The organism is Photobacterium sp. WH77, assembly GCF_022014395.1.
Classification (GTDB): domain Bacteria; phylum Pseudomonadota; class Gammaproteobacteria; order Enterobacterales; family Vibrionaceae; genus Photobacterium; species Photobacterium arenosum.
The window spans coordinates 1-57,671 of sequence record NZ_JAKLTE010000017.1; the positions used below are offsets into that span (position 1 = coordinate 1).

At 49.6% G+C, this 57,671-nt stretch carries 56 protein-coding genes and 1 pseudogene (1 of these 57 running past the window's edge); 31 read left to right on the forward strand and 26 right to left on the reverse strand.

Going from position 1 to position 57,671, the window contains the following annotated elements; translation table 11 throughout:
- Positions 1–370: 370 nt before the first annotated feature.
- The 4 genes from L6J37_RS15780 to qatD are packed head-to-tail and all read left to right on the forward strand — an operon-like array spanning position 371 to position 5,056.
- Positions 371–2,134, forward strand: coding sequence for a KAP family P-loop NTPase fold protein (locus tag L6J37_RS15780; RefSeq protein ID WP_237795813.1), 1,764 nt, complete (start codon positions 371–373; stop codon positions 2,132–2,134).
- A gap of 6 nt (positions 2,135–2,140) precedes the next feature.
- Positions 2,141–2,998 (forward strand): hypothetical protein, encoded by an 858-nt coding sequence (locus L6J37_RS15785; RefSeq protein ID WP_237795814.1) that lies wholly within the window; start codon positions 2,141–2,143, stop codon positions 2,996–2,998.
- Complete coding sequence (gene qatC, locus L6J37_RS15790) at positions 2,991–4,325, forward strand: Qat anti-phage system QueC-like protein QatC (RefSeq protein ID WP_237795815.1); 1,335 nt, start codon at positions 2,991–2,993, stop codon at positions 4,323–4,325. The genes L6J37_RS15785 and qatC overlap by 8 nt, the downstream gene beginning before the upstream one ends.
- On the forward strand, positions 4,322–5,056 hold the full coding sequence (qatD, locus tag L6J37_RS15795) for a Qat anti-phage system TatD family nuclease QatD (RefSeq protein ID WP_237795816.1): 735 nt from the start codon (positions 4,322–4,324) through the stop codon (positions 5,054–5,056). The genes qatC and qatD overlap by 4 nt, the downstream gene beginning before the upstream one ends.
- A gap of 627 nt (positions 5,057–5,683) precedes the next feature.
- Here qatD and L6J37_RS15800 read toward each other — a convergent pair.
- Both L6J37_RS15800 and L6J37_RS15805 read right to left on the reverse strand, forming a co-directional pair.
- Positions 5,684–6,133 carry a DUF3850 domain-containing protein gene (locus L6J37_RS15800; RefSeq protein WP_237795817.1) on the reverse strand — a complete coding sequence of 150 codons (450 nt, stop codon included), beginning with the start codon at positions 6,131–6,133 and terminating at the stop codon, positions 5,684–5,686.
- The gene (locus L6J37_RS15805; RefSeq protein ID WP_237795818.1) at positions 6,130–6,348 is read right to left on the reverse strand and encodes a hypothetical protein; all 219 of its coding nucleotides are present in this window, start codon (positions 6,346–6,348) and stop codon (positions 6,130–6,132) included. The genes L6J37_RS15800 and L6J37_RS15805 overlap by 4 nt, the downstream gene beginning before the upstream one ends.
- Positions 6,349–6,515: 167 nt before the next feature.
- On the opposite strand from L6J37_RS15805, the gene L6J37_RS15810 reads away from it, so the two are divergent.
- The 4 genes from L6J37_RS15810 to L6J37_RS15825 all read left to right on the forward strand — a co-directional run bounded on the left by L6J37_RS15810 (position 6,516) and on the right by L6J37_RS15825 (position 10,534).
- Complete coding sequence (locus tag L6J37_RS15810) at positions 6,516–7,193, forward strand: helix-turn-helix domain-containing protein (protein WP_237795820.1); 678 nt, start codon at positions 6,516–6,518, stop codon at positions 7,191–7,193.
- Positions 7,194–7,526: 333 nt separating this feature from the next.
- Positions 7,527–8,321: a nicotianamine synthase family protein gene (locus tag L6J37_RS15815; protein ID WP_237795821.1), complete on the forward strand. Its 795-nt coding sequence runs from the start codon at positions 7,527–7,529 to the stop codon at positions 8,319–8,321.
- Positions 8,311–9,645, forward strand: coding sequence for an opine metallophore biosynthesis dehydrogenase (locus L6J37_RS15820; protein ID WP_237795822.1), 1,335 nt, complete (start codon positions 8,311–8,313; stop codon positions 9,643–9,645). The genes L6J37_RS15815 and L6J37_RS15820 overlap by 11 nt, the downstream gene beginning before the upstream one ends.
- Positions 9,638–10,534 carry a DMT family transporter gene (locus tag L6J37_RS15825; RefSeq protein ID WP_192014378.1) on the forward strand — a complete coding sequence of 299 codons (897 nt, stop codon included), beginning with the start codon at positions 9,638–9,640 and terminating at the stop codon, positions 10,532–10,534. The genes L6J37_RS15820 and L6J37_RS15825 overlap by 8 nt, the downstream gene beginning before the upstream one ends.
- A 76-nt stretch (positions 10,535–10,610) precedes the next feature.
- Here the strand turns inward: L6J37_RS15825 and L6J37_RS15830 are convergent, their stop codons facing one another.
- Positions 10,611–11,054 (reverse strand): GFA family protein, encoded by a 444-nt coding sequence (locus L6J37_RS15830; RefSeq protein WP_192014380.1) that lies wholly within the window; start codon positions 11,052–11,054, stop codon positions 10,611–10,613.
- Between the two features lie 41 nt (positions 11,055–11,095).
- A complete protein-coding gene (locus L6J37_RS15835) occupies positions 11,096–12,673 on the reverse strand; it encodes an ATP-binding cassette domain-containing protein (protein ID WP_192014382.1) in 1,578 nt (525 codons plus the stop codon).
- Between the two features lie 196 nt (positions 12,674–12,869).
- Between L6J37_RS15835 and L6J37_RS15840 the strand changes: the two genes are divergently transcribed.
- Together L6J37_RS15840 and lhgO are read left to right on the forward strand one after the other, a co-directional pair.
- On the forward strand, positions 12,870–13,079 hold the full coding sequence (locus L6J37_RS15840) for a hypothetical protein (protein WP_237795823.1): 210 nt from the start codon (positions 12,870–12,872) through the stop codon (positions 13,077–13,079).
- The gene (gene lhgO, locus L6J37_RS15845; protein ID WP_237795824.1) at positions 13,072–14,313 is read left to right on the forward strand and encodes an L-2-hydroxyglutarate oxidase; all 1,242 of its coding nucleotides are present in this window, start codon (positions 13,072–13,074) and stop codon (positions 14,311–14,313) included. The genes L6J37_RS15840 and lhgO overlap by 8 nt, the downstream gene beginning before the upstream one ends.
- A gap of 985 nt (positions 14,314–15,298) precedes the next feature.
- On the opposite strand, the gene L6J37_RS15850 is transcribed toward lhgO, so the two are convergent.
- The 5 genes from L6J37_RS15850 to L6J37_RS15870 all read right to left on the reverse strand — a co-directional run bounded on the left by L6J37_RS15850 (position 15,299) and on the right by L6J37_RS15870 (position 21,414).
- The gene (locus tag L6J37_RS15850; protein WP_237795825.1) at positions 15,299–16,177 is read right to left on the reverse strand and encodes a 6-carboxytetrahydropterin synthase; all 879 of its coding nucleotides are present in this window, start codon (positions 16,175–16,177) and stop codon (positions 15,299–15,301) included.
- 123 nt (positions 16,178–16,300) lie between these two features.
- Positions 16,301–17,026: an outer membrane beta-barrel protein gene (locus L6J37_RS15855; protein WP_192014390.1), complete on the reverse strand. Its 726-nt coding sequence runs from the start codon at positions 17,024–17,026 to the stop codon at positions 16,301–16,303.
- 133 nt (positions 17,027–17,159) lie between these two features.
- On the reverse strand, positions 17,160–17,540 hold the full coding sequence (locus L6J37_RS15860; RefSeq protein ID WP_192014392.1) for an STAS/SEC14 domain-containing protein: 381 nt from the start codon (positions 17,538–17,540) through the stop codon (positions 17,160–17,162).
- A 154-nt stretch (positions 17,541–17,694) separates the two neighbouring features.
- Positions 17,695–19,248 carry a long-chain-fatty-acid--CoA ligase gene (locus L6J37_RS15865; RefSeq protein ID WP_237795826.1) on the reverse strand — a complete coding sequence of 518 codons (1,554 nt, stop codon included), beginning with the start codon at positions 19,246–19,248 and terminating at the stop codon, positions 17,695–17,697.
- 147 nt (positions 19,249–19,395) lie between these two features.
- Positions 19,396–21,414 carry an alkaline phosphatase D family protein gene (locus L6J37_RS15870; protein WP_237795827.1) on the reverse strand — a complete coding sequence of 673 codons (2,019 nt, stop codon included), beginning with the start codon at positions 21,412–21,414 and terminating at the stop codon, positions 19,396–19,398.
- A gap of 289 nt (positions 21,415–21,703) precedes the next feature.
- On the opposite strand from L6J37_RS15870, the gene L6J37_RS15875 reads away from it, so the two are divergent.
- Positions 21,704–22,621, forward strand: a complete 918-nt coding sequence (locus L6J37_RS15875; RefSeq protein WP_237795828.1) for an AraC family transcriptional regulator — start codon at positions 21,704–21,706, stop codon at positions 22,619–22,621.
- A 116-nt stretch (positions 22,622–22,737) separates the two neighbouring features.
- Complete coding sequence (locus tag L6J37_RS15880; protein WP_237795829.1) at positions 22,738–24,861, forward strand: TonB-dependent siderophore receptor; 2,124 nt, start codon at positions 22,738–22,740, stop codon at positions 24,859–24,861.
- Between the two features lie 124 nt (positions 24,862–24,985).
- Here the strand turns inward: L6J37_RS15880 and L6J37_RS15885 are convergent, their stop codons facing one another.
- From L6J37_RS15885 to L6J37_RS15895, 3 genes are all read right to left on the reverse strand, one after another.
- The gene (locus L6J37_RS15885; protein WP_192014403.1) at positions 24,986–26,515 is read right to left on the reverse strand and encodes a tripartite tricarboxylate transporter permease; all 1,530 of its coding nucleotides are present in this window, start codon (positions 26,513–26,515) and stop codon (positions 24,986–24,988) included.
- Positions 26,516–26,517: 2 nt separating this feature from the next.
- On the reverse strand, positions 26,518–26,991 hold the full coding sequence (locus L6J37_RS15890) for a tripartite tricarboxylate transporter TctB family protein (RefSeq protein WP_192014405.1): 474 nt from the start codon (positions 26,989–26,991) through the stop codon (positions 26,518–26,520).
- A 105-nt stretch (positions 26,992–27,096) separates the two neighbouring features.
- Entirely contained in the window at positions 27,097–28,077 is a 981-nt protein-coding gene (locus L6J37_RS15895; RefSeq protein WP_192014407.1) for a tripartite tricarboxylate transporter substrate binding protein, read from the reverse strand.
- Positions 28,078–28,345: 268 nt separating this feature from the next.
- On the opposite strand from L6J37_RS15895, the gene L6J37_RS15900 reads away from it, so the two are divergent.
- Positions 28,346–30,007 (forward strand): ATP-binding protein, encoded by a 1,662-nt coding sequence (locus L6J37_RS15900; RefSeq protein WP_225445006.1) that lies wholly within the window; start codon positions 28,346–28,348, stop codon positions 30,005–30,007.
- Positions 30,004–30,714, forward strand: a complete 711-nt coding sequence (locus tag L6J37_RS15905) for a response regulator (protein WP_218387155.1) — start codon at positions 30,004–30,006, stop codon at positions 30,712–30,714. Before L6J37_RS15900 ends, L6J37_RS15905 begins: the two co-directional genes overlap by 4 nt.
- A 55-nt stretch (positions 30,715–30,769) precedes the next feature.
- Here L6J37_RS15905 and L6J37_RS15910 read toward each other — a convergent pair whose 3' ends face one another.
- Positions 30,770–31,522 (reverse strand): SDR family oxidoreductase, encoded by a 753-nt coding sequence (locus tag L6J37_RS15910; protein WP_192014411.1) that lies wholly within the window; start codon positions 31,520–31,522, stop codon positions 30,770–30,772.
- A gap of 359 nt (positions 31,523–31,881) precedes the next feature.
- Between L6J37_RS15910 and L6J37_RS15915 the strand changes: the two genes are divergently transcribed.
- From L6J37_RS15915 to arsJ, 9 genes are all read left to right on the forward strand, one after another.
- A complete protein-coding gene (locus tag L6J37_RS15915) occupies positions 31,882–32,280 on the forward strand; it encodes a hypothetical protein (protein WP_218387153.1) in 399 nt (132 codons plus the stop codon).
- A 35-nt stretch (positions 32,281–32,315) separates the two neighbouring features.
- Entirely contained in the window at positions 32,316–32,807 is a 492-nt protein-coding gene (locus tag L6J37_RS15920) for a copper chaperone PCu(A)C (protein ID WP_218387151.1), read from the forward strand.
- A gap of 335 nt (positions 32,808–33,142) precedes the next feature.
- Complete coding sequence (locus tag L6J37_RS15925; protein ID WP_218387150.1) at positions 33,143–34,183, forward strand: OmpA family protein; 1,041 nt, start codon at positions 33,143–33,145, stop codon at positions 34,181–34,183.
- The gene (locus tag L6J37_RS15930) at positions 34,180–36,513 is read left to right on the forward strand and encodes an Ig-like domain-containing protein (protein WP_237795830.1); all 2,334 of its coding nucleotides are present in this window, start codon (positions 34,180–34,182) and stop codon (positions 36,511–36,513) included. The genes L6J37_RS15925 and L6J37_RS15930 overlap by 4 nt, the downstream gene beginning before the upstream one ends.
- 624 nt (positions 36,514–37,137) lie before the next feature.
- Complete coding sequence (locus L6J37_RS15935; RefSeq protein ID WP_237795831.1) at positions 37,138–39,477, forward strand: Ig-like domain-containing protein; 2,340 nt, start codon at positions 37,138–37,140, stop codon at positions 39,475–39,477.
- Positions 39,478–39,668: 191 nt separating this feature from the next.
- Positions 39,669–40,010, forward strand: a complete 342-nt coding sequence (locus tag L6J37_RS15940; protein ID WP_192014425.1) for an ArsR/SmtB family transcription factor — start codon at positions 39,669–39,671, stop codon at positions 40,008–40,010.
- A 17-nt stretch (positions 40,011–40,027) separates the two neighbouring features.
- Positions 40,028–41,029 (forward strand): ArsJ-associated glyceraldehyde-3-phosphate dehydrogenase, encoded by a 1,002-nt coding sequence (locus L6J37_RS15945; protein ID WP_237795832.1) that lies wholly within the window; start codon positions 40,028–40,030, stop codon positions 41,027–41,029.
- 13 nt (positions 41,030–41,042) lie between these two features.
- Positions 41,043–41,540 (forward strand): cyclin-dependent kinase inhibitor 3 family protein, encoded by a 498-nt coding sequence (locus tag L6J37_RS15950; protein ID WP_218387146.1) that lies wholly within the window; start codon positions 41,043–41,045, stop codon positions 41,538–41,540.
- Positions 41,541–41,621: 81 nt separating this feature from the next.
- Positions 41,622–42,857 carry an organoarsenical effux MFS transporter ArsJ gene (gene arsJ / locus L6J37_RS15955; protein WP_237795834.1) on the forward strand — a complete coding sequence of 412 codons (1,236 nt, stop codon included), beginning with the start codon at positions 41,622–41,624 and terminating at the stop codon, positions 42,855–42,857.
- Positions 42,858–42,886: 29 nt separating this feature from the next.
- On the opposite strand, the pseudogene L6J37_RS15960 reads toward arsJ, so the two are convergent.
- The 9 genes and pseudogenes from L6J37_RS15960 to L6J37_RS16000 all read right to left on the reverse strand — a co-directional run.
- Positions 42,887–42,982 (reverse strand): annotated as a pseudogene (locus tag L6J37_RS15960) (sulfurtransferase); the annotation flags it as partial.
- Between the two features lie 54 nt (positions 42,983–43,036).
- Positions 43,037–43,645 (reverse strand): hypothetical protein, encoded by a 609-nt coding sequence (locus tag L6J37_RS15965; protein ID WP_237795835.1) that lies wholly within the window; start codon positions 43,643–43,645, stop codon positions 43,037–43,039.
- A gap of 90 nt (positions 43,646–43,735) precedes the next feature.
- Entirely contained in the window at positions 43,736–44,359 is a 624-nt protein-coding gene (locus L6J37_RS15970) for a hypothetical protein (RefSeq protein ID WP_237795836.1), read from the reverse strand.
- A 90-nt stretch (positions 44,360–44,449) separates the two neighbouring features.
- Positions 44,450–45,109: a hypothetical protein gene (locus L6J37_RS15975; RefSeq protein ID WP_237795837.1), complete on the reverse strand. Its 660-nt coding sequence runs from the start codon at positions 45,107–45,109 to the stop codon at positions 44,450–44,452.
- 44 nt (positions 45,110–45,153) lie between these two features.
- Complete coding sequence (locus L6J37_RS15980; protein WP_237795838.1) at positions 45,154–45,777, reverse strand: hypothetical protein; 624 nt, start codon at positions 45,775–45,777, stop codon at positions 45,154–45,156.
- Positions 45,758–46,762 carry a phospholipase effector Tle1 domain-containing protein gene (locus L6J37_RS15985; RefSeq protein ID WP_330872804.1) on the reverse strand — a complete coding sequence of 335 codons (1,005 nt, stop codon included), beginning with the start codon at positions 46,760–46,762 and terminating at the stop codon, positions 45,758–45,760. The genes L6J37_RS15980 and L6J37_RS15985 overlap by 20 nt, the downstream gene beginning before the upstream one ends.
- A gap of 95 nt (positions 46,763–46,857) precedes the next feature.
- Positions 46,858–48,435, reverse strand: coding sequence for a LysM peptidoglycan-binding domain-containing protein (locus tag L6J37_RS15990; protein ID WP_237795839.1), 1,578 nt, complete (start codon positions 48,433–48,435; stop codon positions 46,858–46,860).
- A gap of 211 nt (positions 48,436–48,646) precedes the next feature.
- Positions 48,647–49,474: a sulfurtransferase gene (locus tag L6J37_RS15995; protein ID WP_237795840.1), complete on the reverse strand. Its 828-nt coding sequence runs from the start codon at positions 49,472–49,474 to the stop codon at positions 48,647–48,649.
- A 123-nt stretch (positions 49,475–49,597) separates the two neighbouring features.
- Entirely contained in the window at positions 49,598–50,473 is an 876-nt protein-coding gene (locus tag L6J37_RS16000) for a patatin-like phospholipase family protein (protein WP_237795842.1), read from the reverse strand.
- Positions 50,474–50,718: 245 nt separating this feature from the next.
- Between L6J37_RS16000 and L6J37_RS16005 the strand changes: the two genes are divergently transcribed.
- The 8 genes from L6J37_RS16005 (at position 50,719) to L6J37_RS16040 (ending at position 54,828) form a co-directional block, all read left to right on the forward strand.
- On the forward strand, positions 50,719–51,027 hold the full coding sequence (locus tag L6J37_RS16005; RefSeq protein ID WP_192014437.1) for a DUF1330 domain-containing protein: 309 nt from the start codon (positions 50,719–50,721) through the stop codon (positions 51,025–51,027).
- A gap of 103 nt (positions 51,028–51,130) precedes the next feature.
- A complete protein-coding gene (locus tag L6J37_RS16010) occupies positions 51,131–51,472 on the forward strand; it encodes a Fis family transcriptional regulator (protein WP_192014439.1) in 342 nt (113 codons plus the stop codon).
- A gap of 206 nt (positions 51,473–51,678) precedes the next feature.
- The gene (locus L6J37_RS16015) at positions 51,679–52,014 is read left to right on the forward strand and encodes a hypothetical protein (protein WP_237795844.1); all 336 of its coding nucleotides are present in this window, start codon (positions 51,679–51,681) and stop codon (positions 52,012–52,014) included.
- 47 nt (positions 52,015–52,061) lie between these two features.
- Positions 52,062–52,469: a GFA family protein gene (locus tag L6J37_RS16020; protein ID WP_237795846.1), complete on the forward strand. Its 408-nt coding sequence runs from the start codon at positions 52,062–52,064 to the stop codon at positions 52,467–52,469.
- 56 nt (positions 52,470–52,525) lie between these two features.
- Entirely contained in the window at positions 52,526–52,912 is a 387-nt protein-coding gene (locus tag L6J37_RS16025; RefSeq protein ID WP_237795848.1) for a hypothetical protein, read from the forward strand.
- A 162-nt stretch (positions 52,913–53,074) separates the two neighbouring features.
- On the forward strand, positions 53,075–53,659 hold the full coding sequence (locus L6J37_RS16030; protein WP_237795850.1) for a nucleoside deaminase: 585 nt from the start codon (positions 53,075–53,077) through the stop codon (positions 53,657–53,659).
- Positions 53,660–53,706: 47 nt separating this feature from the next.
- The gene (locus tag L6J37_RS16035; RefSeq protein ID WP_237795852.1) at positions 53,707–54,168 is read left to right on the forward strand and encodes a GNAT family N-acetyltransferase; all 462 of its coding nucleotides are present in this window, start codon (positions 53,707–53,709) and stop codon (positions 54,166–54,168) included.
- 135 nt (positions 54,169–54,303) lie between these two features.
- Entirely contained in the window at positions 54,304–54,828 is a 525-nt protein-coding gene (locus L6J37_RS16040; RefSeq protein ID WP_237795854.1) for a DUF2937 family protein, read from the forward strand.
- A gap of 125 nt (positions 54,829–54,953) precedes the next feature.
- Here L6J37_RS16040 and icmH read toward each other — a convergent pair whose 3' ends face one another.
- The 4 genes in view from icmH to L6J37_RS16060 are tightly spaced (at most 9 nt apart) and all read right to left on the reverse strand, a layout consistent with a single transcriptional unit that may run on beyond the window.
- Positions 54,954–55,736, reverse strand: a complete 783-nt coding sequence (gene icmH, locus L6J37_RS16045; protein ID WP_192014453.1) for a type IVB secretion system protein IcmH/DotU — start codon at positions 55,734–55,736, stop codon at positions 54,954–54,956.
- On the reverse strand, positions 55,733–57,058 hold the full coding sequence (gene tssK / locus L6J37_RS16050; protein WP_192014458.1) for a type VI secretion system baseplate subunit TssK: 1,326 nt from the start codon (positions 57,056–57,058) through the stop codon (positions 55,733–55,735). Before tssK ends, icmH begins: the two co-directional genes overlap by 4 nt.
- Positions 57,059–57,067: 9 nt before the next feature.
- Positions 57,068–57,571, reverse strand: a complete 504-nt coding sequence (tssJ, locus tag L6J37_RS16055) for a type VI secretion system lipoprotein TssJ (RefSeq protein ID WP_237795856.1) — start codon at positions 57,569–57,571, stop codon at positions 57,068–57,070.
- Positions 57,564–57,671, reverse strand: partial view of a type VI secretion system-associated FHA domain protein gene (locus L6J37_RS16060; RefSeq protein ID WP_237795858.1) — the 3' portion only. The gene runs 1,242 nt beyond the window's last position; the window shows 108 of its 1,350 coding nt (coding positions 1,243–1,350); its start codon lies beyond the right edge, outside the window; its stop codon occupies positions 57,564–57,566. The genes tssJ and L6J37_RS16060 overlap by 8 nt, the downstream gene beginning before the upstream one ends.

The window sequence follows — 57,671 nt, forward strand, 5'->3', positions numbered from 1 at the left end:
AAGAGTACCCAGAAATGCCTTTGGGTTCTTTGGTGTAGTCCGGGCCGGTTGTAGGCGCTCCCAGCGCCGACAACCTAAAAATTCGTCCTGAATTTTTCCCTGATTTGGGGCTAGGGTTGGGTTTGCAGAACGTTATTGCCCCAAAGTCATTTAGAATCTTTGACCTGCCCATATTTTCGCCTGCACTTTTTCCTTACTTTTGCTAATGAGATCACCTCTTTATGCTAAAGCTACATTTACAGAACAATATGCACAAATGGTAATATTCTCAAAGAATGATATAAAAGCGGCGTTGTGAGAGAACAGTGCTGAGCGCCACAAAAGTACTTAAGTCTCTGAGTAAACAAATTTATGTAAAAGTGGAGTTTAAATGTGGTCTGATAAAGAGTCCTCACTAGACTTTTTAAATTTTAGTGAGACAGCCGAATCGATTAAGGATCTAATCACCGAAAAGGAGCTGATGCCTATATCTGTTGGCGTTTTCGGTGACTGGGGCGCAGGAAAATCAACAATCTTAGAGCTGACCAAAAAGTCAATATCTGAAGAGGAGCAAGACTACATTCAAGTCCATTTCGATGCTTGGATGTATCAAGGCTATGACGATGCTAAAGCTGCGCTATTAGAGACAATTGCATCGACCTTGTTAAAGCAAGCGAAAGGCAACGCCAGCTTGAGCAAAAAGGCTAAAGAATTTGCAGGACGTGTTGACGTCATTAGATCTTTAGGACTGTTGATGGATGGTGGTGCCGCTTTAGTTGGCGTCCCGACCATGGGCGGTTTTCAGAAGTTGATGGGATTATTTAGTGGGGGTGAGGATGGCGAACTAGATTTTGGTGATGCCAAGGATGCTGTAGATGGCGCGAAGCAGATAGCTAAAGATAGCAAAGGAATTCTAAAGTCTAAAAAGGCCTTATCACCCCCCAAAGAAATTAAAGAGTTCCGCAAAGCCTACTCAGACTTGCTGAGTGAGTTTGATAAACCACTCATAGTTTATGTCGATAACTTGGATCGTTGCTCGCCATTTAATGCCATTTCGACGCTGGAAGCAATACGGCTATTTTTGTTTTTACCAAATACAGCATTCGTGATTGCGGCAGACGAAGATATGATCCGCTTAGCTGTGCCGGAATATCACAAGGGAGCTTCACAGCGCCATCAAACCGACTACTTGGATAAATTAATTCAAATCCCTGTACACGTTCCAAGACCTGGTAATCTAGAAATCAGAGCTTACCTGATGATGTTGACAGCTCAAGATCATGGCATTACGAGTGACCAGCTTGAGGGGCTTAGGGAAAGCCTAGAGCAGTCTCTTCAGCTATCTTGGAAGCAGCCACCCATATCAGTTGATGAGCTATTGGACGTTGACAAAGTTCAAGATGTTCAGAGTAAGGACGAACTCAGAAGTAAGTTCATTGTGGCCGAACAACTTGCTCCATTGCTCGCAGAGTCCTCCAATATAAATGGGAACCCTCGAATTGTTAAACGCCTCTTAAATCAGGTGAAAATGAGAAGAAAAACGGCGCTCCGTCGTGGTATGCAGCTGGATGAGAAAACCATTACCAAATTGGTGATATTTGAGCGTTGCTTAGGTACTCAAGCAACAAACAAACTGTATGAGTTGATTGATGCAGAGAGTGGTTCCCCAAAGATTCTGGCTCAATTGGAAGATCCAAAAATTGAATTCGATGATATGGATTTGCCAGAAGAGTGGAAGCTAGACTTAGCCTTTCTTGACAAGTGGTCGAAGCTACCACCGATGTTTGCAAATATGAACCTGACCCCAGCGGCATACTTAAGTAGAGAGAGTATCCCCATGGGCCTAGTGAATGCAGTCATGTCCGGCGCTGCTCAAAAGCTTGTGAAGGATTTAATGAAACAAACCGAAAGACTAAGCCATACAAACCAAAATGCAATAGCAGCGACTCCAAGAGAAGACTATTTAGCTGTGATGGATGGACTAATTGAAAACTTCAGGACTGTGAGTGATTGGTCAAAAGCTCCCTCTGGCATATATGGCGCAAGATTACTAGCAGTTGAAGAGCCTAAATGTAAAAAGGCGCTATTAACTTACGTGAAGGGGCTGCCAAAACAAAGGTGGTTGAATGTAATTATCAAGGAATTAGAAAAGTAGGTATAGATGGGTACTTCAGCATCATCAACTGGCCCTAATAATCAGAGCCCACTCATTCCGTCATGGGCTGAACAAAGCCCGCCTGTAACAATTGAGCCAGCTCAAGGTACTGGTGGCACGGACGGGGAAAATCAAGGTGACAAGGAAACCGACAATGAAAAAGTTCAGCAGGAAATCGGCAAACCATCAGGTACTGCCAATCCTGCAAACCGTTTTGCAGGAGCTAGAAGAGAATTCGGGAATTATGCCAAGGCCGGGGGTTCAAGCTCTGATCTAAGGAGAGCACTAAAGAGTTATTCTAAAAAAGGCTCTGGTGGTGGAAAAACCACAAGCCGAAGATTGGCTAGTGGGATAACAGCTGGTACTGGTTTACTTGGAGTAATGCGTGGAGACACTGTTACAGTCAACAACCAAAGCCTTTCCTTAAGTGACTTGAAAGGCCTATCCACTGACCAAGCTATTGATAGAATTGCTTCACATTTAGCTCCTGATAATGCTGACTCAGACTCTGTGAGAATTGCCTTAGATTACGCGCTGGAAGAGGCCCTACCAGATACCGAAGATTTCGATCCAAATAGTTTTACTGAAGAAGTGATCCAACAAGCCATCGGCTGCTATTTAACTGACTTGATTTTCCAAGATGTGGTTGAAGGCATGGGCAGGGCTTGGTTCCACGTAGAGCCTGCTAGCAAGCACCATAGTATGGAAGTTGAGCTAAGGGAGCTTATCAAGGTAATAGCTCAGGAGCAGCTAGACAAGGTCACTAATGGCAACCCTAGCAATATCACCAGAAATAACATTACCAAGATTCAAGCTGATGCCATCGCAATGACAGTTGAAGAATGGGAGAGTTTCGATGACTGAATTTTACTTCAATGATAATCCAACCCAACTACCTGAATATTCAGAGTCATGCCACCCAGTACAACTCTTCCACACTCACGAATATGATGAAAAAAAACACAGCTTAGCTTCAAGAGGGCTACTGCAAACAGTAAGAGACTTGGGAGTTGCTGTTGACCCTAGGGCAATCGATTTGATCACAATTGCTTCCGCTGTTACCGCAGCAGATACTTTTGAGTTAAGAGAGAAGGCGGAGAATGCTTGGTCAAGGCAAATGCACCTTCACATTCCAGTAAGTGATCCGAGTCTGTGGGATGTAGAAAGTGCTGAGTTGAGCTCCATTTTGAACTTTCTTACTGGCGATCAATGGATGTTCACTTTTGAACAGACATCAATGGAAATGCCTAAACCTAAGAAAAGTAAGCAGGCTAAATCTAAGGCCAAAACTCTTCTAGGAAAAAATGCTGTATGTCTATTTTCTGGCGGTCTTGATAGCGCCGTGGGTGCTATTGATCTTCTTAATGGAAAATCAGACTATAAACCTCTCCTAGTAAGTCACGCCTATCGCGGAGATGGTGCAAAACAGGAAGAAATTAAGACTTTGTTGTCTTCTCCATTTGCTGAGCTCTCCTATTCAATTTCTCCTCACATCATTAAAACTGATGAAGGCAGAACAGACATAAGTATGCGAGGGAGAAGCTTTAACTTCTTGGCGATGGCCGTATTGGGCATTTCCGTACTTAGAAGTGCAAACTGTGATGCCAGTATTAAAACCATTATCGTTCCTGAGAATGGCTATATCTCAATCAATCCACCACTAACTAGAAGGCGAATAGGAAGTCACAGTACGAGAACTACACACCCCAACTTCTTGCAGAGGTTGGAAGAATTGCTGACACGCATAGGTTTTGACGTCAAATTTGTAAACCCTTATCAGTTTAAAACAAAAGGAGAGATGTTGGCTGAATGCGTTGACCAAAACGCTATTAAAAAAGCCGTACCGCTAAGCGTTTCATGCAGCCACTGGCACAGAGAACACAAACAATGTGGGCACTGCGTACCTTGTCTAATTAGAAGAGCATCTGTTCATCATGCTGGCTTTGATGATGATGCTCCATATAAAACAAAGCGACTGATAACGCTAGTTAAAGAAAAGGATACAAGAGACGACCTGCAAGCTGTTCAAACCGCCATTATCCGGTTGAAGCAAACCAATAATTACAAATCTTGGTTACGGAAATCTGGTCCCATCCCACTAGATAAGTCTGTACGTGATGCTTTGGAGTCAATGATTAAGCGTGGTTTGATGGAAGTGGAAGTGTTTATAAAGGCAAACAAGACATCATGATGGATATGCATTGCCACGTTGACCTATACCCCCAACATCAGAAGGTATTGGATGACATTGAGCGCTCAAACTATTACGTATTATCTGTAACAACAGTGCCTTCCGCCTTCGAAGGCACTGTTAATCTTACAAAAGGACTTAAGCACTGCAAAACTGCTTTGGGATTGCACCCTCAACTAGCTCATTTGAGGAAAAATGAACTACCAGTTTTCGATCGACTTATAGAGAAAACTAAATATATAGGTGAGATCGGACTAGATGGCTCAAAAGGCTGGAGAGAGCATTTTGATGACCAATTAATGGTTTTTAATCACATTTTGAAAAAGTGTGAGTCGTTCGATGATAAAGTTCTGACAATTCATAGTCTAAACGCGGTTGATGAAACTCTACTTTGTCTGAAAGAGCATCCTAATGCTGGTACGCCGATACTTCACTGGTTCTTGGGAACAAAAAAACAGTTGTTAGAAGCGGTTGAGCTAGGTTGCTATTTCTCTGTAGGACCAGCCATGCTGGCCTCAGCGCGAGGAAAACGAATTGTGTCTTGGATACCAAGGCAAAAAATGCTGTTGGAGACTGACGGACCGTTTGCGAAAGTCTTAGGGAAAGTCTTGTTCCCCTCAGATGTTGATAGAGTAATTCAGCATCTTTCTGATGAATGGAGTATATCGTGTTCAGATGTAGTTGGACAACTTACTAAAAATTTACGTCAATTGGTTGCTACTAGTGAATGACTGTAACTTTTCATCAGTTTTTAGGTTATCTACATAATTTGACAAAACTGAGGTTATTCGATTTTCCAAAGATTCGTAACGCGCTTCTGTCCAAAAACGAGTTCACAGCCCATGAGACCCGCTCCCCCAGGGAAAAATTCAGGACGCATTTTTAGGTTGTTGGCGCCGGGAGCGCCTACAACCGGCCCGGACCACACCAAAGAACAAAAAAGGGGCTTTCTGGGTACTCTTTGCACCAACAAAGAGTACCTGGCGCGCGAACTCAGATGCCAAGTGAACCACCAGACTCAAGCGCGACATACTTTCAGATTCAGACAGAACAACGAACAACCGCACTCGCTGAATAGATTACCGCCTGCGCGGTAATGACAGGCCGGTTGGATTTTCTTAGCTAAAGTGATCGACAAACCCCAGGGAAAAATTCAGGACGAATTTTTAGGTTGTCGGCGCCGGGAGCGCCTACAACCGCTCCGGCCAACGCCAAAGAACAAAAAGGGGCTTTCTGGGTACTCTTTGCACCAACAAAGAGTACCTGGCGCGCGAGCTCAGATGCCAAATGAACCCCCAGACTCAAGCGCGACATACTTTCAGATTCTGACCCTGTCGCACCTCATCCCCCAAAGAGAATCACGACTCCACCGGAAACTTCTTCAAAAAATGATTCGCCTCATCAACCCAGCAGCGGCCTGCCTGCACAGTGCGTTTCGCCTGGTTGTCTGTGCTGCCTGCTTTCTTGATGAGCTGGTAGGCCGCTTCTGTGTAATCGCAGTGCTCTTTTAAGCGATCACGCAGATAGCCAATCAGGCGAATACCCAGCAAAGGGGTGGTGTTTGCCAGCGATAATACACACCAGCCATCTTCAAGGCCGACCGTGTTGCCGTGCTCGACATGGGTAATGAGTGAGTTCATTTCCTGTCCTGTGTCCTCGCCGTTTTCGTCGAGTTCGCGCAGAATGAGCACATCGCCTACGGTATATCGCCGATGATTGAGGCACACCTGATGCGTTTTGCGTCCGGCCAGTATGTCGGTGAAATCAGCAGACTGAATGCTCAGTTCATGGAGAGTAATATTGCTCACGCCTGCCCCTCCATCTTGTTGCGGGCTGCATTGACAGGATATTGCCATTTTCGCGTTACCTGAGTTGTCAGGCTCTGATGAGGGTGCTTGTGCTCGCAAGAAGGCATACTTTGGCCTTGCGGCACAAGCAGAGTACGGAAATGAAGGTCGGTCAGACGCCGAATCTCCACTTTTGCGATGCAGGGTACATCTAACGCTATTTGATTCCTTGCCATGAGTGGTATCCTTACGCGTTGGTTTTGCGCACTTTTTGCCAATTTTGCGCTGATTTGTTGAATACGCACAGTGTTGATCCTCATTCGAATGCAGTCAATAACTTCTGTCATTTTAAGTTAACTTTTGACGATCATTTTCGAGTTTGATCACACTGACTGGACAGTACATGAGTAAAAAAATCCTTATTTTTGACTATCTGAAAACTTCGAATTTGAGAGACTTAACCCATTGTGCTTCCTTTGGTGAGATGGCCACACTATTTGATGTGCCAAAAACCACCTTCAGTACCTGGAATACGCATAATCGTACCTCTCACGAGCTGGTTGTCCGCACGCATTTGCGTACCGGCATCCCTGTTCATCAGTTAATTCTGCCGTCTGATTATCCGCTGGAAACGCTGCATCACTCATTGACGGACAGCAAACACGCCAGCCATAGCGTTATTGCGGAAACGTCAAATGAGTACAGGACAGAACGACAAACGACTAGGATTGCCACGGCATCGGACGCTATCGTCACTTTGTCCAGCTACAGCCTGAGCAATGGAAAGTTACTCAGCACGGGCACACTGCCCTACGCTAAGCGCATTTTTCAATCCTGGAACCTCAATGCCGCCTCCACCATTGAAGTGGAAACCCATGAAGGACGGTTCCTCGTTGATAAAAGCCAGAATGATGCCGTAAGCGGTGATTACCTGATTGACATGGACGGCCGCCTGTCGATTAACCCTATCCAGCGGTTACCGAACAAGCTGGCGGTGACGTTTGGTCTCACCCGTCTTGAAGTAGACGACAATGAGATCAAGGTGATCGGCCGCGTGGCTGTGAGTTTGAAAAAGCAGTGAACGCAAAACACACTGCCAGCATTCTGTGTCGCAACCTTCGGCCGACACAGAATGTTTGTTACCCAGTCAAACCTCCATCAACCCTTTGCCTGACTTTGAGTGAGGCTGATGAAGTAAGATAAGACGCGTTAAAAGATAAGACCCCACAGCCACACGCTCGGCAATCATAAGTGCTACCTGCTTACTGACACCATTCTCTGATCGCATAGCCGATCTTTGCCTGCAAAATCACTTGAAATATGCCTCTTACTGGATTAGCGTAAGTCGCAATTGTTATGTTATAACAATAATTTTAGCACCGAGCGCAACCCTGTCACCAACACGGACGAGAGAATGACAACACTCAATGAAAAGTATGCACTGCTTTCATCTCTGATTGCCTGCGAAGCACAATTATCGGCCCTGACGGAGTACAGCCTGGAAAGCTGCGACTGTTACACACTGGTTCAGGAAAAACTGGACGGTGTGTGTGATCTCATCACTCACACTGACAATCAGCGAATATGGCAACATTTTGCGCACTGCCCTGAGGTGGATCGTCAGATCAAGAAAATCCGCGAAACATCGATCAAATCTTTGTGTGCTCTGGAAAAGCATCAGTCCAGATGTGCCGTCGATCACCCGTACCAGTTTACCCATTATTTGAATGCGCTGAATGACAGTGCCCGAAAAGAAACCCAATCGGTCAATATCCACCGCGACAGCAGAGTGCTCTTTATCGGTTCCGGCGCGTTTCCGTTGTCGGCGATTACCATTGCTACGCTGACAGATGCCACGGTGAAAGGCATTGATATCGACAAAGATGCTGTCGCTCAGTCGCGACGGCTGAATACCGCGCATTTGCGTATTTCTTTCGAAAGTACGGATCTCATTACCTGCTTAGAGCTGTTTCGCCCAACACACATAGTGATTGCCTCGCTGGTCGAGCATAAATGGGAGGTGTTGTCGGTGCTGCGTCCCTATCTCACCGCAACGCAGCAAGTGTTGGTTCGATACGGTAACGGGCTGAAATCGGCATTTAACTACCCGTTCAATCCCGACATCTCGTTAGGCTGGCGTGCTCAGCCTGTGGACTGCGGCTCTATGCTGTACGACGTCATGCTGATGGAAAAAAACAATGCAATCTGAAACTGAAAACGTCCTGCTGTTCGGCAGTGGTCCGGCTGCCATGCAACTTGCTGTATTACTCAAGCAAATGCCAAGCCTTTATCTGGGTATCGCTAACCGGCCGTCTGACAACTGGCAGCGCTGGCGAGAAAGCTACATCCGGCATGGCTGTATTCTGAGCAAAGCCGCCAAACCCTCGTTATCTGCACTGTCAGGTTATGTCCAGATTAACCGCAGTTACTCTTGCCCTGATGACATTGAGCCAGTCTGGCAGACTTTGGTACTGGCGGTTCCCTCTGATGCCTATCTCAGTGTGCTGCGTTCATTGCCTGAAAAGGTGCTGATAACACTCAGGCGTGTCATTTTGTTGTCCCCATCTTTGGGATCCCAGCAAATCATCCGGCATTGGAGTGAGTCACAAGGTTTGTCACTCGATATTGTTGGTTTTTCTACTTATTTTGCCGCGACCAAATGCCAGACAGACCAAAACGGGGGCAGGATCCCGACGCATGTCATCACTAAAGCCACAAAGAAAAAGGTGTATCTGTCATCCAGCCAGAGTAACCCTCCTACTCAGAGCGCCTGGCATCGCCGCATTGAAACCATGCTTGCCAGCATAGGTGTTGACTATGCCTGGTTAAACGACAGTATCAGTACCGAAGCCCGGAACATTACTTCTTATGTACACCCTGCACTGTTTATCAATGACTTTTCTCTGGAGACGATCACTCATCCGCCAGCTATCCCCGTTTACCTGTACAAACTGTTTCCGGAAGGGCCAATTACTGGTGCAGTGATTCGGCGGCTGGTCGACTTATGGCAGGATATTTCTGTGATTGTCAGCGCGCTTGGTGGCGAAAGTATCAATCTGTTGCAGTTTCTCAATGACGATAACTACCCGGTCAGAGAGGAAAGTATCCCCAGAGAAAAAATCGACCAGTTTACTGATCTCAGTACAATAGAGCAGGAATACCTGATGTACATCCGCTACACCGCCATTCTGATCGATCCCTTCTCCACACCTGATGAAACCGGCCGCTATTTCGATTTTTCCGAGGTGCCGTTTCCTCGTGCACGTGTTGAATCCGGTCAGTGGTTTCTGCCGCGTATCCCCGCTGAAGATATTCGCCTGCTGTACCGCCTGAGAGAAATCGCCCGGCTGATTCATGTTGAGGCCCCAACCGTCAGCGAGCTGATTAATCACTTCGAAACATGGCTGAAAAACAAGCCATACATTGCTATTGAACCCGCAGCCTTAACCCGAGAAGCCCGACAAGATCTGGCCTATCTGTTATGGCACAACCCTGAGACAAACTCTGCAAAGGAACCTGAATGCTATGAATAATGGCGTATTGTTAACCATTGGCTCTGCGTTCATTTTCAGCATTATGAACGCACTGGTGAAAGCCGCCAGCGACACTATCCCGACTGCTGAAATTGTGTTTTTCCGCAGTATTATCGGCACTGTACTGATACTGCTGCTGATGAAACACAGCCGCATCAGATTCTCCTCTAAAGGTATACCGCTACTGGTATTGCGCGGTGTTTTCGGGGCGCTGTATCTGCTGGCTTTTGTGTATACGCTGGCCAATATTCCGATGGCGGACGCTGTTATTCTGGCGTATCTGTCACCTTTCTTTGTGATTGTCTTTTCGCGACTGATACTGAAAGACAAGCTTCCGCCCCGCTCAGCCTTATTGTTACTTGCTGTTTTAACAGGCGCAGGGCTGATCATTAATCCGCTGGACTATGAATCTTATAATCTTTTTGCACTCGCCGGTGTGGCCAGTGCTGCCTTCGCTGCAGGCGCTTCAATTACCATCAAACAATTAAGCCAGCGCCACCATACTTACGAGATCGTTTTTTACTTCCTGTTCGTTGCCACGCTCATTTCAGCCATTCTCATGGCCGATAACTTTGTGATGCCTCAGGGTATTGCCTGGCTGTATTTAATTGCGATCGGAGTTGTGTCTCTGCTTGGTCAGATTTTCCTGACCCAAGCCTTTAGCCACGAGAATGCAGCAGTGGTTGCCGTTACCCGGTATATCGGCATTGTCTTTAACATTCTCTGGGGCCTGATGTTCTGGCAGGAAATTCCGGACAGTCTGACCATTGCCGGAGGCGTGATTATCGTGATCGCTTCTATTTTGCTCAGCAATCGCAAGCCAGTGACGGAAAAAGCGGATATTGATGAAGTTAAGGGATCGCAACAAGAAAAAGCCACCGTCAGATAAGCCGGTGCGCACAACGAACCTCTTTGGTGGGTGATATCATCCCGAGCCGGTATAACCGGCCCGGGATGGTTGTCGCTTAAGGGGCGTATTTGGCGAAGACTTCTTCTTCGGTCAGATTTTCGGTGTTATTGCTGAAGGCATAGTAAGCCGGTTTTTTGTCGATGAAGATTTGTTGATCCATCTCCAGCTGACTTTCCTGATCAAGCAAACCTGCCGGTACCATGTACTGTCCTGTTGGCTTGAGGAAATAAAACAAATGGCTGCCACAGTGTTTACAGAACCCTCTTTCCCCCCAGTCAGAGGAAGAAAAACGACTGATGTTTTCTTCACCGGTGAAACTCACTTCAGTGCCAGCAGCTACCGATAAATACGGCCCGCCGCTCCACTTTCTGCACATGCCGCAGTGACACGCCTCTGCATGCAAAGAGCCGCTGGTTGATTTCAGCCCGACTTTGCCGCACAAACAATGGCCGCTCAGGCTATGCGGCGATGAGGTTGGCGACGATGGCGTTTGTGACATAATGTTCTCCTTATCCATAAGCCTCAGATAGCATAGCCGAATTATCTGGAAAGATCCCAGTGCTGACTCACACCACACGCATCAACAAAGTCCTGATCATGGCTGACCAGAATGAAGCTGCCCTTATGCTCACTCAGTGCCTGCGCCATCATGGATTTTCCGTCTAAATCAAGATGATTGTCCGGCTCATCCAGCAGCAATACCCCTTCCTGTTGCTGATGACTCACCACCAGCATCGCCAGCCGCATTCGTTCACCGCCGCTCAGGGTCGACATTTGCTGCCCGGCTCTTTCACGGCGAAAACCCATGCACGCTGCCAGAGTACGTAACTCAGCAGCAGTATAGGCAGAGCACAGACGTGTCAGGTTATCAATCAGGCTGGCCTGCAAATCAAATAAAGAGAAATGCTGTTCGAGATAACAAAGCGGCCCGTGCCTGTGAATCTCACCCGACTTGACTGGCATATCGCCCAGCAGCGTTTTCAGCAAAGTCGACTTACCTGTGCCATTACTGCCGCGCAGGTGAATTTTATCGCCATACCAGACGGTTCGGCTGATTGCAGGCAACTGTCCCCGGTGCAGGCCCAATTCAGTGATCGTCAGTAAACGCGCACTTCGCTTGTTCGCACTGTTGGTACTGAAGCTCAGCGGCTTGGCGGTATCCACTTTCTCCTGCAGCAACTTCAACTGTTGCCGCGCATGTTCAAGTTGCTGATGTTGCTGATGCTTTCTGGATGATGCCGCGCTTTCTGCGGCATTTTTCTGATAATCGAGCAGCAAGGTGGACTGACTGCCAGTGTGCCTGTCCCGCTTACCGGCCGCGGCTCGGCGCTGCGCTTTTTCTTCACTACGCTGATGCTGACGATTGATAGCGCTGATTTGCTGTTTTGCTTTCGACAGTCGTGTTGCCAGTAACTGGGATTCATGATGTTTCTGTTGCCGGTATTGCACAAAATCTGTGCCATAACAGGCTAACCCTGTGTGGCTGAGTTCAACAATGCGATCCGCGTTTTTCAACAAGGATTGATCATGGCTGATCAGCAATATGCCGCCCTGAAAACAGGTAATTTGCTGTGACAGCCATTCTCTTCCATGCCGATCCAAATGGTTTGATGGCTCATCAAGAATGAGCAGTTCAGCATCACTGCGAAAACAGAGCCACAATCGCAACCTCGTCAGCTCACCGCCGCTCAGGCTGGTGCAAGATTGCCCGGGATCGGACGGTAATCCCAGCTCAGCCAGCTGGCGGGACAGGGCAGCAGGCAAATCCCATTGGTCGCCTACCGCCTCGAAATCGGCCGTATCGCAACTGCCAGCGGCTATACGTTGCAACGCTTGCAGACAGCCGTCCACACCCAGTGCTTGTGCGACAGAGCTCAGCGCCGACAAGTCGCTCTGCACGGTCAGCTGAGGTAAGTATGCGATGTTTGAGTGCCTGATCACCCGGCCTTCATCTGGCTGACGAGCTCCGCTTAACAGTGCGGCCAGCACAGATTTGCCACTGCCGTTACGGCCTACCAGTGCCGTGGTTTCACGGTCTAAAGTGAGTGATACATCAGAAAACAGCGGCTCCCCGTGGGGAAGAAAAACAGTCAGAGACTGAGCTTGCAATAATGTCATAAAGACCTCCGGCGCAAGCGCAGGGAGAGACATTACCGTCAGAAGACATTGCTTTTTTGCAGACAGATCTGAGTAGCACAGCCGATCACAATACGGTGATTCACAGTCAGTGACTGCTCAGACAAAGACGGTTAACGCCCACTAACCCTGCGGATCCAAAAGAAAAAGTTCAAAGGATGTCAGGGGTTAGTAATCCATGCAGGCGTTAACTCCAAATGAGGTGATGGCGGCTATTAAACCACCAGAGCGGGCGTACCGCAAGCTGAGAGACCAAGAAAACTGGCCTTATAAAGGCAATTTATCCTTTTGCTACTCTGCCTGCTTGATGTTTAAATATCTTATAAATCAGGATGATGTCGGCCTGATCTGGCCTAAGTTAGATTTGCAAAGGATCCGCGATGAATAAGAATTACGATTATCTGGTGATTGGCGGGGGCATAGTGGGCGTTGCCACGGCCAATGCTTTATTACGCCGGCATCCTGCCAGCAAGATTCTGCTGATTGAAAAAGAAAGCACGCTCGCGTGTCATCAGACCGGCCACAACAGCGGTGTGATCCATGCCGGTGTGTATTATGCGCCCGGCAGCCTGAAAGCACGGTTTTGCAAAGAAGGCGTGCAACGTACTGTGGATTTTTGCCGCCAGCATGCTATTCCGGTCGACAACTGCGGCAAATTGCTGGTTGCCACCAATGAAACGGAAGTGTGCCGGATGCAGGATCTGCTGGCACGTTGCCGTGAAAACGGTATTGAAGTCGAAGCGCTGGATCAGGCGCAACTGCAGGCAAGAGAGCCGAACATTTGCGGTCTGGGAGCGCTGTTTGTCCCGTCGACCAGCATAGTGGATTACCGTCTGGTTACTGAACACATGGCCAGTGATTTTACTGCCTCAGGCGGCGAAACGGCCCTTGATACCCAAGTGACGGACATTACAGAGCACAGCGATCACATCGAACTGACCTGCCGCCACAGCCACGCAGCGAGTGCCGGTTCTTTTGCTGTCAGAGGCCGTTTTCTGGTGTGCTGCGGCGGACTAATGGCCGACCGCCTGACCAGAATGATGGGGCTGGAGACAGATTTTCAGATCATCCCCTACCGCGGAGAATATTACCGCCTGGCAGCCAGACATCATCAGATCGTCCGTCATCTTATCTATCCGATCCCAGACCCTTCACTGCCCTTTTTAGGTGTTCACCTGACACGCATGATAGATGGCTCGGTGACGGTTGGCCCAAATGCGGTACAGGGATTTAAACGCGAGGGTTACGGGCGATTTAATTTCAGCCTGCGTGACAGTCTGGACATGCTGGCTTTCCCCGGTTTCTGGCATGTTACCGGTAAGCACCTGAAAACCGGATTGCGGGAATTCAAAGATGCCTGGTGGAAAGCCGGATATCTTGAGCGGGTACGTAAATACTGTCCGGCCCTGGCGCTGAGCGATCTGGAACCCTACCCGGCAGGTATTCGTGCTCAGGCCGTACTGAAAGACGGCACGTTAGTTCATGACTTTCTGTTTGCAGACAGCCCGCGCAGCCTGCACATTTGTAACGCGCCGTCACCGGCAGCAACCTCCGCGATGCCGATTGCCGACTACATTTGCGATAAAGTAACTGAAATTCAACGAAAAAGTGAAGCGGGCTGAGAATGTAATGAGTGCCACAAGCCCAGGGGAAAATTCAGGACGAATTTTCAGGTTGTCGGCGCCGGGAGCGCCTACAACCGCCCCGGACCACACCAAAGAACAAAAAGGGGTTTTCTGGGTACTCTTTGCCCCCCACAAAGAGTACCTGACGCGCATTAGACGATGCCAAATGAACCTCTAAACTCAAGCGCGACATACAAGCTAAACTTCAAATATTGCGCTCGCCACATGGATTCCCGCCTGCGCGGGAATGACGGTAATATATTGAATCATAAATAATTTAACTGGGTTTCTGGCTGTACTTTTAAAACAGAAATGAGAAGTTTGATGCTTGCCTCTCCCCCAGGGAAAAATTCAGGACGAATTTTTAGGTTGTCGGCGCCGGGAGCGCCTACAACCGCCCCGGACCACACCAAAGAACAAAAAGGGCTTTTCTGGGTACGCTCTGCCCCCACAAAGAGTACCTGGCGCGCATTAGACGATGCCAAATGAACCTCTAAACTCAAGCGCGACATACAAGCTAAACTTCAAAAATTGCGCTCGCCACATGGATTCCCGCCTGCGCGGGAATGACGGTAATATATTGAATCATAAATAATTTAACTGGGTTTCTGGCTGTACTTTTAAAGCAGAAATGAGAAGTTTGATGCTTGCCTCTCCCCCAGGGAAAAATTCAGGACGAATTTTCAGGTTGTCGGCGCCGGGAGCGCCTACAACCGCCCCGGACCACACCAAAGAACAAAAAGGGGCTTTCTGGGTACTCTTTGCACCAACAAAGAGTACCTGGCGCGCATTAGACGATGCCAAATGAACCACCAGACTCAAGCGCGACATACAAGCTAAACTTCAAATATTGCGCTCGCCACATGGATTCCCGCCTGCGCGGGAATGACAGTATGATTCTGATTTAAAGGATTTCCCAGCAGCGCGGGCGCACTGCTGTTTAAGGCATGCTTTGAGGAAAATAACCGGTTTTCCGGTACGATTACAGGCTCGCCATCGCACCTTTGCCAACGCCTTCATAAGCGACGACGTCCAGCGTCTGATGCGCACCAATGGCAGGTTTCACGGCAGCAGCGATATAGTGTGCCAGCAGCTCTATGGTGGTATCTGTGCCAATCATTTCCGTCTCACTTTTGGCGATCGCAAGCTCAAACAGCCCCTGCGGCGCGGTATAACGGAAAGCGTAATGGGTGTCATCACCAGCACCAGCGGCGTGCTCACTCAGATTCAGCTCAGAAATGCTCACCTGATCTTCTTCTGTGCCCAGATAGATATCCGTCCAGCGCTTTGCCCAGTCGGCTTCCAGCTTAGGATCACGCTGGCCATCGACATACAGCTCAATCGGTGAACGATGGCCATGTGCTATGCGCTGACAGTTGCCGTCATGCTTTTTCAGGCCGTGGCTGTAATGATAAAACGCGCCATCAATCTTCTCTGGGCGTAATACCAGCTCAAGACCCTGGACATTGTCCGGCAGCTTACCAGACAGCACCTGATGCAGATGCCGGGTGACTGTCTCTATGGTGATGACGTCAGCATCCACCAGGCAATAAGCCTCTTCCGGACAATGCAAATGGATACTTTTATCGCCACGAAGCAAATCCAGGGTCGCATAGCCCGGCTGAGTCGCGGCCATCCTGACTGAAGCATGTGCTGTCGGCACCAGCAGGCGGTGATCGACATACTGATCCACCAGCTGTTTAATCTGCTTTTTAACGCGGCTGAAATCCAGCACCATGCTCATTTCATTCAGCTCGCCAGACATCACCACATCCAGAATCCAGCTTTCTCCCACCATACCTCTGGCCGGGCACAGATAAGAGGCATCAATAACGGTGAGATCTCTGACAAATAGCTTCACGCTGACGTCCTTACAGAAATGATTGTCGTTTTCGGAGCTGGGCATTATACGCGCACAGCCAAAGGTGTAAACCCAAAGCCGCCGGCATCATCATGCAGATGGCCAGCTGTGTACAAACAACTTTCAGTAGCGGTAGTTCGCCGCCAGAAACAACGAGCTGACACCGCTCTGCTGAGATTCAAAGTTCACTGTATTGCCCTGATCGTCCTGCCCTTGCCAGTTTTTCAGCTTGCTTGGCAGCACTGTGTGTCTGAAACCGGCTTCGACTGTCATGTCAGTTGAGACGCGCCATGCCAGGCCGGTTTGCATACCAATCACAAAACCACTGGTTTTATAGTCGCCATGATAACTGGAATCGGAGCTGACACTGGCATAACCGAAGTGCAGGCCGACATACGGTGAAAAGTCTTTGTTATACAAGAAAAAATAATCTGTGCCGAGCAAGTTCAGATTGGCAATGTTGTCATATTTCAGCCCTGATGACGGAAACTGACTTTCCGCTACATGTCGTTCAAAACTGTAGTAAAGCCGGCTGCGACCTTCGGGTGTGTAGTAGCCAATATCCACGCCCCAGAAGCCATTGGCATCAGCGTCATCAGAGGATGACGACACGCCGGCTATCGTTGCTGTATCTGTTAACCCCATCAGGCTGACACCGCCTCGTAAGCCGAAGAAATAACGGCTGGCTTCTTTGTCTGCTTCCTGGTCGGCCTCTTGGCCCGATGGCAGATCCGCTACGGCCTTGGCGGCAGTCGGTTGCGGAGTTGCCGCTATGGAGCCGGCACTGGTAAGACACCCAAATAACAAAACAGAAGAAAAAGGTAAAAAGGAAAAGGTTCGAAACTGCAAAGCTGCCTCCCTGTTTAAACAGCCATAATGGGGACTTCCCCCGAGCATGAATACTGCTGCATCATAGCAACTCCCTGCTTTGCAGACGAGCGAAATCCCAGCAAAAACAGCAACAAACACTAAGCGTTTATTTTCACTCTTCCCTTAACCAGGCTAATGCGTCAAACGGTGTATCGAAACATTTCACTTCACCCGAGATAAACCAAGTGCCAATTTTGGCCACTATGTCCATCCAGCGCTGGTTGCCATAAATGGCGATCCGGTGAAACTTTTTACCGTGTTTCAGGCCAAGTTTGAGATCATCCCATGCCGCCTGCAATTCCCAGCCTTCAAACTCTGAACCATCAAAATAGACATTAACCTTAGGATTCGCGACACCTTCAAGGGCATCGTCGATCAGTGGGGTGATCCTTTCATAATCCTGATGAGTGAGCTTACCGACAGCTTTCAGTTCCATAAAAAAGTTATCGCCATCTCTGTCCACCTCAAACAATAATCCGTGAGTCGTATTCATAGGGCCTCCGTTTGTCGTTAATGAATAAACAACTGGCTTAGGGTTAAGGATATTCTGGATAAGTGTAGCTGTAACAAGGGAAAACAGGAGATTATGACCAACAGTGAAAATGCAAACACCGGGCTGATTACCCGGTGCTTGATATTGATGAGGATTAAGCAGTTTTTGCGGCCTGCCGCACTTCGGCCCTCAGATCTTTCTTGAGGATTTTCCCGGTCGCATTCATTGGCAGTGCCTGACGAACCTCGACCATGCGCGGGTATTTATAAGCGGCAAGCTGTTCTTTACCCCAGGCTTTCAACGCTTCTTCGGTGACCTGCGCGCCTTCTTTCAGTACCACAAAGGCTTTCACTTCTTCGCCATACTGATCACAGGGCACACCGACGACGGCTACCATAGCCACGTCAGAGTGCGTCATGAACACTTCTTCAATTTCACGCGGATACACGTTAAAGCCACCCCGGATAATCAGATCCTTGACCCGGTCGACAATGAACAAATTGCCCTTTTCATCAAAACGCCCGACATCGCCCGTGTAGAACCAGCCATTGCGCAGGGCTTTCTCATTCTCTTCCGCCCGGTTGAGATAGCCTTTCATGATGTTATGACCACGTATGATGATTTCGCCCGGTTCACCCTGCGGCAGTGGCTGGCCATTGTCATCAACCACACGCACCTCAACGCCCTGAATCGGTTGTCCGACTGAACCCGGAATCCGGGGCATGTCCAGATGGTTGAAACTGGCGATAGGGCTGGTTTCCGACAGACCGTAACCTTCAAGAATCGGGACGTTGAATTTCTCTTCAAAGTTACGCAGCACTTCTACCGGCAACGACGCACCGCCACTAACACCGATACGCAGCGAAGACACATCGTTGTCTGCTTTGCACAGGTTCATTCCGATATACATAGTCGGTACGCCGGCAAATAGGGTGACTTTGTGTTTTTCAATCAGCCCTTTCACCAGCGCTGGGTCAAAACGGGGCACCATCACCATGGTACAACCCAGGCTGACGGGGGCATTCATATTGACTGTCTGGCCGAAAGTATGGAATAGCGGCAGAGTCAGCAAGTGTACGTCGTCGCCGCGCATTTCCATCAGATTCTGCGCCACCAGAGCGTTAGTGTACTGATTGCTGTGCGTCAGCTCCGCCCCTTTGGGTTTACCCGTGGTACCTGAGGTATAAAGAATCACCGCCGTATCATCCGCTTCACGGGGCGTATAATCACACACAGGTGACTGATCTTTCATGAAGGATGTCAGAGTCGGCAGCCCCTGGTAATCCATCGCAGACTGATCGGCCGTCATCACTACCATGTGCTCGCAGCTATCGACCTGATTAAAGGCTGCCACACCGGCCTGCGCCATTGGCAGTCCTTCCACGCCTTCAAAACAGAAGTAGAACTTCGCCGCTGAATCTTCCAGATGGAATGTAATTTCGCGCTCACGTAACAGTACGTTGAGCGGCACAGTGACTGCGCCTGCTTTTTGAATGCCGTAATACACCAGCGGGAAGAACGGCAGATTGGGACAGCTCAGTGCAACCCGATCACCAGGCTGTATGCCCTTGGCCTTCAAGCCATTGGCGATCTGGCTGGCAATGGCATTGAACTGAGCATAAGTGATCTGAGTGTCACCAAAAATAATAGCGACTTTGTCAGGCTTGGACACAGCATTACGCTGTAAGGCAGCGGCAAGGTTCAACATGGTGTTTTCCTTGTGTTGAGTTCTACACAACGTTTTATAAAGACAAGCTCCCTGCCTGTCTTCTCATTTGAACCATAGAATTAAACGTACGTTTGACCTGAGTCAACAACGCGGCGTCTCTGTGTTAAAAATATGTGAAGCACCCGACTATGACTCATTATTGCCAGGTCTTGCTGTTGCTTTTTCACCCGCGCCTGAATGCCGTTTCTGTTCCTGCCGGGTCGGAGGAAACCCGATGGACTGCCCTTCAGCGGTCAGAATCGCAATGCGCTCAGGCTGGCCGTCATCCTTCAGCCACAACTCGCCAATACAGCTGCTGTTGACTAAGCGACCGTGTCCCGGGGTGTCCGGATCCCGCTTGTAAATCTTCATGCGTTTACGTTTGGTAAACCAGTTGAGCGGGGAATGCGGACTGTACAACAGCCTGTCCATTCGCTCACAAACCCGTAACAACTTTTCCGGGAAGGTATTTTTAATCCCGCTGGCGGTGATCTGATAAATGTTCGGACTGTTGCGGCGAAAACGCAGCTGAACATCGTAGGCAAACGAGTAATGTACATCGCCGGAAATGATCACGAAATGGGTCGGTGTTTTGGTATGGGTAAATATGCTCAGCAAAGTATTGGCGGCCCCTGGATGGGCCATCCAGTTCTCTGCATCCACCACCAGAGGTTTACCGAGTAATGTCATGATGCGCTGCAAGGTTTCTATGAACTTCACGCCGAAGATGGGCGCGGGTGACACTATGATCACCGCTGGTTCATGAATCAGCGCCTGTTGCATCTCTGTCAGGGCTTCCCAGTCCATCAGACCGGACGGTTTATTCATTTTCGATTCTGAATGCCAGCGCCGAGTTCGGGTATCCAGCACCAGCATCTTGGGTTTTGTCTCTACCTGATAGTGCCAGTGCTCGAAATCATACAGGTGATCTATCATGGCATCATGAGAGGCAGTATCCGGCGCTGAGAAATAGGTGCGGGCCATCGCCATAAAAGTGTCGTCAAACTGTTCAGGATCATTGCCCCAGCCCTGGCAGAGCCAGTATCCGAACAGGCTGTTGCCGATAATGCGCTTTGAAAAGGCATGCTGGTATGCCGCCTGTTCCCAGCCGACAGTCAGGTTCCAGTCGTCAGTAACATCGTGATCGTCAAAAATCATATAAGTGGGAATATGTGCGACCAGGCGCTGCACCTTAACCAGCCCGCTGATGAATTCCTCAATTTCCGTTTTTTCCTGTTGCCACAACTGCTGCCATTTGTCCGCCAGCACTTGTTCACCACACTGAAACCCCTGTTTCTCAAGGCGGTCAGTCTCCACCAGCTGCCAGACATTCGGCGACCAGACCAGCAGGTACATCGCCAGAAATTCACTCAGGCCAATCAGGTGGTTTTCACACTCATTGGCCGTGAAAACCGGGCGTTGTTTGGCCGGCAGCCAGCGCAGCATACGGGTGTCTGACAGCCAGTTGCCAGTCGGCTCGTACACAGGCAGAACCTGATCCCGGCCATAGAGCTGGTGATGACTGGCGCGTAACGCCGATAACGAAGCATAAGGGGCATCGGTGAAGGTTTCATCGGGTAATCCGAGCAGGTCGATCACCTGACTGATCGCATCTAACGTCGGCCCGGCAACATGATCGGCATAGATCTGATCGCCACTCATCATCAGTAATGCCGGACGTTCACCCAGCGGCAGTGTTGCCACTTTCTCATCTGCCGCTACCAGGCTGTCTTTACCGGGAAAATGCGGATTACGACAAGAGCCATGCTGAATATAGTCAGCACGGGATTTAATAGTCAGCGTCAGCCGCTCCTCGCCCGGATAAAGCAGCTCAGGCAACAGAGCAGTCAACGCTCCCTTTTGGGTGTCTATGTCGTAGGCCAGCTCGGTATCCAGCGGAAAATCGCCCGAGAATTGTGCCATTACCACCCAGGCCGACTGCCCTATCCGGATCTGCTGTTCGCGGGTAAAGTCTGCCTGAAAGAAAGGCGATGCTTCTTTGCCCTGAAAAAGCTGAAACTGGCCTTCAAGCGGGGCGGATGTCACCATCCACAGCGTAATGACCCTGGCATTACAGCGGCGCAAAACCGGCCCTGTCAGAAATAAAGGCAGCTCATGTGAGCGAGTAGCGTTGTGCGTGTTATTGTCGGGGCTGTTAGCTGTCATTTATCCGTGTCACCTGTTACCTGCAATGTCACTCTGTCTATCCGAAATCACCTGATACAGCTCAGGCGGAACGGATATATTGATGAATTCATTCTACTTCGTACACCTTCGGCTGTTGCCAATAGAATGTCAAAGGTCAATTCTCATCCGGCACTATACCCTGACGGTCAGCACTGTGACGCTGCGCCCTATTTGGGCAGTAAAGACGATCTGCTCAACTACCGGGCAAAGTGCTTCAGTGTTACTATCTGTGACCATTATGGAATGACAAAGACACTGAACCGTCGTAATGAACTCACCAGCCAGCCCAAGTCATACACCCAAGCCGCATCATTTCACGCGTATTCAACGGGTACTGGATTACATCCACACCCATTTGGATCAGCCGTTGAGTGTGGTGGAACTGGCGGAGCAAAGTTGCTGGTCGCGCTGGCAGCTTCAGCGGGTGTTTAACAGCGAAACCGGGCTGACACTGGCGCAGTATGTGCGCGAGCTGAAACTCAGCCGGGCTGCGGAACAACTGTTATCGGGCAATGACAGAATTCTCGACATCGCGCTCTCCTGTGGCTTTAACTCCGAAATCAGTTTTATCCGCGCTTTCCGGCAAATGTTCGGCTGCGCGCCCGGCAGCTATAAAAAACGCGGGCTGCTGACAGGCCTCAGAACCCCTTTGCAATCGACCAGGCCGGTAACTTTAGCCCCTGAGATCTCACAGCGTCTGTTACAAATCCGTCTTGAGCGCCGCCCAGCCTTTCAGCTCTTCGGCGTGAGCGGCAAAATTCATGGCCTGTTCGCCGATAACCCCGATTACCCGAAGACAGTGCCCACCATCTGGCACCAGTTTCATCAGCAAGTTACCGGGACAGGCACCATCAGCCAGATAGGTGTGATTGATACCCAGAGCCAGTCGGGTGACGCATTGATTTACTGGGCTGGCATACTATCGGAACAGGCGTCTGATGCGGGGCTACATACCGCGGCTGAGACTCAATGCCTGAATGTCCCCGAGCAGCTTTACGCCGTGATTCCCTACTCCGGGCCTATCCATCAGCTGGATAAAGTGCTCCATTGGTTCATCGCCGCCTGGTTGCCTGAGTCCAGTTTCAAAGGCATAGATGGCTATGAGCTGGAGATTTATCCGCCGCAATTTGATGTCGCCAACCCAGCTCACCGCATGGAGTACTGGATGCCGGTTGAGCCTGCCTGAAAAATCACGACCACAAATCTCAAGATGCACCAAATTGTTAATTTTCCTGCCGCAAGTTCTTTAGAATGCAATTGATAACAATTAGCATTCACATATTGCAGCAGAGGTTTATTTTGATGTATCGCACTTTCGCTCCTTCCTGGCTGGCTATTTCCATTGCCTCATCCTTCAGCGTATCAGCTGTCGCCCAGACAGACACCCAGACAACCCGCGTTGATGACACCATCACGGTGTTAGGTGAGACCTATCGCAACACCGCCACCAAAACCGCACTGACCGCCGAAGAAACCCCGCAGGCTATCTCGGTTATCGACCGCGAGACGCTCGATCTGCGCGGTGCCAGCTCGGTGAGCGAAGCCTTACGCTATGTGTCTGGGGTCAATACCGAACTGCGCGGCGGGGCGGTCACCCGACTGGATCTGTTCAATATCCGGGGCTTCATCAACTATCAGAATTTCTACGACGGTCTGCAGTTGCCCTACCTCAGTGGCTGGAACCTGCAAGGCCAGGTGGATGCCTTTGCCGTGGAGCAAGTGGAAGTATTTAAAGGCCCGACCTCTGTGCTGTACGGCAATATCCCGCCGGGTGGCATGGTTAACCTGATCGCAAAAACACCACAGAAAACCCGGCAAACGGATATCGAAATCAACACAGGTACCAACAATCTGATGCAAGCCAATATTGATACCACGGGCCAGTTGGAGAACAGCGATGTCAGCTATCGCCTCATCGCTCTGGCGCGGCAAAGGGACAGTCAGGCAAATACTGCCGAAGATGAGCGCTATATGATAGCCCCTTCCATTGACTGGCAGGCTTCTGATGACACCCTGATCAACCTCAACCTGTATTATCAGAACGACCCGAGCGCAGGCATTTACACCACAGTGCCGGCAAAGGGTTCTGTGCTGCCTAACCCGGAAGGCAAGTTATCTCCTGACACTTTCACGGGCGATAAAAACTGGAATGATTTCGAACGTGAAGTACTGATGCTCGGCTACAAAGTGCTGCATGATTTTAATGACGACTGGACGTTACTGCATAACCTGAGATACAGCGACGCCAGCCTGCATCAGACAAACACCTACAATGGTGCCTTAGCCGCAGATAACCGGACACTCAGCCGTAATGCCTATCAGACCGATGAGGAGTTAGGATTCCTGACCATGGACAACCAGCTCACAGGTAAACTCCATTGGGGGGCTGCCGAGCATAATGTCCTGATGGGCCTGGACTACCAGTACATGGACTCTTCTGTGGTGTATCAGGACACCCTGGATTTCAGCGTACCGAGCATTGATATGTTCAACCCGGACAACGATCAGATTGACCCCAACAATCCTGGCTTTAACTACAGAGCCAAGCACAATATCAATACCTCTCAGCTGGGTGTGTATCTGCAGGATCAGATCCGCTGGAATAAGCTTATTTTACTGGCAGGCGGGCGGTATGATCATTACGAACTTGACCAGAAAACCGACGGTGTAATATCCGGCGATATTGAGCAAGACAGCTTCTCCGGCCGAATCGGCGCGCTCTATAATCTGGCCTACGGTTTTGCCCCCTATATCAGCTATTCGGAAAGCTTTGAGCCAGTAGCCGGACAGGACAGATTCGGCAAAGTGTTCGACCCATCTGAAGGCCAGCAATGGGAAGCCGGGGTAAAATACCAGTCTGCCGATAGAACCCAGTCCGCCAGTCTGGCGGCCTACCAGCTGACCAAACAAAATGTAGTGACCCGAGACCCCAATGGCAGTGCCTATGACAAGATCCAAACGGGCGAAGTCCGCACCCGTGGGCTGGAGTTTGAAAGCTTCTGGCTGCTGACTGACAATCTGGATATTACGCTGAACTACACCTATACCGATGCGGAAGTAACACAGGACAATACCGGCATCGAAGGAAAAACCCCGGTGTGGATCCCCGAGCAAATGGCATCACTGTGGGCTAACTATTACATCTACAACGGCCTGTTAAGCGGTACTGTACTGGGTGCTGGTGTGCGTTATGTCGGCGAGTCTGAAATCGATGCGCAAAACACCGCCAAAGTCCCTGACTACACCTTGTTTGATCTGTCTGCCCGCTATGATTTTGGCGAGTTAAGCGCCAGCCTGAACAACGTGAGCGCCACCGTCAGTGCCTCAAACCTGTTCGACAAGGAATACTACACCTGTTTCGATCAGAACAACTGCTGGTTGGGCACCGAGCGCTCGGTTGAAGCCAAAGTCGCATTCAGTTTCTGATAGTCACTCTTTGCTGCTGGCCTGAATTCTGACTCCAGAGACCAGAAAAAGCAAAGCCGCACGGTTCCAAGAACGTGCGGCTTTTTCTTCACTCTATTTATCCGGTCATCTGTCCGGCTTCAGCTTACACCTGCTGCGTCTGCCCTTTTGCAACGGCTTTGCGCTTATCACGCCAGGTGCTGAACAGTGGCATCAACAACGCCAGCACTGCCAGCACCATAATGGTTAATGTCATTGGACGTTCTACCAGGAAAGCGAAAGAACCATCAGACAGCGTCAGCGAGCGGCTGAGGTTTTTCTCCAGTATGTCGCCCAGGATGAAGCCCAGCAGCATAGGTGCCATGGGGAAGTTGAGCAATTTCAGGAAGGTCGCAATCACTGTGATCAATACCATCATCTGGATATCAAAGGCATTGAAGCTCACCAGATATACCCCTGTGATGGAGAAGAACAGAATCAACGGAATCAGGATCGGACGCGGGATCACCAGCAGCCTGGAGATGTACGGGATCAGCGGCAGGTTCAGAATCAGCAGCACCAGGTTACCGAAGTACATTGAGATGATCACCGACCAGAAGACATCCGGATTATCAATGAACAGGCGCGGACCTGGCTGAATACCATACGCAATCAGTGCACCCAGCATAATAGCGGTTGTGCCCGAACCGGGAATACCCAGTGTCAGCAAAGGGACGAAAGAACCGGTAGATGCTGCGTTGTTCGCAGATTCAGGCGCAGCCAGGCCCCGTAACGCGCCTTTGCCGAATTTTTCTTTCTCTTCTTTCGGCGCCAGGTTACGCTCCATGCCGTAGCTCAGGAAAGAGGCAATGGTGGCCCCGGCGCCTGGCAATACACCAACCAGGAAACCAAAGACGGAAGAACGCGCTACCGTTGGTGCCACATGCTTCACTTCTTCCTTGCTGAGTTTCATGCTGCCCAGATTGTTCATGTCCATCTGCGCATCTTCATGCCGGTGCTCACCCCGCAGAACCGTCATCACCACTTCGGTCAGCGCGAAAGTCGCCATAGCCAGCAGCAGGAAGCTGATACCGTCAATCAAATCGACATTATCGAAGGTAAATCGCGGCACGCCTGTCATGACATCGTTGCCGACGGTCGAGATCATCAGGCCGAAGACTGTCATCATCAGGGCTTTGAGCACCTGGCCTTTGCCGGAGAAAGCGGCCACCGCTGTCAGACCCAGAATCATCAGCGCAAAATAGTCGCTGGACTGGAAACTCAGTGAGACTTTGGCCAGAGCAGGCGCTGCAAAGAGCAAAATGATGGCACCAATTGTTCCGCCAGTGAAAGAGGAATACGCGGCCAATGCCAGGGCTTTACCCGCCTGATTTTTCTGCGCCAGCGGGAAACCGTCAAAGGCTGTAACCACTGTACTTGAACAGCCCGGCGCATTAATCAGTATTGATGAGGTTGAACCACCAAAGACAGCACCGTAGTACACACCGGCCATCAGGATAATGCCTGAAGAAGGATCAAGACCATAAGTAATAGGGATCATCAGTGCGATGGCAGAAATCGGGCCAAGACCCGGTAACATACCAATGAATGTCCCGGCAAAGCAGCCAACCACCACCATCATCAGATTGAAGGGCATAATTGCCGTCGACAATCCAGTCATCATTCCATCGAACATAATTAACCCCCGAGAATACTCGTTATCAGTCGGCCAGGGGCCAGATAGATGTCAAGCAACTGCGTCAGCAAGAACCAGAAGCACACGGCAAATGGCACAGACGCCACCAGCAGAACCTTAGGACGACGCTCACCCAGCAACCAGTAGCCTCCCATCAGAAAGATCACTGTCGACAACATGAAACCAATCCATTCAAGGGAAGCGGCAAAAATCAGCATCAGCAACAGCAGTTTGGTGATCAGAACAAAATCCAGTCCCCGTAAATCCAGTTTGTCATCCTGACTGCGGCTAGCCGTTACCAGTTGGCATAACGCCAGCACAATGCCAAGCCCTGCCAGAGTCAGTGGCAAAGATTTCGCATTGAAAGGCTGATATTCATCGCCGGGGAACATCTCAATTCCGCTGCCGTAGTAACCGTAAACGATGGAAAAGCACAGAAACACCAGTCCACCGATATGATCTTTCGTTATAGTCATGGTCATCCTCACCACTATCGGTTTGACCCGGCCCCAAACTCAGGCCGGTTTGTTACTACGCGCACCACCCAGTCAGGCGGTGCGCAACATGTCATGCAGACAGGATTACTTCAGGAAGCCCAGTTCACGCATCAGATCGCCGATTTCTTTTTCCTGCTGTGACAGGAAGGCAACGAACTCTTTACGAGGCTTGTAGATTTCAGTCCAGCCGTAACGGTCACGCACGGTTTTCCACTGCTCTGTGTTGTACATCTCGCCCAGTACCTCAGCAAACTCATCCGCTTTTTCATCGCTGAGACCCGGTGCGGCAAAGAATCCACGCCAGTTCACGAAGGTTGCGTTATAGCCAAGCTCCTGCAGAGTCGGTACTTCCGGCGCTGAAGGAGAACGTTGATCACCTGTCATCGCCAGGATGCGGATTTCACCGGCATCTGCCAGCGTCAGGGCTTCACTCAGGCCCGTTGAAAGCAGTGTGGTTTCGCCAGACAGCAAACCGGCCATGGCTTTACCACCAGCATCATACGCGAGGTACTTCAGACGGCGCGGCTCACCACCACCGGCTTTGAACGCCAGTGCGGCAACGAGGTGATCCATGCTGCCGCGTGCAGAGCCGCCCGCCACTGTGATACTGCTGGGATCTTTTTTGTAATCGTTCACTATGTCAGTGAAGCTGGTGTATTTAGATTTAGCCGGCACCACAAATGCAGCGTAGTCACCCACAGTGGCGGCTACCGGGGTCAGATCACGGAATGACTGAGGGAAAACTTTAGACAGTGAGCGAATCACAATAGGGGTAGAGTTAACCATCAGAGTGTCTGTGGATTGCTCGGCGGTTTTAATCAGGTACGCAATGGCTTTACCGCCGCCGCCACCAGACATGTTCTCGTAAGAAATGGTGTCAACCAGATCAGATTTTTTCAATACTTCACCGGTACCGCGTGCTGTGCTGTCCCAACCGCCACCAGCACCGCCAGGTACCAGAAAGTGAATGGAATCAACTTTAGCCTGAGCACTGACACTCAATGCAGAAGCCATGATTGCAGCAAGTACGGAGACACGTTTGCGGGTAATTAACTGAGTAAGCATACCTTTTCCTCGTTATTAGATTGGGGTCCATCGCCCGACCTGATTTACCGCTATGGCTCAAACTTATTGTCTGCCTGCGGCTTCAGGTTCTGTTATTGCTTAACTACTAAGTCAAGGTATGCCACGTTCAGAAACATGAAAAGATTGTAAAAATAATGTGAATATCGGGCGTAAAATACATTAAGTTCATATTGTTCACAGCATTTCGGTGCCACTGACGGTACACTGTTTCACAGATGTTACAAAGGTAGACGGAACACCTTCTCACATGACTAAGTTGTTGTCTTTGCGTCATTTTCGACTCAAAACCCGGATGGTCTTAATCCTGGGTTTTATCGCGATCCTGCAAGCGGGAGCGCTCGGCCACTTTACCATTCGCTATCTCGACAGTGTGTTACATGAACAAATTGGCCAGCAAGCGATACGGGTAGCGAAAACCATTGCAGCCTCACCCGATGTGATTCGCGCCGTATCAGACAGAGACACCGCATTTTTGCAGCCACTGAGCCTGAAAATGGCCCAGGCCGCCCAGGCAAGATTTGTTGTTATTGGCGACAGCCAGGGCATTCGGCTTGCCCACCTCAACCCGCAGCGTATCGGCAAATCTATGTCGGATGACGACAGTGACGATAACAGCCAGGCGCTGATTAACGGCCAGGCGTATGTCGCACTGGATCAAGGCAGTATCGGCTGGTCAATGCGTGGCAAAGCCCCTATTTTCAGCACAGATGGTGCTCAGATCATCGGCATAGTTTCAGTTGGCTATTTGCTGACCGAAGTCGATGCCATTGTCAGCCGTCATCAGCTTTCCATGATTGTTGCCAGTACGCTGGCCTTTCTGTTCAGCGTGATCATGGCACTCTGGTTTGCCAATCATTTCCGCAAAGCCATTTTTGATTTGGAGCCTGAGCAGATTGGCCGGCTGTTTCATGAACGCAATGCCACGCTGGAAACCGTGCGTGAAGGCATAGTGGCCATTAATCAGCACGGTATCATCACCACCTTTAACCATGCCGCCATCAAAACATTGCAATTGCCGGCTGACGAAAAATACATTGGCCGTCATATTCATGATGTGTTACCCGACAACGGAATGCTGGATGTACTGGAAAGCGGCGAGCACCATTTTGACCAGGAAATCTGGCTGCATGACCGCAACCTGATCGCCAACCGTTTTCCCATGGTGCAGGACGGTGAAGTCACAGGGGTGGTATCCAGCTTCCGGCTGAAAAATGAAGTCGATCTGGTCAGCCGTAAACTGACCCGTATTCAGCAATATGCCGATAGCCTGCGCAGCCAGTCCCATGAGTACAATAATAAGCTGCACACCATAGCCGGTCTGATTCAGATTGGTGCGGTTGAACAGGCGCTGAAGGTAATCGGGCAGGAAACATCCAGTCATCAGAGTTTTATTCAGACCATAATGAAAGCAACCTCAGACAGCATTCTGGCCGGGTGCCTGCTCGGTAAATACAACAGGGCCAGAGAACTGAACCTGGAACTGGCCATTGACGACGACAGCCAGATGTCGGACATACCGGCCTCTCTGCCCCGCGAGCAATTAGTCAGCATACTGGGTAACTTAATAGACAATGCGCTGGAAGCAACGCTCAGGCACCATGGCTCGGGCGGTATGGTACTGCTCAGCATGAGTGACTTAGGTAAAGAGCTGATTTTCGAGGTCAATGATCAGGGGCCTGGCATTGCCGAAGGGGAACAAGATAAAATTTTTACCCGTGGTTACACCACCAAGGACGTTGAAGGACACGGCATCGGACTGCATTTAGTCAAACAACTGACAGAACATCTCGGCGGCATCATTACCGTCGAACCCGCTGAACCTTCCGGCAGTCGTTTTACTGTGTACATTCCCAAATCACTGCGTCGTTCAGACAATGCAACAAAACATGGACAAGAGGAACAACAATGACAGCACCCATTACTGTCGTCATTGCAGAAGATGATCCGCAAAATGCGGAAATACAGCGCCGGTTCGTCGAAAAAACACCGGGCTTTCAGGTTGTAGGCATAGCCCATGGCCTGGATGAAGCCAGGGATTTGATTGACGTGTTCCAGCCTCAGTTACTGTTATTGGATAATCAGTTCCCGACCGGAACCGGGCTGGAACTGCTCAGGGAACTGCGTGCTGAAAGCTGCCATACCGACGTGATTCTGGTGACGGCGGCCACTGAAGTCGATACCCTGCGCACCGCGATGCGCAGCGGGATATTTGATTACATTTTAAAACCTGTGGTGTTTGAAAGACTGCAGTCGGCGTTATTCAATTTCAGCGCTCACCTGGACAAGTTGTCTGACATGCACTCGCTGGTGCAAAGCGATGTCGATGGTTTGCTGCAGCCCACCTCTGCCACTGATCAGCCCGCGCCGCAAACGCCGCCAGCCACGGCCTCACGGTTGCCGAAAGGTATTGATGGCCTGACGCTGGATAAAATCCGCAGCGTATTCACCGATCCGAACATTAATCTCAACGCCGAGCAGGTGGGTCAGGAAATTGGGGCCAGCAGAACCACTGCCCGTCGATACCTTGAGTATCTGGTCAGTACCGATGAGCTGAGTGCCGAAGTCTCTTACGGCAGCGTCGGCCGGCCGGAGCGAAAGTACCGCAGTCAGGCATAGCTGCTGGCTGCGGCCAGCCCTGCCGATGACGGATATAAGCCGATCTTGACTGTGTTTAACGGCCACCCGCCAGATCGATAAAAGATCCGGTCGAATAAGACGCCTGATCCGACAATAACCAGCAGATCGCTTCTGATACTTCTTCGGCAGTGCCGCCGCGCTGCATAGGTATCGCTGATTTCAGCCGTTCAATCCGATTCGGTTCACCACCTGAGGCGTGCATGTCGGTATAAATGAAGCCGGGACGAACGCCGTTGACACGAATGCCTTCACTGGCCACTTCCAGTGACAGGCCGCGGGTCATGGTATCCATCGCCCCTTTCGAGGCTGCATAATCGACATATTCAAAGGGCGCGCCGGTGCGGGAAGCCGCCGAAGAGACATTGACAATCGAGCCGCCCTGGCCGCCTTGCGAATAAGCCATGCGCCGGATCGCTTCCCGGCAGCATAAAAAGCAACTGGTGACATTGGTGTGCATCACGGCATTGATTCGCTCTGCTGTCATGTGTAACACCGGCATCTGTTGCATCAAAATACCGGCGTTATTCACCAGTCCGGTTATCGGCCCCAGTTCATTATCCAGTGTGGCAAACAGCCGCAGCACCTCCTGTTCCTGAGACACATCCGCCTGTATAGCAATGGCGTTCACGCCATATTTACGCGCCCGATGCACAATCTGCTCTGCCGCTTCGTGCTCAGAACGATAATTCACGCAGACACTCACTCCCTGAGAGGCCAGCTGAATCGCTGTAGCCGCGCCAATTCCCCGGCTGGATCCGGTAATCAATACTACCCGCTCTTTTGGCATCTCCGATTCCTTTTCATTCCATAGTTATTGATGAGGTTCAGTGCTCAAGACCGCGGCATTCGCAAGACCGGCGGGGAGGACAACATCCTGATAATCGTCCAGAATAGCAACCTTCATTCCTTTGCCTCCGGTGGGTAAGTGCCGATATTCAAGCACTCTTCTCATGAAAAAACAACCTGATACTCAAGACGCTGGTGGCCGGATGAACACACAGAAAACCTGTGTTCAGTCTGATTTTTTCAAGCACTTACCGGTAATCTGTTACCGAATGTTATTCTCATCTGCTATGATTTCAGCTTCTCAGAATCAGACAAAACACCATGACCACAACTTTTACTTCAACCCGCAATCGCGCTGGAATGATAACTATCGTTCTGGCGTCATTGCTATGGCTGAATGTGTTGTCGGCTGTCGTGGTGATCAATCCGGCTTTTCACCAGGGTACTCCGAGCGGCTTGACCGGGGATAAAATCCTGATCTGTACAGTGCATGGCCTGCAATGGGTATCAGTCGCCGATCTGGTTAATCAGCATGACGGGTCGTCGCATGCACAATGGCAAAATCACTGCCCGCTGCTCACGCCATTACAGCCCATCCATTACGACACCAGTCATATTCAACCGCTTATTCTGGCATTCGTTGCGATTTTTTCCGGCCTGCGCCGTATGTTCTGGCTCAGTGCTAACAACAAACTGTATGAACTGTTTGGGCCAAAACACTCTCCTCCACCGATAAGCACATCATCACATCCCGTTTAACATTTTTGATTGCTTAATACCCATTGGAGAACACAATGAAACCATTACACGCTTTGCTGCTGGCCGCTTCCGTCTTCACCTCCGGCCTGGCAACGGCCCACGAATTTGAGTCTGGCGAGCTGCACATTGATCATCCCTGGTCTAAAGAAGTCCCGCCTATGTCTTCGGTTGCCGCCGCTTTTTTCTCAATTGATAACCACGGTGATCAGGCGGATGTCCTGTTGCGGGCGGAATCGCCCATTGCTGATAAAGTCGAACTTCATGAACATGCGCACGAAAACGGCATGATGAAGATGCGCAAAGTAGACGACATTCAGATCCCTGCCCATGACACTCAAATGCTAAAGCCCGGTGGCTACCACATTATGATGTTTAACCTGACATCAGTACCTAAGCTGGGGGATAGTTTCCCGCTGACACTTTATTTTCAGAACGCCGGTAAAGTGGAAGTGAAAGTGAAGGTAGAAAAAGCCGACTACATGATGAACACCGGACAAAACATGGATCACGGCAACATGGACCACTAAAGTTTGAACCACGACAGCATGCATTGATCTGTCATCAAACAACAAGACCGTCTACACCTCGCTGGTTTATCTGGCGGGGTGTTTTTGTTTCTGCGCCCGGACACGTTTCGGCACACACGCATAAATCATTCCAGAAGCCCGATTTGTCTCCTCTCCCAGCCAAAGTGAACAACTAAGACTAAAAAACCATCTCATCAAATAGAGTTAACTGTGCAACTTATTTCGCAAACCTGTGATCTTTGTACTAATTTGACTTTAAGCATACCTGGATGACAAGAAGTTCCTAAGCTGGGTAGCTCTTTATAGCGTTTTCAAGGATTGAGGATGGATCGGTAATGAATCAAAGCACAACGTTTTCCCTTTCATGTCTTGTACTAAGCACTTTATGTATCTCTCTCGCCAATGCCTCTGAGCACCGCGTCGGACTCCGCGCCAATTACACTTTTGCTGATGATGCCTGCGAAAGCCATAACATCAGCTGTGATGACGACGCGCCAGGCGCGGGAATTTTCTATAACTACGCCTGGACTCCACGCTGGGAGCTGGAAGTTGCCTACGACTATTACGGCCAGTTTGATGCCACTTATCCGGCTCTGGATGACCCTTCCGTTGGCGCCGATTATGAAGGTGATGTGTTAGGGCTGTCAGCCTCTCTGGGCTATCGTTATCCGGTATCGGATGTGGTGTCTGTGGTGGGTAAAGCCGGCGTGATGGCCTGGCATGTTTCCAGCGATGGTAAAGAAATTGCCGGTACTGTATCTAACGACGAAGATGGATTCTCCCCCATTGTCGGTGTCGGCGTTGACTGGGACTTTACACCGCGCTGGCGAACCGGACTCAGCTATCAGTTTGCCAATAATGTCGGCGACGATGGTACGGCTGGTGCCGATCTCCATACCCTGATGCTGGGTATCAGCTACCGGTTTTCAGGTAATGACCCGCAACCTGTCGCAGTTGTTGAACCTGAGCCAGAACCCGCTCCGCCGCCTGCCACTCAGGAAGCCTTTACACTCCAGGTGGATGGTGCTCAGTCCAATGCGATCTTCGAATTCAATTCTGCCAAGCTTCGTCCTGATATGACTTCCGCGTTCCAACCGATGCTGAATCACCTGAATCAGTATCCGGAAGCCATGTTGCGCGTTGAAACCCATACCGACGATGTTGGCTCGGAAGACTACAACATGAAGTTGTCTGAACGCAGGGCGCAAAGTGTTGTGCAGTATTTTGAACAACAGGGTATTACCCCTGACCGTATCAGCTACGAAGCGTTTGGCGAAACCAAGCCGCTGGTCAGTAATGACACCCCGGCTAACCGTGCTATGAACCGACGCGTAGTGCTGACTTCTCCTCAGTTTACAAGGAAGGCAACCCAATGAAGAACAACATTAGCCGGTACTTAACACTATGGCTGGGTATTTTTCTCATGACGCTGACTCTGGCAGGTTGCGGCGGAGAAAGTAGCGGTCTGCCCAGCCAGAAAGACAACGACGGCAGCGCCGTAGATAAGGGCGGTAAAACCGTTCGTAATCTCGAAATCATCCCCAGCGCGAACACAGCAGAAGCTGGCAGCTCCCTTAGCTTTACCGTGAATGCCATTTACGCGAACAAAGATAAAAAAGATGTCACTCAGGACGCGCAATGTACCAGCAGTGATGAATCAGTTGCCACCGTCAGTGACAAAGGCGTGATCCAGGCCATTGCGGCAGGCGAAGCCACCATTTCCTGCAGCTATGCCGGTGTGAGTGGCGGCGGAGTTGTGATTACGGTAACAGGCGGCCATACGGTCAGCCAGTTGCAAATCACTCCCGGACAGGTGTCAGCAGCCGCAGGAACACAGGTGCAGTTTACCGCGCTGGCATACTATCACGATGGCAGCCGTGAAGATGTCACCAGCCAGACAATCTGGAATACGACAGATGCCAGTACCGTTGAGCTAAGCACCGACGGTATAGCCTCCGCCAAGGCATCAGGAACCGCCACTGTTACCGGGCAATTTGAAGGCGTCAGCAGTAATCAGGCGACGATGACGGTAACAGCAGCGACACTGAGTTCCGTGCATCTCTCACCCGCCACGGCGTCTTTGGTCACTGGCACACAACAGCAGTTTACTGCCACTGGCCTGTTCTCCGATGGTTCGACACAAGACTTAACCCCTCAGGTCACCTGGGACAGCGACAATACCGCGGCGGCGACCATCTCAGCATCAGGGCTGGCGGAAGCCATTGCTGCAGGAACGGCCAACATTACCGCCAGTTTCAATGGCACAACCAGCGCTCCTGTAAATCTCACCGTTACGGATACGACAGTTAATTCAGTGCAAGTCACACCTGCTAACCTGAGTCTGGCCAAGGGCACCAGCCATGCCTATGCGGCCATAGCGCATTTTAATAACGGCACCTCGCAGGATGTCAGTGCGCAAGCGACATGGAACAGTACCGATACCGCTGTGGCGACCGTTTCCACTACGGGTGTGGTCAGTGCTCTCGCGACGGGGTCTGCCGCTATCTCTGCCAACTTTGGCGGAACAGGCAGCAATAACGCGAGTCTGGAAGTGACGGCAGCAACCGTGTCGTCTATCTCAGTTGAACCAGAGACGGCCAGTATTGCTAACGGCACCACCCAGCAATTTACCGCCACCGCCAAGTTCTCCGACGGCAGCACCCTGGATGTGACCGATCAGGTGAACTGGAAAAGCGGCGATACCAGTGTTGCGACCCTGTCTGCAACGGGTTTAGCCCACGGTCTGGGTGAAGGCAATACAGTCGTTACCGCCCATTATCAGGGGGTCAACAGTGCCGACATTCCACTCTCAGTCACGCCAGCAAGTGTCAGCGCCATTGCTGTGACTCCTAACGCTCCAAGCATAGCCAATGGTACAACGCAGCAGTTCACTGCCACGGCAACCTTTTCCGATACCAGCACGCAGGATGTCACCCATCTGGTCAGTTGGGTCAGCTCGGACACGGGTGTCGCCAGCATCAATACCTCAGGTCTGGCGCAATCGCTGGCAATGGGGACGACAGAGATTACTGCCAGATATCAGGAGCAAACCAGTCCGGGCGTGACCCTGAATGTCACCGCAGCAACGGTAACTTCACTCGCAATCACCCCGCTCAATGCGACTATCGCCAACGGCCTGACCGAGCAGTTCGAAGCCACAGCCACCTTTACGGATACGTCCACTCAGGTTGTCACTGATCTGGTGAGCTGGCAAAGTAGTGATACCAGTGTCGCGACTATCACAACAGGCGGTCTGGCACAGGGCGTATCCGTTGGGTCGGCAACCATTACTGCAAATTATGGGGGCAGTTCAGCGGACACAACCCTGACGATTGGTCCTGCTGTACTGTCGCGGGTTCGGATAGAGTCGGATCACTCAGGCAGTCTGGCCGTTGAGTTGCTTGGTTCAGACATTTTCACTGTCTCAACCCACGCCTACTATTCTGACGGCTCCAAGGTACTGGTTGATAATAGCAGCGTGACCTATCACGTCTCCGCAGCGTCATTGCTGGCGGTCAGCACAGAGGGTGCCGTCAGATTACTGGCAGGCGTATTGTCTGATGTACTGATTACTTCCACCGCCGATATATCAGGCACCGATGTTGATAGTGAAAATGCCATCAATATCAGTTGCCTGGCAACCATACCCGGAGTGCTGTCTGTTTGCACCATCAACTCTGTCGAGAAAAGCGATTTAGAAATGTAACACCACTGCAACCATTAGCCCGCTGGCCACAGCGGGCTTTTTCTTCAACTGCACCTTCTCATCTGAATCATCAAGAGCAGCAACGGCTGCCCCACTTTTGACACTCAGGGTTTCCTGCTACTTCGTCACTTCCCGCGAAAAGCAGCCAGACCAGTGTAAATTACCACCGATAGAATTCCCCATGAGAATACATGCCCCCCTAAAGAAGCAAAAAATATATGCAACTAATTTAGCAAGATTACCATCCTTGTACTAATTTGGCTTTAAACAGCTTTGAATAAAAAAATCACCCATAAAAGTAATTATCTCAAGGATTGATGAAGTTGATTGTTCACTGATTGTCGTGAGCAGCCAGGCAAAAACAATGCTGCCAGAATCCGGAATTCTTGCTCTGCGGTGACAGTTGTATCGCGATGTCGGAGCGGATACATGCAACAGACAGCTCTCATGACATAGAGCCAAAAGTGTTGTGCAGTACATTGAAAGCACAGGGAAACCCCCTGAAAAAGTCAGCTACAAAGCGATTGGGGAAGCGATGTCTCTGGCCGGAAATCGTCCAGGGCACGTGCTATGAACCCTCGTGTAGTAACTGACACTACCCACAATTACAAGGAAGGCAATCTAATGCGAAACGACATTTGCCAATACGTCAAAAAATGGCTGGGATATTTACTCATGGCACTGGTACTCGCCTTAGCCGGCTGTGGCGGTGATGAAAGCGGTACATCCGGTCAGGAAAGCAGAACGGCCAAACACAGTGTTGAAAACGGAAAAAATGATTTCAGCACATTAGCTATTATCCCCAGCGCTGATTCAGTAGAAGTAGGCCACTCACTGAGTTTTATGGTCAAAGCGACTAACAGCTCTGGTGTGGCACACGATGTCACGACTCAGGCAACCTGCGTCAGTAGCCAAACTGCAGTAGCGACAATTAGCACCAGCGGTGTTATCCAGGCAGTTGCAACGGGAGAAACATCGATATCCTGTGATGTCGGCGAGTTAAGTGCAGGAGGCATCGTAATTCGTGTGTCCGGTAAACACTCTGTCAGCCAGCTCCAAATTACACCAGGGGTGACATCGGTAGCGAAAGGGACTCACGTTCAATACACCGCATTAGCTTTCTATCATGACGGGACCCGAAAGGATGTCACTGATCAGGTCGTCTGGAGCAGCAGTGCATCAGGTACCGCCAGTGTTGACAGCAACGGACTGGTTATCGCGCAAGCTGCAGGGAATACGGTAATTACCGGTGTATTTGATGGTATCACCAGCAACAGCGCTGATCTGACAGTCACCGATGCATCTTTGGTCTCCCTCGACATCACAACTTCTGGCCTTTCTCTGGCAATCGGTACAGAGCAGCAACTGACCGTTATTGGTCACTACACGGACGGAACAACGCAAAACCTGACGGCTCAGGTGGCTTGGAATAGTGATGACCTGCTTCTGGCGACAGTCTCAGATACCGGTCTGCTCATTACCTTGTTAAACGGTGCAGTGACGATTTCAGCGAGCCTGGGTGACGTAACCAGTGACGGCATACTGGTTACCATTAAACCTGCAGTTATGAACGGTTTGCAAATCACCCCGGGAAACATCAACCTGCCGGAAGGCACATCACATCCTCTGACTGCCATTGCTTCTTTCTCTGATGGTACAACACAGAATGTGACGAATCTGGTGAACTGGGCCAGCAGTGATACCGCCGTCGCCAGTGTTATGCTTACTGGCTCAGTCCATGCTTTGGCAGAAGGTACTGCCGTTATTTCTGCCAACCTGCAAGGTATAGAGAGTAACCACGCCAGCGTTACTGTTTCTGCGGCAAGCGTATTATCGATCTCGGTTGATCCGCTGCTGACCACGATTGCAAACGGCACCACTCAACAGTTAAAAGCCACGGCGTTATTCTCAGATGGCAGTCTGGTCGACATCACCGCGCAGGCCAACTGGCTCAGTGGTGACACGAGCATAGCAACTGTTTCTACCGACGGTCTTGTTCAGGGGATCGCTGAAGGAAGTACTGTGATTTCAGCACACCTGCAAGGTACAGTAAGCAACGAGCACTCATTAACTGTCACTTCAGCACTCCTTACTGAGCTGAGCATTACACCAGTGACAACGAGCATTGCCAAAGGTACAGCTCAGTTATTCAATGCCATTGCGACCTTCTCTGACGGTACAACACAAGATGTCACGAACCTGGTCAGCTGGGCCAGTAGCAATACTCAGGTCGCTATCATTGATGCCAAAGGCCGTGCTCAAGCACTGTCTCAAGGGGCAACCAACATAGTGGCTCAATACCTGGCAACCCAAAGCCTCTCGGTTACTCTGACAGTAACAGCGGAAACCATGACTTCCCTGAACATCACGCCTGCGATACTCAATCTGGCAAACGGTTTGGATCAACAGTTACAAGCTGTCGCTACCTTTACTGATGGATCCACCCAGGATGTGACTGATTTGGTCAGTTGGCTCAGTAGCAACACTGCTGTTGCAACTGTCAATTCAGGCATGGTGCAAGGTATTTCTGAAGGTGCTGCGACAGTTTCAGGACGATATGAAGGCTTCGAAGGCACCGCAGATCTCAATGTAACCGCGGCTGCACTGGATCGCGTTCGGGTGGAATCTGATCACATGGGTGAGCTGGCCATTCAATTACTCGGTTCGAGTATCTTTAATGTGACTACCAACGCTTACTATACCGACGGTACCCGTATAGTTATTGATAACAGCCTGGTGACTTATCACTCAACTGAAACATCATTGCTTACGGTTAACACTGAAGGTCTAGTGACATTGAAAGCTGGTGTGCTTACCAATGAGCGCATTTCCTCAGTGGTGAATTTCTCCGGTACAATGGTCAACAGTGAAAATACTATCAATGTGAACTGTCTGGCAGCATTGCCACCTCTGGCATCGATTTGTACGATTGGCTCAATCGAGCAGCCTGCTTCAGGTCACTAAGCCTGCATGCGGCCCATTGATACTGGGCCGCATTCTTTCCCTTCATCTCCTGCCTTCAGGGCATTGTAAACTCAATTCAGAACGGCAACTGCGTTTTTCCGATATGAAAATTTTATGACAATGACGTCACAGGGATTGACCAAACACTTCAGCAGACTAATATATACGGAAATTCGAATATGGTTATAAGCATGCTACCACATCAATTTTTTAAACTGCTGGCAGATGAAACCCGTGTGCGTTGCTTACGGTTAATCGTGAAAGAGCAATGTCTGTGTGTGGCCGAGCTGACCGAAGCACTGCAGGTCAGCCAGCCGAAAATGTCTCGCCATCTGGCTGTGATGCGCGCCAGCGGGCTATTGGTTGATGTCCGGCAGGGGCAATGGGTGTTCTACCGGTTAACCGAAGAACTGCCCGGCTGGATGCGTAAGCAAATTTACGGACTGGTGGATTCGAACTGCTTAGAGCAGGAATACCAACAGGACAGTGAACGACTCATGGTAATGAAACAACGACCCGTTTGTTGCCAATAATGTAGGAAGAGTTAACTATGACAATCAAAGTAGGTATCAATGGTTTTGGCCGCATTGGCCGTCTGGCACTGCGCGCAGCGTTTGACTGGCCAGAACTGGAGTTTGTGCAGATTAACGATGTTGCCGGTGATGCCGCAACGCTGGCTCACCTGCTGGAATTCGATTCCGTGCAGGGACGCTGGCACCATGAAGTGAAAGCGGAAGGCAGCCACATTGTCATCAATGGCAAAGCCATTCTTACCACACAAGAAAAAGACATTAATGCCGTTGACTGGTCAGGTTGTGACGTGGTGATTGAAGCCACAGGCAAACATCGCAAAACCGAGTTCCTGAATCAATATCTGGCGCAGGGTGTGCAGCGTGTTGTCGTGTCAGCACCGGTGAAAGAAGAAGGCATCGCCAATATCGTGGTGGGCGTTAACGATTATATCTTTAATCCTGAGCAGCACCGTATTGTCACGGCAGCGTCCTGCACCACCAACTGTATTGCGCCTGTGGTCAAAGTGATCCATGAAAAACTGGGTATTGAGCAGTCTTCATTTACCACCATTCATGATTTAACCAATACGCAAACCATTCTGGATGCACCGCATAAAGATCTTCGCCGCGCCCGTGCCTGCGGTATGAGCCTTATCCCTACCACCACAGGTTCAGCCTCGGCTATCGTGGAGATCTTCCCGGAACTGAAAGGCAAAATTAACGGCCATGCTGTGCGTGTCCCGCTGGCAAACGCGTCTTTAACTGACATCATTTTCGACGTCAAACGTGACACCACAGCCGAAGAAGTCAACCAACTGCTGAAAGAGGCTTCACAGGGTGAACTGCAAGGCATTTTGGGTTACGAAGATCGCCCGCTGGTTTCTATCGACTATAAAGGCGATCAGCGCTCAACCATAGTGGATGCTTTATCAACCATGGTAGTGGGTAAGCGCATGGTGAAAATCTATGCCTGGTATGACAACGAAATGGGTTATGCCACCCGCACTGCGGAACTGGTGCGTAAAGTGGGACAGGCTTAAGGGAGTAATGACAATGACACATCCAACCTGGACTTTACCCGTAACCGATACCAGCGCACTGGTACTGACTCCCTGCCCCGGCACCAAAGGCGTTGCTCTGTCAGACAGCCTGGCCCAGCTGAAAGCACAAGGGGTACGCGCTGTCGTCACCGCCATCAATAAACAGGAAATGGCTGACAAAGAGGTCGCTGACTTGGGCCAGTTAGTTGAACAAGCTGGCATGCTGTGGGCATATACCCCGATCGAAGACGATGCCGCGCCTGATAGCGAATTTGCGGCACAATGGCAGGCAGTCAGCCCGCAATTGCATAAAATTATTGCAGAAGGCGGCAACATTGCTTTGCACTGTATGGGTGGCTCAGGCCGCACCGGTTTACTCGCTGCGCACCTGCTGCTGGAAATGGGCTGGCCGTTGTCACGCATTATTGAAGACGTCCAGGCGTTACGCCCGGGAGCCTTTACCAAATCGGTACAGGTCGATTACATCCGTCAGGTAGCGTCACAACCATAAACAGTGTTTCGCCGTTTCGCGCCTGTCTGTTTTGCATCGCAGCCAGCAGCCGAAACGGCGAACAATACGAGTGTCGTGTCTATGTTTGTTAAATATTTCTCACAATTCAGCCAGCCGGTTCGCCAGTATATGCTGGTGACCTTTAACTACTGGAATTTCACTGTCACTGACGGCGCGTTGCGCATGTTAGTCGTACTCTACTTTTACGAGCTGGGTTACTCCACCCTCGCCATCGCCTCCCTCTTTCTGTTCTATGAATTTTTCGGCGTAGTCACCAACCTGGTCGGGGGCTGGCTGGGTGCCAGACTGGGTCTGAACCGAACCATGAACATTGGCCTTGGCATGCAAATTGTTGCCCTGCTGATGCTGGCTGTACCCAATCCCATGCTGACGATTCCCTGGGTAATGGCCGCACAGGCAATGTCCGGGATCGCCAAAGATCTCAACAAAATGAGTGCCAAGAGCGCGATCAAAACCCTGGTGCCTGACAACAAACAAAGTGCTCTGTACCAGTGGGTTGCGCTGATGACGGGGTCAAAAAACACCCTTAAGGGCGCTGGCTTCTTCCTCGGCGGTCTGCTACTCAGCGTAATAGGGTTCCAGAATGCGGTGCTGACAATGGCGGGTGTGCTGACGCTGGTATTCGTCAGCAGTATCCTGACGCTGAAAGCCGACATGGGCAAAGCGAAAAATAAGCCCAAATTTGCCGAGATGTTCTCCAAATCCGAAAGCGTCAATATCCTTTCTGCTGCGCGTATGTTCCTATTCGGGGCGCGAGACGTCTGGTTTGTGGTTGCGCTGCCTGTGTATCTCGGTTCCGTCTTTGGCTGGAATCACAGTGCTGTCGGTGGCTTCATGGCGGCCTGGGTAATGGCTTATGGTTTTGTGCAGGGCTTTGCACCAAAACTGACAGGAAAAGCACAAGGTAAAGTGCCAGACGGGCAAGCCGCAACACGCTGGGCACTGCTGCTGGCCATCATTACCGCAGGTATCGCTTACGGGGTGCAGATTCAATGGCAGCCGGAACTGGTGATCGTCGGCGGGCTGATGCTCTTTGGCGCCATCTTTGCAATTAACTCGTCGCTGCACTCGTATCTGATTGTCAGCTATGCCAAAGACGATGGCGTATCACTGGATGTCGGCTTCTACTACATGGCCAATGCTATGGGGAGACTGATAGGCACAGTGCTGTCAGGCTGGATCTTCCAGATTGCAGGACTGTCCGCCTGCCTGTGGGTCTCTTTCATCTTTTTGGTCCTCACCACCCTGATCTCCCTGAAACTGCCTAAGATTCAGACTTACCAGATAGTGTCATAACCACCATAATCAGCAACGAGCCGGCGACCTCAAACTACGGGTAAGTCGGCTCGCTGTCCCCACTCCGCCCAGGAACCATCATAAACCGACAAGTTTCTGTACCCGCACTGATAAGCTGCCAGCATCGGGCTGCTGAAATCCAACCGAATCTCAGTCTGAATGATTAGATCCTGATTTCATCACTTTTCCTCATACGGCGAACCGGGGAACGGGGTGTCGGATGATTCACCCTTGCCGTCAAACAACAGAACTACATCCGTTGAATCATGAGGAGCACGAACAACCCAACCGTCAGGATTGGCGTTCTCTTTAGGAGTACAGTTATCGTACGGTTCATGGCATTTCAGCGTATAGAAAACTCTGACACGCTCGCTATCGACAACCACCTGCATAACCCCTTGTCTGCGGGTATAGTTTGTATAATAGCGATTGAGTGTTTGAATTTTTTTCTCTGCCAGTTGCGCGTCAATTGGTGCAGAAATTTTAAAAAATTTATCCCTGGTGTTTTCATCACGATCATACTTTACCCAGTAGCCTTCCAGATGCTGAGGTATACCCATACCGCCGATATCAGCACTCGCACCAGGATAACCGCTCACAGCACCATAGGCAAAGCCACCACCACCACTGGTGTCGCGAATAGTCATCAATCTGATATTATGATAGCCGGTTGTGCTGCCAGCATTACCTATATTGGCAATACTTATCCTCTGGGGTGACTGGGGGGAACACCCTGACATCAGAAAAATCAGCGATGTGAGAAAAACTTTCGATACATTCTTCACCATAGGCTGTACTTTGAAACCACTGAATACACCATCCGTTGAGAAACTGATAGCTCGAAAATAAATACACCCGTGACGTCAGCAACCCTTCCATCACTTTTCCTCATACGGCGAACCGGGGAACGGGGTGTCGGATGATTCACCCTTGCCGTCAAACAACAAAACTACATCCGTTGAATCATGAGGAGCACGAACAACCCAACCGTCAGGATTGGCGTTTTCTTTAGGAGTACAGTTATCGTACGGTTCATGGCATTTCAGCGTATAGAAAACCCTGACACGCTCGCTATCGACAACCACCTGCATGACGCCTTTCCTGCGAGTATAGTTTGCATAATAATGATTGAGTGCTTGAATTTTTTTCTCTGCCAGTTGCGCGTCAATTGGTGCTGAAATTTTAAAATATCCTTCCAAAGCATCTTTACTAGCCGTTTGTTTTGCCCAAAAGCCTTCAATAGATTTAGGAATACCCATACCGCCGATATCAGCACTGGCCCCCGGATAACCGCTCACAGCACCATAGGCAAAACCGGCTCCGCCACCACTGGTGTCGCGAATGGTCATCAACCTGATACTGTGATAACCGGTTGTGCTGCCTGCATTGCCAATCCTAGCAACCACTGTTTTTTTGTTGCCATGCTCAGTTTGCTGGGGTGAACAACCTGACATCAGAAAAATCAGCGATGTGAGAAAAACTTTCGATACATTCTTCACCATAGGCTGTACTTTGAAACCACTGAATACACCATCCGTTGAGAAACTGATAGCTCGAAAATAAATACACCCGTGACGTCAGCAACCCTTCCATCACTTTTCCTCATACGGCGAACCGGGGAACGGGGTGTCGGATGATTCACCCTTGCCGTCAAACAACAGAACCACATCTTCAGAGCCAGCGGGAGCACGTATGACCCAACTGCTGTGATTGACATCCTCCTTTGGTGTGCAGTCATCATATGGCTCGTGGCAGCCTAAAGTGTAGAAGACTCTGACACGCTCACTATCAACAACCACCTGCATAATACCGTGAATGGTTTTGAAATTTTGGTAATAATTCTGCAGTGTCTTAATTTTTTGTTCTGCCAATTGCGCGTCGATTGGCGTTGAAATTTTAAAAAATTTATCTCTAGTGTTTTCATCGTGATTGTACTTTACCCAGTAGCCTTCCAGATGCTGAGGAATACCTACACCACCGATATCAGCACTCGCCCCCGGATAACCGCTCACAGCACCATAAGCAAACCCGGCTCCACCACCATTGATGTCCCGGATGGTCATCAATCTGATATTATGATAGCCGGTTGTGCTGCCAGCATTACCGAATCTAGCAACCACTGCTTTCTTGTTTTCATACTCAGTTTGCTGGGGTGAACACCCTGACATCAGAAACATCTGTGTCAGCAACAAAGCGATGGTTTGACATTTCGTCATGATTAATGTTTTCAATTCAACTTTTGGAAAATGCATGATCAGATTCCCTATGCCTTAACGCATAGGGGGAACACATCAGATTATTTTTTATAATACGGCGAACCTGGAAACGGCGTATCTGAAGATTCACCCTTACCGTCAAATAACAAAACCACATCCGTTGAATCATGAGGGGCACGAACAACCCAGCCGTCGGAATTGGCATTATCTTTAGGTGTGCAGTTATCGTACGGTTCATGACATTTCAGCGTATAGAAAACTCTGACACGCTCGCTATCGACAACCACCTGCATGACCCCTTTCCTGCGGGTATAGTTTGCATAATAGTGATTGAGTGCTTGAATTTTTTTCTCTGCCAATTGCGCGTCAATTGGTGCAGAAATTTTATAATGGGCCTCAAAAGCATCACCACTGGCGGCTATTTTTGCCCAATAACCTTCGATGTGCTTAGGAATACCTATCCCCCCAATGTCAGCACTGGCCCCCGGATAGCCACTGACAGCGCCATAGGCAAACCCGGCACCGCCGCCACTGGTATCGCGAATGGTCATCAGTCCGATACCATGATAACCCGTTGTACTGCCTGCATTACCTATATTGGCAATACTTATCCTCTGGGGTGACTGGGGGGAGCATCCACTCACCAAAATTGTAAATACCGCCAATAAAATTACTAATGTTGTCCTAGCCATTACTAAAAACATTCCTTTCCAGTTCATCGTTCCGGTTACGTGTAGGATTATTGACAAGATATTCGTAGGCTGTACCGCAACCCGGATTAATCATGGCATCATGCGGGCGATGAATCCATTGATAACCATGTTGGCTCACCTCAGCAATCCAATGGGCTGGTGTGATTGCGCCTAATGGAAGATCCTTCAGACGATCCCAAAGCTTCAGGATATTGGGATCAGCATCGAAGTCTTCAGGTTTACGGTAGATCACTTCATTCCATTCAATGCCAGCCAACTCGGCCTGTTGTTTCATTCGTTCCTGCGTCAGGCCGGCAACTGCATTATTTACTGCTTGCAGCCGGTAGAAATATAACCTTGGCCCATCCGCTTTAACGATCCCGTATTGCCCATACTTTGAGAGGCAATGTTGACTCCAGGCCGACTCTTTTTCCCGGCAGAGATCTTCCATAAAAGATTCCGGTGTGCCAAGCGAGCTGTAACCAAATTTATTCCACTCAATCTCAGCCTGATAATACTCAGCGTCATAGGACTCGGTTTTAACCAGTTCACGGTTGAAGGTGGAATCCACTGGCATGCCATAACGTGAGGGTAAGCCTTGTTTATCATACTGCTGTTCAGATGAATATCCCCCGCCCACATCCGAATGTGCGCCAGGGAAGATCTCTTCAAAAAAATTGTCGGGTAACAGGCCGTGTGTTTTCAGCGTGGTCAGCGGGAAATTCTTCCGGTATTCGTGGTGTGCGCACAGTTGTACCACTTTTTGTGCACAGTCTGGTTTGAGTGACAGGATAAAGTTTCCTTCGTCATCATTTCCGGGTAAATAGAAAGAGCCGACGGTATCAAATAAACCAACAAAACGAAGACTCACCTGTCTTGTCTGATCGATTTCGTACCCCTGGGATGCATTGAAATATTCACCCGTTTCTGTTCCGAGCAGGTTGGGAACGATGCCACAGGGATTGCTATCAACACGACGCCGGGTGTAGTCCGGCAAGCCGGCAAGCGCGGCATTAACAAAATGTCTCGCCAGAGCAGCACCACGACTGAAGCCGAAAACATCGAACTCAATATGGGTTACTTCTGAGTATTTTAAACTTTCTGCAGATAATAAATCCCTAAGCTGACGAATAAGAGTCTGCCACTTGTAAAGGCACTGGTTTTCTCAAGAAGATTTTCCGTATTATTATCAAACACATCAGCTAATTTTTCTGACTTTGTTTTGATGGCATCCCTCAGCTCAATACCCAGAGCCTGAGCAAATTTGGTTTCATCCTCACCTTTGTCAATCAGTTCTGGCGTTAGGTAGGCGCCATCGACCGTACCCACCCCGGACACATATATCTTGGCTATCTTGCCCGACTCTTCCGGGTACGCATCAAACAGTCTACCGATATTCGAGCGTGATTTGTTGCCATAGGTTTCTTTGTACAAATCATTATCTTTGTTCTGACCTGTGCCATCAAAGAACACACCAATGCGCAGAAGGCGCTTTTTCACCTGTGCAGCATTAATTACCGGTGTATTGGCCAGTATCCGGCTGTTCTCCTGAATATGCTGTAGCCAGGGCATCATAGTTTGCTGATGATAACGCCCCCAAATATCACCGAAGGGGTAAGCCTTGCCCGGCGCTAAGTTGGTGGTCGGGGGCAGCACTTCTTTTGGCTTGTTGTTTGCTTGCATACCCGACACAGTCACCAGCAGGCTATCACCGACCTGCAGTTTTAAAGGATCGTCGTTGTAATGCGGGTTTAATTCGAGCAATTGCTTGGCAGTTAAGCCATGCTTTTGCGCAATGTCCGGCCAGCTTTCACGATGACGGGATTGCGGGTCCAACTGAACTTGATAATGCGTTGATTTCTGCTCGCTGCTGGCTGATGTAGATTCACCCTGGCTGCTGCGCTCCTGCGGTGCCTCACTGCGGCAGGCTATGGCGCCACTGAGATCTAAGGCGACAGCATTGTTCTCAAGCCAGCTTGGCGATATGTTGGCGAATTCATCTTCTGTCAGTTTATGCTGGCGAAATAAAATGTATTGTCCGCCTACGGTTTGTCCTTCCACTTTGTAGGGCAACAGCAAACTTGAAAAATGGTGCTCAGAGAGCAAATCATCTATCAGTTTGCTCGCATCTGATTGCGTGAAATAGAAACTCCATCGGTCCTCACCGCTAATTTTACATTCCTGATACAGCTCATTTTCTACAAAGTAGTAAAAATAACCTGTTGTTGGCCAGCCTAATCGGTCATCAAGCTGAACGGCGAGTTTCGCCGGGATGAACTCAGCATTCAAAACCCCTTTGCCTTTAGACTGCGGTTGAATGGTATAGGCTTTGGCCAAGCCAGTATGTACAAAGCATTCATTCAACAAGTGCTTTTCTTCTTGCTGCATACACTGTGCGGTCAGAACCGTATGCCCCTCAGGCGTTGGCGACTTATCCCAGCGGCTGATCGCTGTTTCTTCGGCGGTGTGTTTCAGTGTCCAGTAACCGGTTTGTAACGAGCGCAGCTCATCCGGCGTACAATAAATAAGGATATTGCACTCAAAGTCGGCAGTTGACTCTTTAACTTGATCCTGTACCTGAACAGGCAGCTTGTTGATGTAACTGTAATCTTCCAGCGGTTGATAACCCGCTTTGACAAATCGCTTTGGTTTGTTGTGTTCGGATACCATGATGAATATGCAATGAGATGATTTTCATTGAGCTTATATCACTAAGTCACTAATTTAAATGATAATTCACCTTCAGAAATGTCGCTTTAGACTGTCACTTTAACTATTTTCCCTGCCACATTTAATAATGCTGTATGGATCGCATTCCACTGTGGACATTCTGTAAAAGTACGAGATGTGATCACTAGACCGATCTGATAACAATGTGACCTCAAACAACCGGCAAATCGGTTCGCTGCCCCCACTCCGCCCAGGAGCCATCATAAACCGACAGGTTTCTGTACCCGCACTGATAAGCCGCCAGTAATCCAATGCAGGCGGTTACGCCTGAGCCGCAGCTGAAATACAGTTTTTCGTCGCCGAACACCTGCTGTTGTGCGAACAACGCCTGCAGTTTGTCTGGGTCTTTATACTGGCCGTCTTCAATAAAAGAGGCGAAGGGAAGGTTTATCGCATGGGGAATATGCCCGCTTCTCAGCTCTGGTCGTGGTTCTGGCTGTTGACCAGAAAACCGCCCGGCGCTGCGTACATCAATAATATGATGTTTCGGCAGACCGGCTTTTTCTGCCAGTTCTCGCCAGTCAGAAATCCACCCTGTGCGATACTCACCCTGCCACCCGTTGCCGCTCTCAGGAATGACGGGAGAAGCAACGACAGCCCGGCCTTCTGCGATCCATTTGGGCAAACCGCCATCCAGCACATAAACCTGTTCGTGCCCCATCAGTTTAAACAGCCACCAGACGCGCGGCGCTGAGTAGATACCTTTTGCATCGTAAATGACAATCACAGAATCCGTCTCAATGCCCAGTCTGGAGACTTCTCGCTGAAATGCTTCATATTCCGGTGCGGTGTGAGGCAACGAAGAAGAAGCAGAAAACTGCCGCTCAAGATCAAACACAAGAGCACCGGGGATATACTGCCGTGTGTCTAGGTCGGAATTATCGCCAGTCACACTTTGCATGGTGGCATCGAAGATAACCACTTCCGGCGATCTGCTCTTCCTTTCCAGCCAATATGTTGAAACTAACGCGTTCATCATTCTCCCTCAGGTAAACCCTGCATTGAGTAATTTGCACTCAATTTGAAATCATCAAGCTGAAAAAGGCGATAAATATATAACAGTTACACTAATTTTTAGCCCTTGTTGTGAGGAAACAGTTTCTCACAGACAAAACTGGCAGTTTTCATCATGGGAGCCATTCAGAGACTTTCGGCGATGTATATGCAGCATGCCTTCTTTCAGGCCCATCTTGTAACCTTCATCCAGAGTAGATTTTCGCATTGTTAAACGCTTCACGCTGAAGCTCTCTGGCGGGGCGATGACCCGGATTATGGCATCTTGCGGCGGTTGACGGATGAACTCCAGCGACGCGTTATAGTTATCAGCACGTTTGATCATAGCACTGGCGATCTGGGGTTGACGGACGAAGACTTTTTTCATCATCCAGGGATATTTTGCCGGTTTCATCTGATAGCTCAGTGGATGTGACAAAATCACTGTGATGTCTCTAGCTCCGCGACGGTAGGCTTCCCGCACCGGAATCGAGTCGGCCACGCCGCCATCGGTATAACAGCCACCAGCAAAACAGGGTGTCGCTTTATAAGCAATCGGGAGCGCACTGGTCGCTTCCATGACATCGCTGACATTTAATGGGCTCACGTTGTAATAATCAGCGGTGCCAGTATTAACATTGGTTGCTGCGGCAATCAGTGCGGTTTTCCCGAACAGTTTATGCTGATCCAGCGGATAGAGCCGCAATGATTCATCAATCAGCCACTCCACATCAACCAGGTTGCCTCCTTTCAGGAAGCGAGCGGGATTGTAAAATCGTTTATCCGTCGCTAACTGCGTGATAACGCGATAACTCCGTTTAGGCTGATTCGCCAGATACCCCAATAAGTTGGATGCGCCTGCTGAAACGCCGATGGCCAAATCAAAAGGGTTATAGCTATCGTCCATAAAAGCATCCAGTACCCCGCTGGCAAAAATACCGCGCATCGCACCGCCTTCCACCACTAATGCTGCTTTCTTATTCATAATTTGCTAACCAACTGATTTAAATTAAATAAAGAGTACCTAAAGTTACTCAGGCTGGGTAATTGAAATCACGGATTGTTCAGATAGGAGCAAGCTATGGAAGCACAGCAAGGGCTTGGCCTGATAACATTCTGGATAAATATTAACGTATCCCTTGAGCAAACTCTGAATCTTCACTCAACAGGCTAGGTTTTCCCGAAGGATTACTCTACGATTTCAGACAAACACAGAATAGGGAAGTAACTATGTCTTTTGAAATGCTGGTCGCGCTTGATGTCGCGGACGATGAAATATACGCACAGTACAGACGCGAAATGACCCCCATTTTATCCCGCTATAACGGCAGCTATGGGTATGATTTCAAAGTCTCTGAGGTGTTAATTTCACAGGTGTCTGCACCCATCAACCGTGTGTTCTCTATTTGCTTTCCCAGTGAAGAAATGAAAAATCAATTCTTTAACGACAAAGAGTATATGGCGATAAAGCAGCATTATTTTACGCCATCAGTTCGGGCCACAACCCTCATCGCCAGCTACGAGAAACCAGACAACTGAAACAGGCACTTTTATTGTGCTGTCCAAAACGTTACCGTATCGCCCTTCCGGCAAACAGTGCGGTAAGCAAAACATCAAGCTTGCCGCTCTCAACGAGACAAACATGCGTAAGACCGATAAAAAAACGGACAATCAAATCAGAATATTACTGACAGAAGTGTGTAACCATGCGCTGGAGGCTTACCCCGGCTTTCAGTGGCTGACCCACCTGGTCGATTACTCACACTTTCCTGACAGCCTGAAAGTGGTTTGTGTGTTCGATACCAATGTGAATCTGTCACACTTTTATGATGCTGCGGGAAAGCCTGTACTTGAAGCCTTGATAGTCAAAAAACTGGCAGCAGTTGATATCCGCCTGAACAGGCCGTCTGCCCATATCGCGTATGACACAGAAGAAAATTGCGAACGAGAGAACCAGGGCAAATGGGCGCACCGTTTGGGGTAAGTTGAAAGTCGTTTCTCTATTCGAGCACTGATATCAGGGCTGTGGCATGCAGGGAAGAGCGCCGACCTGAATTGGCAACATGTTGCGTAAGCGCACAAAACTGAAACCACACAGCACGAAATACATGAAAAGTTGCAGTAAATCAGGATAATGCGGCCAAATTATTGGTTCTTTATTCGAGTTGACATCCATTGCACGGGAAACAGATGTTTATTAAACAAGCCTGGAACGGTCAGATTGCTGTCTGGAAGGCCGTCGTTTTGGTCAGTTTAGGCGGGCTTGTCTTAACACTTCTGGTCAGTATCGGGGTAAGCCTGGTGCTGCTTTTTCTGGTTAAGTCGGGTGTGATGCATTTCAATCATGTTGCCATCCACACGGTCTTCTTTTCTTTTATTCTTTCCGCATTTGGCGTATTTGCCGTACGTTCACTATGGCTATGTGCAGCAAACCCGAAAGGGAAGATCAGCCATGCACTCGTCAGATTCTGGGCCATCATACTGAGTGCTTACATTATTGCGGTCCTCGCGCACGTTAATACCTAAATTCGTGCGGATGCTGTAAGTGCCATAACTACTACCAGGAGTGCTTCATGTATACAGGCAGTTGTTTATGCGGCGGCGTACAGCTGGCCATTACTGGCAAAATCAGTGATATCATTCACTGTCATTGCTCTTTATGCCGAAAATCGACAGGCTCTGCTTTTGCCACAAACGGGTTTGTAAATACATCAGATTTTGCTGTTACCCAGGGGCAGGAATTACTGAATCACTTTGCATTACGGTCTGGCAGACAACGCCATTTCTGCCGTATCTGCGCGTCGCCGGTATACAGTTCCAATACGGCAGATCCCGCCCGCATTCGAATCAGGCTCGGCATTATTGACTCAGAGATCGCCGAAAAACCCATATCGCATAACTTTGTCACGTCGAAAGCCAGCTGGGATAGCCTGGATATCAACCTGCCCCAGTATGAAGCACACGAACCAGGCAGAAAATAACCGGACTCTTCAATGTCCATAAAGAAAGCAACATACAAGCAGGAAAAGCAACAACTATGGCCTCCGCCCAAGATTTTTCAATCAGTCGCCAGTATTTCATCTACAAAGCCGATGAATACACATTATCAAGAATTAAAAATGCGAGAGTAAAAGTAAATACGCTGAAAGATCATCTGTTCAGAGTGATTATTATCGGCATGATCGTTTCCAGCGTCATAGGGCTCATGGAGCCTGCAGGAATCGCTTGGATATTCATGCCGTTCGGGTTTATCACTGGCGCGCTGAGCGCTTTAGCCACTGCACGTAAATATGAACTGCAGATTGAGTTCGAGCATACTGACGAAACCGGGCTTCAGTGGATTAGCGTTGTAAAAGGTCATAAACAAAACGACATGGCGATCTTTTCAGAGCAGGCAGATCAACTCAAGCAACAGATTGCCTGATGGGTAATCGATAAAGCTGGCAGAGGGCTTTTTCTTCACCATTTGCATTGTTTTCGGGCAAGAATGTGAGCCATGACAGATGGCAATCTGCCGAAGTAAAATGATCAACAAAATCAGGCGTTATACTTCTGTTACTGATTTCCCGAGAACAGAGAGAACCTTATGACGCCCCTGCTGGATACACATTCAGACATCAATGAAGCCGCCCTTCGCGCTATTGCCCATATGCCAACGACCAGCTTGCTGGTATTGATGGGCCATGACTTCACAAGCAAATTATCCGATGCTGATTACATGCACATTGCTGTTCTGCTGGCGCAAAAAAGTTACGACGAAGGCGGTTGTCCGATTGGTGCAGTGATCATCAATAACCAAACCGGACAAATAGTTGGCAAAGGCCACAATACGCTGGTTCAGGAAGATCACCCGTACAACCACGGTGAGACCTCTGCCATTCGCGATGCAGGCAGGATAGATTTCAGCCAGACCACCTTGTTTACCAGCCTGAGTCCTTGCGATGTCTGCGCGACGCTCCTGTACATGCGCGGATTCAAGCGGGTTGTCGTCGGCGATATTACCAATGCCTCAGGAAACGAAGATTTGCTGCGGGAAAAAGGGATTCAGGTCGATATTCTGGAAGATAAACAAGGCATTGCACTTTACGCACAATTCCGAAAAGAAAAACCAGAGCAAGATCTTGAAGACTGGAAAGGACTGTGTGCGGTGCATTCGCATTGTGCCTCCTAGCTGACAGATAACCTCATCAATCATCTTTCTGACACAGGAGAACCTCAGTGGACATCATCCGGTGCTGCCAGGCCAGCGATTTAGCAGGTGTACGCGAACTCTACGCAGAACTGCGCCCTCATGACCCCGTATTATCGGAGCCACAGGCCATGAAATGCTGGCAGGATTTACTCAACAGCCCGCACACAAAAATCATTGTTGCTGATATTGATGGCGTGCTGGCATCCACCTGCCAGCTTGGCCTGGTGCCTACCATGACAAACGGGGGTCAGCCTTTTGCCATCATCGAGCATGTCATTACTTCGGCCCAATACAGGCGGCAAGGACTGAGCCAGAAAGTCATCGAGAAAGCCCTCTTACTCGCCTGGGACATGGGATGCTATAAAGTCATGCTGCTATCAGGGGAAAACCGGCCAGAGGCGCATCACCTTTATGAGAAAGTCGGATTTCAGTCAGGTATTGAGCGCGGGTTTGTGATTAAAAATCCTCACATACTTACCCCAGATTGACCTGTGACGATGAGCACAGCGCACGCTTTACTTTCAACAATCCCGCCTGGTTATCAGCTATAACATACGAGGCTGAAACAGGTTACGTTATCTGGATGTCGCTTTGCGCTATTTTAACCGAAAAAGGAAAGTCTCTTGGTAGGAAGAATTGTTGATAAATTGCTGTTTGGCGTCATGCTCATCGCGGCGCTTCAGGTTCCGTTACTGGCCGATCACTATCAGCAATATCTGGCAGGATTATTTGAAGCCACACAATGGCAAGTCAAGGGCTACGAAAACACCGCCAGACAATACGGTTACCCTGATGTACATGCGATGATTGAGCAACACCTGAACAATCAGGAAGCCAGTGTCAGGGCGGACGCCTTACAGAAACAAGCGACCCTGAGCCACTATCAGGACCTGAAATCCGGCATTGTCGTTTTTGAACAAGGGTCACTGATTGAGAAATCAGTGTACATGTTCACACCTGCACGCTTTGACTCGTTAGAAAAAACCATCACCCATTTCAAACCCGGCATTCCACTCTCGCTCAACGGTCTGATGTTTGGTGCCATCCTGGGATTAGCAGCCAATATCCTGCTTACCCTGCCTTTTAGCTTATTGTTCAGGCGTAAACGTCGGGCAAAGTTCGCCGCCAGACGGTCAGTGATATCGTGATTACATGTGGCAGAAAACGCCAGTTTAGAGTGTCTCAGCACCGAAAAAATGGACAGATAGAGATCAAAAAAGCGCGAGTTCATCGCGCTTGAATCATTTAATGAGAACAAAATGAACTTAACGACTCAACCAATCAGTTGATTAAATTTAAAGTCTATAACCCAATAAGTCGCTGAATACATGGCTGCCAGTAGTGCGGCTGTAAAGCCAATGATCAGTTTTGGCGAAATCACACGCCTCAATGGCCGGCTAATAACAGCAGCCTTTAAATTCACTAACTGTAGCTTCTCCTGATCCTGCAGCCTGTCTTCTTTTATCAGCTGGTAAATGGTCTCTGCAATGTCAGCGATTTTTTCGTTACCACGCTCGACACGACCGAATTTCCCCTTAAAACCAACCTGCAACAGAAAGTATAAAAATTCAATAAGTTGCCTGTAACGTTTGGGATCTTGTCTGAGCCTGTCCAGAATTGTATAGAATTTATCACCACCTGACGTTTCATTATGAAACTCAGCAAGCAGGCTGTGTGTACTCCAATTACTTTTCTCTCCCCACTCCTGACTGTAAACCGCTTCGTCAACAGCAGCACAGACACAATAACGCATCACCAGCAGTGATGCTCTGTCTGTGTTTGCGAGTAGCAGTCGCTTCTCGGCGTCTTGAATCTCCCTGCTGATTTTCTCACGCAGCAAGGTAGGATCATCTAACCAGGGAATAGATGGAATACAAGTCAGACAGGCCAGTACCCAGGTAAACTCATCAACCAACTGGTTAATACCCAGTTTTTTGATTTCCAACTGTTTTACCGCAATATTGCGTGGTACTTCCGGAGCCGGCATAACCTCCATTGGTTGGCCGGGCTCAGGCTGAAACAGAACGACTGTTATGTCATCATCGAACTGACTCATAATCTGACAGCCCACATTTGCAATTCAATATTCGGGAAATCGCCGGACACATGCATGGCAATGCCGGATGAAGAAGACAATGCCTTCCACTCATCAGACGCCTTATCCAGCTCAAAATACGTAAAGCCGGCATGGTAAGGCAGCTGACGAGGCACCACTGGCATTGCTTTAATGGCGATACCTGGTAGCTGGAAGTTCACCAGATCACGAATATTTTCCAGACTGCCCACTTTAACCTGGGAGACAAAGCGAGTATGAAGCACATCCAGAGTGACATCAGCTTTCACGGCAAGGATAAAGGTCGTGGTCTGGATAATCTCACGATCAGCAATATTGGCAACACGCACGCCATAGCCTTGCTCTTTCAACACCAGCGGGATTGCCCGCTGCTCTGACATTACGGTCAGGCTGTTGCGGTTCCGGCTGATCAAAGACCACATACAGTCGGTCAGATCACCATGATTATAGGGCGAGAAAGTCTCAGGACGACGGGATGATGTACATAATGTTGCCAGTTCCCCTTCGGCCTGCAGCAACACACGATACAGTGCTTCAGGGTGAACACCTTCCAAACCCGCTAAATGCCAGAAAACCGGCTCCAGCTTGTTCACCACCTGCAGTAGCATAAAATCCGCCACCGAGGATACGCCTTGCTGGTCAACCACACCCAGCCGGCTGACTATGGATTCGGCGCGATGTTTTAGCAAAGAAGCAAATTCGGTAACAAACTTTGTCAGTACAGCGGAAGCTTTAATATCAAGGCAAGTGGGAATGAACTTGTCATCAAGTAATACAGTACCATCACTTTTGACTTCCGAAATTTTCAGAATAGGGATAGACGTAAAAGCCGAACGGTCTTCCGTCTCTAGCATCAAACGGAAATTCAGGCTGCCGACATGAATGGTTGTGGTATCTTCACTGTCGTACAGACAGTCGACTACTTGCTGCTCCTGAAGACGATAGCGTGCACCGTCTCCCGCATTGGTATACAGCTCACCCTGCTCAGACGGTAAAGGACAGCATAAATACACCACTTTATCTACCGTCGATGTGTCCACTTCCAACATTGCCGGCGCCAAGGCTTCAGAAGGAAAAGCAAACGGTGTGCGGTCCTGCAATATTCCTTCCGCAACAGTGACGCCAATTTTGCCCATTTTCAGCAGTTCAGCATTAATCTCTAATCGGCTGATCCCCCAATTTAATGGCGAGCTGAAAGCTGTATACAAACTCACTTGCTGAGAGTGAAAACGGTCCAACTGCTGGAAATGCTGTGGTTTCATGAACATGCCGTCTTGCCAGACAACCGGGTTATGCAATGACATAATGCTTCCTTAGAAATAAATCTGTTCTACGCCTTGTGTACGCTCAACAGACAACACGTTATTCACCAGATTCACGTCCAGATAATAACTCTCCCGCTCTTCAATGGTGTGTATAGTCCGCCAACTTGTCCCGTTAATATCCCGAAAAGCTACTGCAAATCCGACTGCGCGTGTTTCAGGCTGAAGTTTTAAGAATTCCGTGAGTTCCTGGTCTGGCTCGAGCTGGTACTCATACCGCTTAATATATTCATCACCCAGCGCAGCTTTGTCGTTTTCAAATAATGAAAAGAAATCCAAGCTGCGAAACAGCACAGGTGAAGACAGCTCATAGATGCGTAAAATGGCCGGTGATGATGACCCGTTAGGACGCAGGTTCAGACTCTTATCGGTCATAATATGCACTTCTACTTCTGCGGTTTCAGGGATCAGCCCGGTGGTGTCTTTAAACTGCTCCCATACTGCGCACCCTGACAGTGACAGTGCGGTAACCAATGCAAAAAAATAATTACGCATTTTGCTCCTGTAACAATTCTCTGTACTTTGATTCTAGGCTTGCATCAAAGCTGTGTTGTTCCTCGGTCCGCCAATTTGACTGTTGTTCAGAAAAGTACGC

Bases quoted from the DNA above. Each gene is read 5' to 3' on its own strand.
- L6J37_RS15885 (WP_192014403.1), bottom strand. From the start codon at position 26,515: ATGTTCGATGGAATGATGACTGGATTGTCGACGGCAATTATGCCCTTC.
- L6J37_RS16010 (WP_192014439.1), top strand. From the start codon at position 51,131: ATGCGTAAGACCGATAAAAAAACGGACAATCAAATCAGAATATTACTG.
- L6J37_RS15965 (WP_237795835.1), bottom strand. From the start codon at position 43,645: ATGGTGAAGAATGTATCGAAAGTTTTTCTCACATCGCTGATTTTTCTG.
- L6J37_RS16030 (WP_237795850.1), top strand. From the start codon at position 53,075: ATGACGCCCCTGCTGGATACACATTCAGACATCAATGAAGCCGCCCTT.
- L6J37_RS15925 (WP_218387150.1), top strand. From the start codon at position 33,143: ATGAATCAAAGCACAACGTTTTCCCTTTCATGTCTTGTACTAAGCACT.
- L6J37_RS15930 (WP_237795830.1), top strand. From the start codon at position 34,180: ATGAAGAACAACATTAGCCGGTACTTAACACTATGGCTGGGTATTTTT.
- L6J37_RS15865 (WP_237795826.1), bottom strand. From the start codon at position 19,248: ATGTTGAACCTTGCCGCTGCCTTACAGCGTAATGCTGTGTCCAAGCCT.
- L6J37_RS15910 (WP_192014411.1), bottom strand. From the start codon at position 31,522: ATGCCAAAAGAGCGGGTAGTATTGATTACCGGATCCAGCCGGGGAATT.
- L6J37_RS16015 (WP_237795844.1), top strand. From the start codon at position 51,679: ATGTTTATTAAACAAGCCTGGAACGGTCAGATTGCTGTCTGGAAGGCC.
- L6J37_RS15780 (WP_237795813.1), top strand. From the start codon at position 371: ATGTGGTCTGATAAAGAGTCCTCACTAGACTTTTTAAATTTTAGTGAG.
- L6J37_RS15870 (WP_237795827.1), bottom strand. From the start codon at position 21,414: ATGACAGCTAACAGCCCCGACAATAACACGCACAACGCTACTCGCTCA.
- L6J37_RS15810 (WP_237795820.1), top strand. From the start codon at position 6,516: ATGAGTAAAAAAATCCTTATTTTTGACTATCTGAAAACTTCGAATTTG.
- tssJ (WP_237795856.1), bottom strand. From the start codon at position 57,571: ATGCGTAATTATTTTTTTGCATTGGTTACCGCACTGTCACTGTCAGGG.
- L6J37_RS16005 (WP_192014437.1), top strand. From the start codon at position 50,719: ATGTCTTTTGAAATGCTGGTCGCGCTTGATGTCGCGGACGATGAAATA.
- L6J37_RS16000 (WP_237795842.1), bottom strand. From the start codon at position 50,473: ATGAATAAGAAAGCAGCATTAGTGGTGGAAGGCGGTGCGATGCGCGGT.
- qatD (WP_237795816.1), top strand. From the start codon at position 4,322: ATGATGGATATGCATTGCCACGTTGACCTATACCCCCAACATCAGAAG.
- icmH (WP_192014453.1), bottom strand. From the start codon at position 55,736: ATGAGTCAGTTCGATGATGACATAACAGTCGTTCTGTTTCAGCCTGAG.
- L6J37_RS15975 (WP_237795837.1), bottom strand. From the start codon at position 45,109: ATGCATTTTCCAAAAGTTGAATTGAAAACATTAATCATGACGAAATGT.
- L6J37_RS15815 (WP_237795821.1), top strand. From the start codon at position 7,527: ATGACAACACTCAATGAAAAGTATGCACTGCTTTCATCTCTGATTGCC.
- L6J37_RS15980 (WP_237795838.1), bottom strand. From the start codon at position 45,777: ATGTTTTTAGTAATGGCTAGGACAACATTAGTAATTTTATTGGCGGTA.
- L6J37_RS15945 (WP_237795832.1), top strand. From the start codon at position 40,028: ATGACAATCAAAGTAGGTATCAATGGTTTTGGCCGCATTGGCCGTCTG.
- L6J37_RS15825 (WP_192014378.1), top strand. From the start codon at position 9,638: ATGAATAATGGCGTATTGTTAACCATTGGCTCTGCGTTCATTTTCAGC.
- L6J37_RS15875 (WP_237795828.1), top strand. From the start codon at position 21,704: ATGAACTCACCAGCCAGCCCAAGTCATACACCCAAGCCGCATCATTTC.
- L6J37_RS15900 (WP_225445006.1), top strand. From the start codon at position 28,346: ATGACTAAGTTGTTGTCTTTGCGTCATTTTCGACTCAAAACCCGGATG.
- L6J37_RS15880 (WP_237795829.1), top strand. From the start codon at position 22,738: ATGTATCGCACTTTCGCTCCTTCCTGGCTGGCTATTTCCATTGCCTCA.
- L6J37_RS15830 (WP_192014380.1), bottom strand. From the start codon at position 11,054: ATGTCACAAACGCCATCGTCGCCAACCTCATCGCCGCATAGCCTGAGC.
- L6J37_RS15990 (WP_237795839.1), bottom strand. From the start codon at position 48,435: ATGGTATCCGAACACAACAAACCAAAGCGATTTGTCAAAGCGGGTTAT.
- tssK (WP_192014458.1), bottom strand. From the start codon at position 57,058: ATGTCATTGCATAACCCGGTTGTCTGGCAAGACGGCATGTTCATGAAA.
- L6J37_RS15915 (WP_218387153.1), top strand. From the start codon at position 31,882: ATGATAACTATCGTTCTGGCGTCATTGCTATGGCTGAATGTGTTGTCG.
- L6J37_RS16025 (WP_237795848.1), top strand. From the start codon at position 52,526: ATGGCCTCCGCCCAAGATTTTTCAATCAGTCGCCAGTATTTCATCTAC.
- L6J37_RS15935 (WP_237795831.1), top strand. From the start codon at position 37,138: ATGCGAAACGACATTTGCCAATACGTCAAAAAATGGCTGGGATATTTA.
- L6J37_RS15785 (WP_237795814.1), top strand. From the start codon at position 2,141: ATGGGTACTTCAGCATCATCAACTGGCCCTAATAATCAGAGCCCACTC.
- lhgO (WP_237795824.1), top strand. From the start codon at position 13,072: ATGAATAAGAATTACGATTATCTGGTGATTGGCGGGGGCATAGTGGGC.
- L6J37_RS15905 (WP_218387155.1), top strand. From the start codon at position 30,004: ATGACAGCACCCATTACTGTCGTCATTGCAGAAGATGATCCGCAAAAT.
- qatC (WP_237795815.1), top strand. From the start codon at position 2,991: ATGACTGAATTTTACTTCAATGATAATCCAACCCAACTACCTGAATAT.
- L6J37_RS15860 (WP_192014392.1), bottom strand. From the start codon at position 17,540: ATGAATACGACTCACGGATTATTGTTTGAGGTGGACAGAGATGGCGAT.
- L6J37_RS15820 (WP_237795822.1), top strand. From the start codon at position 8,311: ATGCAATCTGAAACTGAAAACGTCCTGCTGTTCGGCAGTGGTCCGGCT.
- L6J37_RS15920 (WP_218387151.1), top strand. From the start codon at position 32,316: ATGAAACCATTACACGCTTTGCTGCTGGCCGCTTCCGTCTTCACCTCC.
- L6J37_RS15950 (WP_218387146.1), top strand. From the start codon at position 41,043: ATGACACATCCAACCTGGACTTTACCCGTAACCGATACCAGCGCACTG.
- L6J37_RS15940 (WP_192014425.1), top strand. From the start codon at position 39,669: ATGCTACCACATCAATTTTTTAAACTGCTGGCAGATGAAACCCGTGTG.
- arsJ (WP_237795834.1), top strand. From the start codon at position 41,622: ATGTTTGTTAAATATTTCTCACAATTCAGCCAGCCGGTTCGCCAGTAT.
- L6J37_RS15970 (WP_237795836.1), bottom strand. From the start codon at position 44,359: ATGGTGAAGAATGTATCGAAAGTTTTTCTCACATCGCTGATTTTTCTG.
- L6J37_RS15840 (WP_237795823.1), top strand. From the start codon at position 12,870: ATGCAGGCGTTAACTCCAAATGAGGTGATGGCGGCTATTAAACCACCA.
- L6J37_RS15835 (WP_192014382.1), bottom strand. From the start codon at position 12,673: ATGACATTATTGCAAGCTCAGTCTCTGACTGTTTTTCTTCCCCACGGG.
- L6J37_RS15890 (WP_192014405.1), bottom strand. From the start codon at position 26,991: ATGACTATAACGAAAGATCATATCGGTGGACTGGTGTTTCTGTGCTTT.
- L6J37_RS15805 (WP_237795818.1), bottom strand. From the start codon at position 6,348: ATGGCAAGGAATCAAATAGCGTTAGATGTACCCTGCATCGCAAAAGTG.
- L6J37_RS15895 (WP_192014407.1), bottom strand. From the start codon at position 28,077: ATGCTTACTCAGTTAATTACCCGCAAACGTGTCTCCGTACTTGCTGCA.
- L6J37_RS15995 (WP_237795840.1), bottom strand. From the start codon at position 49,474: ATGATGAACGCGTTAGTTTCAACATATTGGCTGGAAAGGAAGAGCAGA.
- L6J37_RS16020 (WP_237795846.1), top strand. From the start codon at position 52,062: ATGTATACAGGCAGTTGTTTATGCGGCGGCGTACAGCTGGCCATTACT.